The organism is Vibrio sp. PSi01, assembly GCF_054960695.1.
This window is the reverse complement of the sequence record NZ_JBHNYN010000020.1, coordinates 1-57,671: the sequence shown is the minus strand read 5'-3', so window position 1 is coordinate 57,671 and position 57,671 is coordinate 1. Positions and strand designations below refer to the sequence as shown.

The 57,671-nt window shown below is 44.3% G+C and carries 56 protein-coding genes, 1 tRNA gene and 1 pseudogene (1 of these 58 running past the window's edge); 29 read left to right on the top strand and 29 right to left on the bottom strand.

The annotated features are described in order from the left end of the window. From ACFI6G_RS19640 to ybaK, 5 genes are all read left to right on the top strand, one after another. A protein-coding gene (locus ACFI6G_RS19640; protein WP_009848726.1) for a SirB2 family protein crosses the window boundary here: on the top strand, nt 1-334 show its 3' portion. Its footprint begins 50 nt before the window's first position; only the last 334 of its 384 coding nucleotides appear in the window; the start codon falls outside the window, past its left edge; the stop codon is at nt 332-334. A gap of 6 nt (nt 335-340) precedes the next feature. Next, a complete protein-coding gene (locus ACFI6G_RS19635) occupies nt 341-1,150 on the top strand; it encodes a SirB1 family protein (protein ID WP_016791949.1) in 810 nt (269 codons plus the stop codon). Between the two features lie 22 nt (nt 1,151-1,172). Then, complete coding sequence (gene kdsA / locus ACFI6G_RS19630; RefSeq protein WP_022570845.1) at nt 1,173-2,027, top strand: 3-deoxy-8-phosphooctulonate synthase; 855 nt, start codon at nt 1,173-1,175, stop codon at nt 2,025-2,027. A 455-nt stretch (nt 2,028-2,482) separates the two neighbouring features. Further along, nucleotides 2,483-4,144, top strand: a complete 1,662-nt coding sequence (ushA, locus tag ACFI6G_RS19625; protein ID WP_010439183.1) for a bifunctional UDP-sugar hydrolase/5'-nucleotidase UshA — start codon at nt 2,483-2,485, stop codon at nt 4,142-4,144. 118 nt (nt 4,145-4,262) lie between these two features. Beyond that, nucleotides 4,263-4,736, top strand: coding sequence for a Cys-tRNA(Pro) deacylase (ybaK, locus tag ACFI6G_RS19620; RefSeq protein WP_016784757.1), 474 nt, complete (start codon nt 4,263-4,265; stop codon nt 4,734-4,736). Between the two features lie 106 nt (nt 4,737-4,842). Here the strand turns inward: ybaK and rluF are convergent, their stop codons facing one another. From rluF to ACFI6G_RS19605, 3 genes are all read right to left on the bottom strand, one after another. After that, nucleotides 4,843-5,982: a 23S rRNA pseudouridine(2604) synthase RluF gene (gene rluF, locus ACFI6G_RS19615; protein ID WP_010439188.1), complete on the bottom strand. Its 1,140-nt coding sequence runs from the start codon at nt 5,980-5,982 to the stop codon at nt 4,843-4,845. Between the two features lie 176 nt (nt 5,983-6,158). Then, nucleotides 6,159-6,740 carry a DNA endonuclease SmrA gene (gene smrA / locus ACFI6G_RS19610; RefSeq protein ID WP_010439191.1) on the bottom strand — a complete coding sequence of 194 codons (582 nt, stop codon included), beginning with the start codon at nt 6,738-6,740 and terminating at the stop codon, nt 6,159-6,161. A gap of 171 nt (nt 6,741-6,911) precedes the next feature. Beyond that, entirely contained in the window at nt 6,912-7,052 is a 141-nt protein-coding gene (locus ACFI6G_RS19605) for a DUF3149 domain-containing protein (protein WP_004736246.1), read from the bottom strand. A gap of 255 nt (nt 7,053-7,307) precedes the next feature. On the opposite strand from ACFI6G_RS19605, the gene ACFI6G_RS19600 reads away from it, so the two are divergent. Continuing rightward, nucleotides 7,308-7,384 (top strand) — tRNA-Pro (locus ACFI6G_RS19600). Between the two features lie 70 nt (nt 7,385-7,454). Here the strand turns inward: ACFI6G_RS19600 and ACFI6G_RS19595 are convergent. After that, nucleotides 7,455-8,342 (bottom strand): TraB/GumN family protein, encoded by an 888-nt coding sequence (locus ACFI6G_RS19595; protein WP_065107140.1) that lies wholly within the window; start codon nt 8,340-8,342, stop codon nt 7,455-7,457. Nucleotides 8,343-8,747: 405 nt separating this feature from the next. Between ACFI6G_RS19595 and ACFI6G_RS19590 the strand changes: the two genes are divergently transcribed. Beyond that, a complete protein-coding gene (locus ACFI6G_RS19590; RefSeq protein ID WP_462710432.1) occupies nt 8,748-11,399 on the top strand; it encodes a beta-N-acetylhexosaminidase in 2,652 nt (883 codons plus the stop codon). Nucleotides 11,400-11,934: 535 nt separating this feature from the next. Further along, a complete protein-coding gene (locus tag ACFI6G_RS19585; protein ID WP_010439198.1) occupies nt 11,935-12,627 on the top strand; it encodes an oligogalacturonate-specific porin KdgM family protein in 693 nt (230 codons plus the stop codon). Nucleotides 12,628-12,888: 261 nt separating this feature from the next. Here ACFI6G_RS19585 and ACFI6G_RS19580 read toward each other — a convergent pair whose 3' ends face one another. Both ACFI6G_RS19580 and ACFI6G_RS19575 read right to left on the bottom strand, forming a co-directional pair. Further along, nucleotides 12,889-13,329 carry a DUF411 domain-containing protein gene (locus ACFI6G_RS19580; RefSeq protein WP_010439200.1) on the bottom strand — a complete coding sequence of 147 codons (441 nt, stop codon included), beginning with the start codon at nt 13,327-13,329 and terminating at the stop codon, nt 12,889-12,891. Further along, a complete protein-coding gene (locus ACFI6G_RS19575) occupies nt 13,319-16,102 on the bottom strand; it encodes a copper-translocating P-type ATPase (RefSeq protein ID WP_462710431.1) in 2,784 nt (927 codons plus the stop codon). The genes ACFI6G_RS19580 and ACFI6G_RS19575 overlap by 11 nt, the downstream gene beginning before the upstream one ends. A gap of 331 nt (nt 16,103-16,433) precedes the next feature. On the opposite strand from ACFI6G_RS19575, the gene gltX reads away from it, so the two are divergent. Further along, nucleotides 16,434-17,861, top strand: coding sequence for a glutamate--tRNA ligase (gene gltX, locus ACFI6G_RS19570; protein WP_016767036.1), 1,428 nt, complete (start codon nt 16,434-16,436; stop codon nt 17,859-17,861). A gap of 120 nt (nt 17,862-17,981) precedes the next feature. On the opposite strand, the gene ACFI6G_RS19565 is transcribed toward gltX, so the two are convergent. The 18 genes from ACFI6G_RS19565 to ACFI6G_RS19480 all read right to left on the bottom strand — a co-directional run bounded on the left by ACFI6G_RS19565 (nt 17,982) and on the right by ACFI6G_RS19480 (nt 34,156). Then, nucleotides 17,982-18,446, bottom strand: coding sequence for an Sbal_3080 family lipoprotein (locus tag ACFI6G_RS19565; protein WP_462710430.1), 465 nt, complete (start codon nt 18,444-18,446; stop codon nt 17,982-17,984). Between the two features lie 8 nt (nt 18,447-18,454). Further along, nucleotides 18,455-19,678, bottom strand: coding sequence for a beta-ketoacyl-ACP synthase (locus ACFI6G_RS19560; RefSeq protein WP_010439211.1), 1,224 nt, complete (start codon nt 19,676-19,678; stop codon nt 18,455-18,457). Then, entirely contained in the window at nt 19,675-20,400 is a 726-nt protein-coding gene (locus tag ACFI6G_RS19555) for a 3-ketoacyl-ACP reductase FabG2 (protein ID WP_016767037.1), read from the bottom strand. Before ACFI6G_RS19555 ends, ACFI6G_RS19560 begins: the two co-directional genes overlap by 4 nt. Further along, nucleotides 20,397-20,861 carry a hotdog family protein gene (locus ACFI6G_RS19550; RefSeq protein ID WP_016767038.1) on the bottom strand — a complete coding sequence of 155 codons (465 nt, stop codon included), beginning with the start codon at nt 20,859-20,861 and terminating at the stop codon, nt 20,397-20,399. Before ACFI6G_RS19550 ends, ACFI6G_RS19555 begins: the two co-directional genes overlap by 4 nt. Further along, nucleotides 20,854-22,053 (bottom strand): beta-ketoacyl-[acyl-carrier-protein] synthase family protein, encoded by a 1,200-nt coding sequence (locus ACFI6G_RS19545; RefSeq protein WP_016767039.1) that lies wholly within the window; start codon nt 22,051-22,053, stop codon nt 20,854-20,856. The genes ACFI6G_RS19550 and ACFI6G_RS19545 overlap by 8 nt, the downstream gene beginning before the upstream one ends. A 5-nt stretch (nt 22,054-22,058) precedes the next feature. Then, nucleotides 22,059-22,682, bottom strand: coding sequence for a DUF3261 domain-containing protein (locus tag ACFI6G_RS19540; protein ID WP_010439222.1), 624 nt, complete (start codon nt 22,680-22,682; stop codon nt 22,059-22,061). Then, a complete protein-coding gene (locus ACFI6G_RS19535) occupies nt 22,679-25,051 on the bottom strand; it encodes an MMPL family transporter (RefSeq protein WP_462710429.1) in 2,373 nt (790 codons plus the stop codon). Before ACFI6G_RS19535 ends, ACFI6G_RS19540 begins: the two co-directional genes overlap by 4 nt. After that, nucleotides 25,023-25,721 carry an outer membrane lipoprotein carrier protein LolA gene (locus ACFI6G_RS19530; protein ID WP_372035874.1) on the bottom strand — a complete coding sequence of 233 codons (699 nt, stop codon included), beginning with the start codon at nt 25,719-25,721 and terminating at the stop codon, nt 25,023-25,025. Before ACFI6G_RS19530 ends, ACFI6G_RS19535 begins: the two co-directional genes overlap by 29 nt. Beyond that, the gene (locus ACFI6G_RS19525; protein WP_462710428.1) at nt 25,708-26,211 is read right to left on the bottom strand and encodes an acyl-CoA thioesterase; all 504 of its coding nucleotides are present in this window, start codon (nt 26,209-26,211) and stop codon (nt 25,708-25,710) included. Before ACFI6G_RS19525 ends, ACFI6G_RS19530 begins: the two co-directional genes overlap by 14 nt. A 73-nt stretch (nt 26,212-26,284) precedes the next feature. Continuing rightward, nucleotides 26,285-27,832, bottom strand: a complete 1,548-nt coding sequence (locus tag ACFI6G_RS19520; protein ID WP_010439231.1) for an HAL/PAL/TAL family ammonia-lyase — start codon at nt 27,830-27,832, stop codon at nt 26,285-26,287. Continuing rightward, nucleotides 27,810-29,636: a glycosyltransferase family 2 protein gene (locus tag ACFI6G_RS19515; RefSeq protein ID WP_010439234.1), complete on the bottom strand. Its 1,827-nt coding sequence runs from the start codon at nt 29,634-29,636 to the stop codon at nt 27,810-27,812. Before ACFI6G_RS19515 ends, ACFI6G_RS19520 begins: the two co-directional genes overlap by 23 nt. Further along, nucleotides 29,629-29,991 carry an ApeI family dehydratase gene (locus ACFI6G_RS19510; RefSeq protein ID WP_010439237.1) on the bottom strand — a complete coding sequence of 121 codons (363 nt, stop codon included), beginning with the start codon at nt 29,989-29,991 and terminating at the stop codon, nt 29,629-29,631. Before ACFI6G_RS19510 ends, ACFI6G_RS19515 begins: the two co-directional genes overlap by 8 nt. A gap of 89 nt (nt 29,992-30,080) precedes the next feature. Beyond that, nucleotides 30,081-31,463, bottom strand: coding sequence for an AMP-binding protein (locus ACFI6G_RS19505; RefSeq protein WP_462710427.1), 1,383 nt, complete (start codon nt 31,461-31,463; stop codon nt 30,081-30,083). A gap of 6 nt (nt 31,464-31,469) precedes the next feature. After that, complete coding sequence (locus ACFI6G_RS19500; protein WP_016767044.1) at nt 31,470-32,027, bottom strand: COG4648 family protein; 558 nt, start codon at nt 32,025-32,027, stop codon at nt 31,470-31,472. Further along, nucleotides 32,027-32,284, bottom strand: a complete 258-nt coding sequence (locus ACFI6G_RS19495) for an acyl carrier protein (RefSeq protein WP_004739745.1) — start codon at nt 32,282-32,284, stop codon at nt 32,027-32,029. The genes ACFI6G_RS19500 and ACFI6G_RS19495 overlap by 1 nt, the downstream gene beginning before the upstream one ends. A gap of 10 nt (nt 32,285-32,294) precedes the next feature. Continuing rightward, on the bottom strand, nt 32,295-32,555 hold the full coding sequence (locus ACFI6G_RS19490; protein ID WP_004736154.1) for a phosphopantetheine-binding protein: 261 nt from the start codon (nt 32,553-32,555) through the stop codon (nt 32,295-32,297). 105 nt (nt 32,556-32,660) lie between these two features. Further along, nucleotides 32,661-33,431 carry a lysophospholipid acyltransferase family protein gene (locus tag ACFI6G_RS19485; protein WP_016767045.1) on the bottom strand — a complete coding sequence of 257 codons (771 nt, stop codon included), beginning with the start codon at nt 33,429-33,431 and terminating at the stop codon, nt 32,661-32,663. Continuing rightward, entirely contained in the window at nt 33,428-34,156 is a 729-nt protein-coding gene (locus ACFI6G_RS19480) for a beta-ketoacyl synthase chain length factor (RefSeq protein ID WP_016784739.1), read from the bottom strand. Before ACFI6G_RS19480 ends, ACFI6G_RS19485 begins: the two co-directional genes overlap by 4 nt. Before the next feature lie 93 nt (nt 34,157-34,249). Here ACFI6G_RS19480 and ACFI6G_RS19475 point away from each other — a divergent pair, with 93 nt between their 5' ends. From ACFI6G_RS19475 to ACFI6G_RS19465, 3 genes are read left to right on the top strand one after another with little or no spacing between them, the layout of a single operon-like run. Then, the gene (locus ACFI6G_RS19475; RefSeq protein WP_010439254.1) at nt 34,250-34,639 is read left to right on the top strand and encodes a hypothetical protein; all 390 of its coding nucleotides are present in this window, start codon (nt 34,250-34,252) and stop codon (nt 34,637-34,639) included. Between the two features lie 28 nt (nt 34,640-34,667). Then, complete coding sequence (locus tag ACFI6G_RS19470; protein WP_016767047.1) at nt 34,668-35,741, top strand: methyltransferase; 1,074 nt, start codon at nt 34,668-34,670, stop codon at nt 35,739-35,741. Nucleotides 35,742-35,765: 24 nt separating this feature from the next. After that, on the top strand, nt 35,766-37,007 hold the full coding sequence (locus tag ACFI6G_RS19465; protein ID WP_010439260.1) for an NAD(P)/FAD-dependent oxidoreductase: 1,242 nt from the start codon (nt 35,766-35,768) through the stop codon (nt 37,005-37,007). Between the two features lie 125 nt (nt 37,008-37,132). Here the strand turns inward: ACFI6G_RS19465 and ACFI6G_RS19460 are convergent, their stop codons facing one another. After that, the gene (locus ACFI6G_RS19460; RefSeq protein ID WP_010439262.1) at nt 37,133-37,639 is read right to left on the bottom strand and encodes a hypothetical protein; all 507 of its coding nucleotides are present in this window, start codon (nt 37,637-37,639) and stop codon (nt 37,133-37,135) included. Nucleotides 37,640-37,778: 139 nt separating this feature from the next. Next, entirely contained in the window at nt 37,779-38,912 is a 1,134-nt protein-coding gene (locus ACFI6G_RS19455) for a flagellar assembly protein FlgT (protein ID WP_016767048.1), read from the bottom strand. Nucleotides 38,913-39,104: 192 nt separating this feature from the next. On the opposite strand from ACFI6G_RS19455, the gene ACFI6G_RS19450 reads away from it, so the two are divergent. Further along, nucleotides 39,105-39,740, top strand: a complete 636-nt coding sequence (locus ACFI6G_RS19450) for a FlgO family outer membrane protein (protein WP_010439267.1) — start codon at nt 39,105-39,107, stop codon at nt 39,738-39,740. Nucleotides 39,741-39,749: 9 nt separating this feature from the next. Next, entirely contained in the window at nt 39,750-40,181 is a 432-nt protein-coding gene (flgP, locus tag ACFI6G_RS19445) for a flagellar assembly lipoprotein FlgP (RefSeq protein ID WP_010439270.1), read from the top strand. Nucleotides 40,182-40,495: 314 nt separating this feature from the next. Here the strand turns inward: flgP and ACFI6G_RS19440 are convergent, their stop codons facing one another. The 3 genes from ACFI6G_RS19440 to flgA all read right to left on the bottom strand — a co-directional run bounded on the left by ACFI6G_RS19440 (nt 40,496) and on the right by flgA (nt 42,231). Next, nucleotides 40,496-40,921, bottom strand: a complete 426-nt coding sequence (locus tag ACFI6G_RS19440; protein ID WP_010439272.1) for a flagella synthesis protein FlgN — start codon at nt 40,919-40,921, stop codon at nt 40,496-40,498. Between the two features lie 66 nt (nt 40,922-40,987). After that, complete coding sequence (gene flgM / locus ACFI6G_RS19435) at nt 40,988-41,305, bottom strand: flagellar biosynthesis anti-sigma factor FlgM (RefSeq protein WP_010439274.1); 318 nt, start codon at nt 41,303-41,305, stop codon at nt 40,988-40,990. Nucleotides 41,306-41,484: 179 nt separating this feature from the next. Then, the gene (gene flgA, locus ACFI6G_RS19430) at nt 41,485-42,231 is read right to left on the bottom strand and encodes a flagellar basal body P-ring formation chaperone FlgA (RefSeq protein ID WP_029189226.1); all 747 of its coding nucleotides are present in this window, start codon (nt 42,229-42,231) and stop codon (nt 41,485-41,487) included. 77 nt (nt 42,232-42,308) lie between these two features. Between flgA and ACFI6G_RS19425 the strand changes: the two genes are divergently transcribed. The 15 genes and pseudogenes from ACFI6G_RS19425 to ACFI6G_RS19355 form a co-directional block, all read left to right on the top strand. Then, entirely contained in the window at nt 42,309-43,235 is a 927-nt protein-coding gene (locus ACFI6G_RS19425; protein WP_010439280.1) for a chemotaxis protein CheV, read from the top strand. 11 nt (nt 43,236-43,246) lie between these two features. Then, on the top strand, nt 43,247-44,074 hold the full coding sequence (locus ACFI6G_RS19420; protein WP_004736174.1) for a protein-glutamate O-methyltransferase: 828 nt from the start codon (nt 43,247-43,249) through the stop codon (nt 44,072-44,074). A 254-nt stretch (nt 44,075-44,328) separates the two neighbouring features. Then, on the top strand, nt 44,329-44,724 hold the full coding sequence (gene flgB / locus ACFI6G_RS19415; protein ID WP_004736175.1) for a flagellar basal body rod protein FlgB: 396 nt from the start codon (nt 44,329-44,331) through the stop codon (nt 44,722-44,724). Nucleotides 44,725-44,728: 4 nt separating this feature from the next. After that, on the top strand, nt 44,729-45,142 hold the full coding sequence (gene flgC / locus ACFI6G_RS19410; protein WP_004736176.1) for a flagellar basal body rod protein FlgC: 414 nt from the start codon (nt 44,729-44,731) through the stop codon (nt 45,140-45,142). A gap of 17 nt (nt 45,143-45,159) precedes the next feature. Next, nucleotides 45,160-45,873: a flagellar hook assembly protein FlgD gene (gene flgD / locus ACFI6G_RS19405; RefSeq protein WP_010439286.1), complete on the top strand. Its 714-nt coding sequence runs from the start codon at nt 45,160-45,162 to the stop codon at nt 45,871-45,873. Nucleotides 45,874-45,923: 50 nt separating this feature from the next. Next, the gene (flgE, locus tag ACFI6G_RS19400; protein WP_010439292.1) at nt 45,924-47,228 is read left to right on the top strand and encodes a flagellar hook protein FlgE; all 1,305 of its coding nucleotides are present in this window, start codon (nt 45,924-45,926) and stop codon (nt 47,226-47,228) included. A gap of 272 nt (nt 47,229-47,500) precedes the next feature. Next, nucleotides 47,501-48,250 carry a flagellar basal body rod protein FlgF gene (locus ACFI6G_RS19395; RefSeq protein WP_004736179.1) on the top strand — a complete coding sequence of 250 codons (750 nt, stop codon included), beginning with the start codon at nt 47,501-47,503 and terminating at the stop codon, nt 48,248-48,250. A gap of 21 nt (nt 48,251-48,271) precedes the next feature. Continuing rightward, a complete protein-coding gene (gene flgG / locus ACFI6G_RS19390) occupies nt 48,272-49,060 on the top strand; it encodes a flagellar basal-body rod protein FlgG (protein ID WP_010439295.1) in 789 nt (262 codons plus the stop codon). Between the two features lie 94 nt (nt 49,061-49,154). Then, complete coding sequence (flgH, locus tag ACFI6G_RS19385) at nt 49,155-49,931, top strand: flagellar basal body L-ring protein FlgH (RefSeq protein WP_010439297.1); 777 nt, start codon at nt 49,155-49,157, stop codon at nt 49,929-49,931. Nucleotides 49,932-50,058: 127 nt separating this feature from the next. Beyond that, nucleotides 50,059-51,150, top strand: coding sequence for a flagellar basal body P-ring protein FlgI (locus ACFI6G_RS19380; protein ID WP_010439299.1), 1,092 nt, complete (start codon nt 50,059-50,061; stop codon nt 51,148-51,150). Nucleotides 51,151-51,160: 10 nt separating this feature from the next. Next, nucleotides 51,161-52,078 (top strand): flagellar assembly peptidoglycan hydrolase FlgJ, encoded by a 918-nt coding sequence (gene flgJ, locus ACFI6G_RS19375; protein ID WP_102363253.1) that lies wholly within the window; start codon nt 51,161-51,163, stop codon nt 52,076-52,078. A 221-nt stretch (nt 52,079-52,299) separates the two neighbouring features. After that, nucleotides 52,300-54,180, top strand: coding sequence for a flagellar hook-associated protein FlgK (flgK, locus tag ACFI6G_RS19370; protein WP_010439302.1), 1,881 nt, complete (start codon nt 52,300-52,302; stop codon nt 54,178-54,180). Nucleotides 54,181-54,189: 9 nt separating this feature from the next. Beyond that, a complete protein-coding gene (gene flgL, locus ACFI6G_RS19365) occupies nt 54,190-55,380 on the top strand; it encodes a flagellar hook-associated protein FlgL (protein WP_171344026.1) in 1,191 nt (396 codons plus the stop codon). A 438-nt stretch (nt 55,381-55,818) separates the two neighbouring features. Next, the gene (locus ACFI6G_RS19360) at nt 55,819-56,955 is read left to right on the top strand and encodes a flagellin (RefSeq protein WP_010439307.1); all 1,137 of its coding nucleotides are present in this window, start codon (nt 55,819-55,821) and stop codon (nt 56,953-56,955) included. Between the two features lie 632 nt (nt 56,956-57,587). Beyond that, nucleotides 57,588-57,671: pseudogene (locus tag ACFI6G_RS19355) on the top strand (flagellin); the annotation flags it as partial.

Here is a 57,671-nt window from a genome sequence, read left to right as displayed (position 1 = left end):
GCTACTTCTTTCGATCCGTTTCGCTCTGATGATGGCTAACTCACCGAAGCTTAAGCATCCTTTCTTGCAGCGTTTCCCTCATATCAATGACTCGCTACTGTTGCTATCGGGTATTGGTTTGATTTTTATTACTGGCTTTATTCCATTTACACCAGCGGCACCATGGTTAACTGAAAAACTAACCTGTGTAATGGCTTACATCGCATTAGGTTTCTTTGCGCTTAAGTTAGGTAAGAACAAGCTATTGAGAGTTTTCTCATTCTTTGGAGCTCTAGGCTGGCTAGCAATGGCAGGCAAAATCGCAATGACAAAGACTCCAACATTTTTCGGTTAATGACGTATGTACGAATTTTTTGATGAAGACTTTGACCAGCTAGAACTTGCTGAAGGTGCATTGATCTTAAATAAGGCCATTGACCCTGAAACTCAAGATAGTTGGGCAGAGCAAGAGCTCGCAAGATTATTAAAAGACGCTGAGTTTGCATTAGTTAATGAAACCGACGAGCAACAGAAGTTTGAATCTTTTATTCGATTATTCTTTTACGAGTGGGGCTTCGCTGGCGATAAAGACGCTTACTTCTCATCGGAAAACGCGTTTATCGATAAAGTACTTGAGAGAAAGAAAGGGATCCCAGTCAGTCTTGGGGCAATCTTCCTTTTTCTTGGTCGCAAGCTAGGCTTTCCTGTAGAGGGTGTCTCTTTTCCGACTCAGTTTCTGCTTAAAGTCAGTTGGTATGGCCAAACTCCGGTCTATATTAATCCTTACAATGGCGAGTATGTTGGTCAGCAAACGTTACGAGCATGGTTAATTGGCCATGATGGCCCATTGGCTAAGCTTAAAAGTGAGCATTTGAAAGTCGCAGACCACCCAACCATTATTGGTAAGTGGTTGGCTTTATTGAAAAGTGCATTGCTGAGAGAAGAACGTTATACGCTTGCATTGAAGTGTACCGATCTTGCTTTGACGTTTGTGCCAGATGATCCATATGAAATCCGTGACCGTGGTTTCATCTATCAGCAACTGGATTGTCACCAGATTGCCGCCACCGATTATCAGTACTTTATTGATCAATGCCCAGATGACCCTGCATCTGAGTTACTTAAATCTCAAGTGAATGTCATGACGGAAAAAACCGTCGTCGTTCACTAATTAATTATTATTTAGAGAGAATATGATGGAACAGAAAATAGTTCACATTGGCGATATGCCAATTGCTAACGATAAGCCATTTACGCTATTTGCGGGCATGAACGTTCTTGAATCTCGCGATCTTGCTATGCAGATCTGTGAGCACTACGTGAAAGTAACAGAGAAGCTGGGCATCCCTTATGTATTTAAGGCGTCTTTTGATAAAGCGAACCGCAGCTCTGTTCACTCATACCGTGGTCCTGGTATGGAAGAAGGTCTCAAAATCTTCCAAGAGCTGAAAGATACCTTTGGCGTGAAGATCATCACTGATATTCACACTGAAGCACAAGCTCAGCCAGTTGCAGATGTGGTTGATGTAATCCAGCTTCCTGCGTTCCTTGCTCGTCAAACTGACCTTGTTGAAGCAATGGCTAAGACTGGCGCGGTTATCAATGTGAAGAAGCCTCAGTTCATGAGCCCAGATCAAGTGGGCAACATTGTCGACAAGTTTGCCGAATGCGGTAACGATAATATCATTCTTTGTGAACGTGGTTCTTGCATGGGCTATGACAACCTAGTCGTTGATATGCTAGGTTTTGGCGTGATGAAAAAATCGTCGAACGGCAGCCCAATCATATTCGATGTGACTCACGCGCTTCAAATGCGTGACCCATCAGGTGCTGCATCTGGTGGTCGTCGTGAGCAAACTGTAGAGCTTGCTAAAGCAGGTCTGGCTACAGGAGTTGCTGGTCTGTTTCTTGAGGCGCATCCTAACCCAGATCAAGCTCGTTGTGATGGTCCTTCAGCGCTACCTCTAGATAAACTAGAGCCGTTCTTGAAGCAGATGAAAGCACTTGATGACCTTATCAAAGGCTTCGATCATATTGATATCAAGTAGTTCGTTGATATGCTAAATAGCTGAGGCAGTTATTTAACACCAGTCGAAACAAAAAACGCCCACTTTTCGAAGTGGGCGTTTTTTTATCTAGAATCTGCGTTGAGGTCATGTTCTAGTTTAAAGAGTTGTTAATGAAGCGTGTAATATCTCCAAAAATGAGTGCATGAGTGTGAGGTCTGTCCTGTAAGTTGTAAATTGCTGACATGCATCACACTTTGTAAGTAAACGATTGCCTGTGATGCAGGGGAAGTTTGAGTGTAATCTCATAAATTTGTTACACTTAACTATTGATCTATGCGTGACCAATTCGACATAAATATGAAATCGTCGTGTTACATCCAGAATGTTAATTTAATATAAGTCATGTTGAAGTCTTATTGTTCGAACTCTAGGAAAGGGTCGCAATAGGTCATAAAAAAGCAGTGGATTCCCCTAAAAAGTTCAAAGGTATGACAATGAAGCAACGCCTTATTCTAAAGACAGCACTCAGTGCTGCAATCCTAGCGACATTAGCTGGGTGTGCGTCTCAATCAACCCATGATTGGAACCAAGACGAAACTTACAAGCTAACGATTCTTCACACAAACGACAACCATGGTCGTTTCTGGCAGAACAAATACGGCGAATACGGCATGTCTGCACGTAAAACGCTAGTTGATCAACTTCGCGCAGAAGTTGAAGCTGAAGGCGGTAGCGTGTTGCTTCTATCTGGCGGTGACATCAACACTGGTGTACCAGAGTCAGATTTGCAGGATGCGGAACCTGATTTCAAAGGTATGAATAAAATTGGTTACGATGCAATGGCATTGGGTAATCACGAGTTTGATAACTCATTAGACGTACTACAAAAGCAGATCGACTGGGCTAATTTCCCAATGCTATCTGCAAATATCTACGATAAAGCAACAGGCGAACGCAAGTTCCAAGCTTACGAGATGTTTGAAAAGCAAGGTATTAAGATTGCGGTTATCGGCTTGACCACTGAAGACACGGCAAAAATCGGTAACCCTGAGTTTATCGCGAGCATTGACTTCCGTGACCCTAAAGAAGAAGCGAAGAAGCTGATCGCGGAACTTAAAGAAACAGAAAAGCCAGATTTAATCTTCGCTGTGACTCACATGGGTCACTACGAAAACGGCCAGCGTGGGGTTAACGCTCCGGGTGATGTAGCACTTGCTCGTTACCTAAACGAAGGTGACCTAGACATGATCGTTGGTGGTCACTCTCAAGAGCCTGTATGTATGGAAGGCCCTAACGTTGCGAAGAAAAACTTCAAGCCGGGTGATGAGTGTAAGCCAGACGTTCAAAACGGTACTTACATCGTTCAAGCTCATGAGTGGGGCAAGTACGTAGGCCGTGCTGATTACGAGTTCCGTAACGGCGAACTAGAGATGGTGAGCTACGATCTGGTTCCAGTTAACCTTAAGAAGAAAGTTAAGATTGACGGTAAGAAGCAACGTGTTCTTATTCAAGATGAAATCGCACAAGATCCAGAGTTACTTGAATTCCTACGTCCTTTCCAAGAGCAAGGTCAAGCACAGCTAGAAGTTCAAATTGCAGAGACAAATGGCAAGCTTGAAGGTGATCGTAACGTGGTGCGTTTCCAACAAACTAACCTAGGTCGTTTGATTGCGACTTCTCACATGGAGCGTGCAAAAGCAGACTTTGCTGTGATGAACTCTGGTGGCGTACGTGACTCAATTGAAGCAGGTAATGTCACTTACAAAGATGTGCTGAAGGTACAACCTTTTGCAAATATCCTGACTTACACGGACATGACGGGTAAAGAAGTTCTAGATTACCTAAATGTCGTGGCAACTAAACCAATCGATTCTGGTGCTTACGCTCAGTTTGCTGGTATTTCAATGACAGTAGAAAACGGTGAAGTATCGAATGTGTTTATCGGTGGTAAGCAGCTTCGTTTAGACGAAACTTACCGCTTCACAGTGCCAAGCTTTAACGCTGCTGGCGGTGATGGTTACCCTAAATTATCTGATCACCCTGGCTTTGTGAACACAGGTTTTGTTGATGCTGAAGTACTAAAAGAGTACCTAGAAGCGAACAGCCCGGTTGACGTGAACAAGTACGCACCTTCTGGTCAAATGGTTTATAAGTAATTGACCCCAGTTGATGAGTCAATAGGTGCTAAATTAGATTGACTCTAGCACCATGATAAATTTAACTAAAGCGACGCCTCGGCGTCGCTTTGTGTTTATCTATCGTTTGGATTTTGTTATGACCCCTGCAATCAACCTTGCCAAGAAAAAGAAAATTGTTCATACCGTGCATCAGTATCATCATGATGCGAATAACACGAACTATGGATTAGAAGCCGTTGAAGCGCTTGGTCAAGATCCCAAACGTGTATTCAAAACGCTCTTGTTCTGTTTGAATGGCGTGGCGAAAAATTTGGCGGTTGCCGTTATTCCCGTCGACCAGAAACTAAATCTAAAGTTGGCAGCAAAAGTGGCGAAAGGTAAAAAAGCAGAGATGGCTGATCCTGATATTGCTCAGAAAACGACAGGTTATGTGGTGGGAGGAATCAGTCCTCTTGGTCAGAAAAAAGCATTGCCTACCTTTGTGCATTCCAGCGCTACCGATTTTGAAACGATATGTGTGAGTGCAGGGAAGAGAGGATTAGAGATAGAGTTAGATCCGAAAGACTTAGTACTACTTACGCGTGGCCAGTTTGCGGAACTATGCCTGTAGCTTGTACTTTCCATAACGATAAACGTACATACTCACAAATAAAAAAGCCCGCTAGACTAATCTAGCGGGCGTTTCTTTATCGACAGTCCACCGGAAAGGGTTGTGACTACTTTTTCAGGCCTAAAGTACCACCAACACGTTTAGCAGCTGGTTTGTTCGGTCTGTTTGAATCTTGGCTGCGGTTTGTCGGCTTACCGCTTCTACGTTCGTTATTGTCGCGATCTGTGCGATTGCGATCCGAACGGCTTTTATCTGAATTAGAACGCTCTGAACGAGAGTTTGATTTCCAGTTCTCGGTATTGCCACCGCCACTGCTTTCACCATTCGATGAATTACGGCCTCGTTTCGAGTTAGGTGCATGACGGAATTCGTCCGCATTGTTACCACGATAGGTGCGAGTACGATTTTCGTTTTGATTGCGGCGCGCTGTGGAAGTTTGGTTTTCTTCACGGCTGTCGAAAAGTTTTGCGTCTGTCGCTTTACGAATGCGTTGGCCCTTAGCGTTCATTTTTGACGCGTCTTCAGTACTTACAGAGCCTTCACACATCGCTAAAATTTCAGTGATCTCTTCGTCGCTCAGGTAGCGCCATTTTCCGTTAGGAATACCGTCTAGTGAGATGTTCATAATACGAACACGGCGCAGCTTAAATACTTCATAACCCAGAGCTTCACACATACGGCGAATTTGGCGGTTAAGGCCTTGCGTTAGTGTGATTCGGAACGAGAACTTAGTCTCTTTCTCTACCTTACATGGCAAGGTAACAGTATCGAGAATATGAACGCCAGCGCCCATTTGCTTCAAAAACTCAGTCGTAATTGGTTTGTCTACACGGACCACGTATTCTTTCTCGTGGTTGTTACCTGCACGTAGGATTTTGTTTACGATATCGCCATCGTTAGTTAAGAAGATAAGACCATCAGAAGGTTTATCTAGACGACCAATAGGGAAAATACGTTTGTGGTGGCCGATAAAGTCGACGATGTTGCCAGGAATATCACGTTCAGTGGTGCAGGTGATGCCTGTTGGTTTATTAAGAGCAATGTAGATCGGCTTCTCTTTTGAGCGAACAGGTTTATTGTCGATCTCAACATCATCACCGGGCAAGACTTTAGTACCCATTTCAGGGATCTTACCGTTAATAGTAACTCGGCCTGCATCAATGAGTTTGTCGGCTTCGCGGCGTGAGCAAAAGCCAGTTTCACTGATGTATTTATTAAGGCGTTTAGCTTGGGATTCTTGTGACATGATATTCTCTTAGCGTTTCACAACGGAAATATAGATAAACAAAAAGCAACCTTTGGATAGTTGCTTTGAGTTGGGGTTCGTTAACTAAAGACAATTTTAGCACTTGGTGTGAGTCTAGGCACTAAATATCGATCTTGATGCAAAATCGCTATCAGGTACTTATCTGTTTCAACGAGTTAACTGGTGCGTTTTTGATGGCGCTCTCTGTTCTCTAGCTTTTTGTCATTGCTCTTTCTGAGCATTACGTACACTGCGCCAGTACCACCATGAAATTGCTGAGCAGAATGAACACATTGAACATCGTTAATTTGCATGAGCCAATTCGCCACGTAGCTTTTCATCATAGCTGGTGGATTTGAGCGCTCACCTTTACCGTGAACAATGATGACGGTGCGAACATCCATTCTTAAACACTGGCGTAAAAATGAGAGCACTTCGTTACGAGCGTCTTTCAGTGTTTTTCTATGAAGGTCGAGTTTGGCTTGAATAGGATATTTTCCTAAGCGCAGCTTTTTGTATACGCCTTCTTGTACGCCATCTTTCTTATAAGCAATGACGTCGTCTGGTTTGACCATTGGAGAATAGTCGAGTGAAAGGTAATCTTTTTCATCCTCAGACAGCCACATCGCGGCTTCACGCTTGGCAAGGTGAGATTCGGTAACTCTATGTACCTTTTGATGTTCAGCGGTGTCATGGTCGATACGCTTAACATCGCCCATCATTTGTTGGAATAACTCTAAGTCGTCATCATGAGACATAGTGTTCATCTCAAGTTGGAGAAGGATAGGGTAAGTATACCTAAGTTGAGACAGGGTTTGAAAATGAAAAAACCGGAGCAGGCAAGAGATATCTACTCCGGTGCAAAGCGTTTTAACATTTATTTATCAAGAAAATGATACTTAAAAGTAAATGATCCAGGCTGAGCGATTCTAGTGAGGAGATTTTTCGGTCATAACTTTGTAGATGAAGAAGCCTCCATAGAACATCATGAGACCTAGAGCCCCGAATATTACTATCATTGAAGATAGTCCCACTGCATTACCAAATAGGAGTTCTAGCCAAAAGTCCATGTGTATACCTCAAAGTTATATGACACGGCTTAGTGTATTAACTGGTGTTATCAATTTACTGATCTGGATCAATCCTGTTTCATAAGTTAAATACTTGTTGGCAACTGTGTGTTTTTCGTCACATTGGCATTGGAGTTGTACGTCTTTTGTTCGAACGATTCGATATTGTAAAAAAGAGTGAAAAAAGCTCTTGCGCATAAATTCAGAATCCGTATTATACGCTTCATCGACAGGCAAACAGCCCGTTAGATATCTCGGTGAATAGCGCAGCTTGGTAGCGCATCTGGTTTGGGACCAGAGGGTCGGGGGTTCGAATCCCTCTTCACCGACCACATTTAGAAAGCCTGCTCATTGAGCAGGCTTTCGTCGTTTCAGAGCATTGAAAGTGGGGTTTGAACCTCGCTAGTTTTTTGCATCTACCTCAAATTGACACTCGGCTTGTTGGCTTTGTGATTGTTGAGTGACAATGAAACCTTTCTCTTCTAATAACTGTAAAAGGTTGCCTTCTCCGATGAGGTGTAAAGTACCAACGACGAGCAAGTAGTGTCCCTTTGAATCCAGTTTCCAATCATTAGCGAAGAGCTTGTTTGCCCAGTCGATATTTCGATCGGTTAGGAATGCTTTTTCTAGGTCATGTGGCATTTCCGACAGTTTCGCAAACTGCTCTAGTTTCGCTATATCTCCCGCTTTCCAACTCTCGATTAAGCAGTGAGTGTCGTCATCAATATGATCGAATTGTTCGAGGCTAGTCGTTAACCATTCTTTACCAGAATCTTTTTGTCCTGAAATTAGATCTATTTGAAATTGTAGAGGCTCTAAGCTGATAACAGGCACATCTTGAATCGTCGCCTTGTAAGCCAAAGTAGCATCAACACCGCCGGCCGATGCGTAGCCAAGATTCTTCAACTGTTGCATTTGTATCGATATCGCTGTCGCCCAAGGTGGGGCATTAAGTAGTTGCTGAGTTGGCATGTCTAATGACTTTGTTATGTCGACCAGCATTTGTTCTTGCTCTTCGTTTAATACATCACTCGTAGTCACTTTAGGCGTGGGATATACAACGCCCTCTGACTTTCTGACATCCGTTTCGACAATTAGCCCGTCACTCTTTTTCAACGTGTTAGTGATCTGTGTGGGAAGCGGGTACATGCTCTCGTTACCTACATGTATCGATCCTAGGATAGTGAGCGTCAAATCATCCTTTTTTGCTTGCCAATAAAGAGGTTCGGCGACAGCTTGCTTTGCGGAAAAGGCGAGAGTGAGTAACGTAAAGTACAAGAATGTGCGCAAAGAGAGCTCCTTTAGAAAGAAATAAACTCGTTAAAAAGGGTTTTGACGGAGTTTTTTAACGGTTTTTTTTGAGAACGATGTCACGTTGTTTGTACGAAAAGTATAACAACACCAACAAACTGTTAAACCTTTCTCTCTATCAACGACATGATTTTATGAAATCCTTTGAAAAGATTGTGATTTAATTCTCAGTTATTACGTCAAAATAAAAGTGACGGAAGTGTCGTTAATCGTAACTTGATGATTTTATTAAAATTAAATTTATCAATATTTTTTAGATTTGAAGCTGATCACTGAATTGGCCTGATTTAATTCACGGCAAAAAATAAGCCCATATAGTTTATCTAACTTTCGAAGCGCTCCACTTTGCTTCTGACTCAATTTTTAAATTAATGGGTGAATACGATGTTGAAGAGAAACTTACTATCTGTAGCAGTATTGGCTGGCTTGACGGGTTGTGCAGTAACGCAAGCACCTGAGCAACGGGTTGTTAATGCACTGGCTGATAACCTTGATGTGCGATATGAAATCCTAACCAATCACGGTGCGAATGAGGGTATGGCTTGTCAGGACTTAGGTGCTGAGTGGGCGTCATGTAATAAAGTGAACATGACCTTGACCAATGACGGTGAAGCGATTGATTCGAAAGATTGGACTATCTACTTCCACAGTATTCGCCTTATTTTAGATGTTGATAACGAACAGTTTAAAATCACTCGTGTAACGGGTGACCTACACAAACTAGAGCCTACAGATAAGTTCGATGGTTTTGAGGCTGGTGATGAAGTGATTCTTCCACTGACGAGTGAATACTGGCAACTGTTTGAAACCGACTTTATGCCAGGTGCATTCGTAACCGCGCCAAACGCAGAACCTAAGATGATTGCTTCATTGAATACGGAAGATGTCGCGTCATTCGTAACGGGCCTAGAGGGTAACAACCTTAAACGTACACCTGATGACAATAACGTAATGGCTACAGCGGTGACGCGTTTCGAAAAGAATGCGGATCTAGCAACGCAAGACGTATCAACAACGCTATTACCAACGCCAATGTCGGTGGAAGCGGGTGAAGGTTCAGTCAGCATTGCTGGTGGTATTGCCCTACCAAAAGACGTATTCGATGCTGATCAGTTCGCTGCAATTGAAGAACGTGCAGATGTGGTAAACGTAGATGTGAGTGGTGACCTTCCAGTAAGTGTTACCGTTGTTCCTACTCAGTTTACGGGTGATTTAGCAAAATCTGGCGCTTATGAACTAAGCATCTCGGAAGAGGGGATTGCGATTAAAGCGTTTGATAAAACAGGTGCTTTCTACGCAGTTCAGTCTATTTTTGGCCTAATAGACAGTCAGAACGCTGAATCATTACCACAACTGTCGATCAAAGATGCGCCACGTTTCGATTACCGTGGTGTGATGGTGGATGTTGCTCGAAACTTCCACTCAAAAGATGCCATCTTAGCAACGCTAGATCAAATGGCAGCATACAAGATGAACAAACTGCACCTTCACCTAACAGATGATGAAGGCTGGCGTTTAGAAATCCCAGGTTTACCAGAGCTAACGGATGTAGGGTCTAATCGTTGTTTTGATTTGGAAGAGCAAAGCTGTTTACTGCCTCAGCTAGGTTCAGGTCCAACAACAGACAACTTTGGCTCTGGTTTCTTTAGTAAAGCGGATTACGTCGAGATTTTAAGCTACGCAAAAGCGCGCAGCATCGAAGTCATTCCGGAAATTGATATGCCAGCACACGCTCGTTCTGCTGTGGTATCGATGGAAGCGCGTTACACTCGCCTAATGGCGGATGGTAAAGAAGCGGAAGCAAATGAATACCGCTTGATGGATCCACAAGATACATCGAATGTGACGACTGTTCAGTTCTACGATAAGCAAAGCTTCATTAATCCATGTATGGAATCTTCAACTCACTTTGTTGATAAAGTGATCTCTGAAGTGGCAGCAATGCACCAAGAAGCGGGCGTTCCACTAACGACTTGGCACTTCGGCGGCGATGAAGCGAAAAACATCAAGTTAGGCGCTGGCTTACAAGATATTAATGCAGAAGATAAAGTGGCTTGGAAAGGCAACATCGATTTGTCTAAGCAAAATAAGCCATTCCAACAGTCTCCACAGTGTCAGTCTTTGATCACTGATGGAACGGTAAGCGACTTCGGTCATTTGCCAAGTCACTTTGCAGAGCAGGTATCTAAGATTGTTGCTGACAAAGGCATCCCTCACTTCCAAGCATGGCAAGATGGCCTTAAATACAGCGAAGGCGAGAAAGCATTTGCAACCGAAAGCACTCGCGTAAACTTCTGGGACGTTCTTTACTGGGGCGGAACTTCATCAGTATACGACTGGTCAGCGAAAGGGTATGACGTGATTGTCTCTAACCCGGACTACGTATACATGGATATGCCATACGAAGTTGATGCTGCAGAGCGCGGTTACTACTGGGCAACGCGTGCAACTGATACACGTAAGATGTTTGGCTTCGCACCAGAAAACATGCCACAAAACGCAGAAACATCATTAGACCGTGACGGCAATGGCTTCTCTGGTAAAGGCGAAATTGAAGCGAAACCTTTCTATGGTTTGTCTGCACAGCTTTGGTCTGAAACAGTACGTACCGACGAGCAGTATGAATACATGGTATTCCCTCGCGTACTTGCAGCAGCAGAGCGCGCATGGCACCGAGCTGATTGGGAAAATGACTACAAAGTGGGCGTTGAGTACTCTCAAGAAACCAACTTAGTGAATAAGCAGGCTCTAAACAGCGACTTTAATCGCTTTGCGAATATTGTTGGTCAACGTGAACTAGCTAAGCTTGAGAAAGCAGGCATTGATTATCGACTACCAGTACCGGGCGCTCAGGTTGTGGATGGCAAGCTAGCGATGAACGTTCAATTCCCAGGCGTAGAGCTTCAGTACTCTGCTGATGGCGAAAACTGGTTAACGTACGATGAGCAACAACGTCCATCGGTTTCTGGCGAAACTTACATCCGCTCTATCTCTGAAAGTGGCGAGAAAGTAAGTCGAGTAACCTCAGTTAAATAATCGATAAGCAACATTAATAGAAGAGCTCCCTCGTTATTATCTTACTCAAGGTAAAAAGTGGGAGCTCTTTTTGTTTGTTGCGAATTAGGCTCTCATCCAAAACGGAAACATATAGAAACCGTCTTGGTTTATAACGTCAACAGTGCACATAAGATGAGGTTCATCACAAAAGTGACGCACTTCTCATTATTCTCTTCAAAAAATAAGTCCTTCATAAAAAACTCTAAATCAAATGTGATTCAACTTACTGAATCTAATTTCGCACCGTAAAATAATGTGATCCCGGTCTGTACATTTTTCCATCTTGAGTTTTTTATCAATTTTTATGTTTTTAAGTAACTGATTTTAATATGTTAAATAAGTTGTTGTTTTTTGATAGTGAGAGAGATCACTCTGCCTACTCTTTTATTTTGAAACGCAAATTAATTCGAGCAACATAGATTTCATGCCAGGGAGGCGACCAACTACTCAAGCGGTGAAGGTGAATGATGTACCGAAGATATGCCGCTGAAAAATCAAACTAAGGCAGTTTACTATGAAAAAAATTATCGCTCTAAGTGCTCTTTCTCTTGCTTTCGCTTCTAGTGCTTTTGCTGGTTCTTCTTACGTAACAGGTAACATCCAAATTCATGACGATGGCCGTATTCACGGTTCTGACATGACCTCTACGCTAGAAGCTGGTCACACGTTTGACAACTCTCTAGGCGGCTTCACGGTTTACTCTGAGTTTGATGGCATCCAACTGGGTAAACTTGAATCTGAAAATGGCGGTGCAGGTAATACTACTCCTGGCATCACTGTCGGTGGTGAGCAATCTTTCAACATTACTGACAACCTATGGGTTGCTGCTGGTTACCAACACCTATTCTCTGCGGGTGAGAGCATTCAGTTCCGTCCACTAGTTAAGATTGGTTACAACTTCGATAACGGTATCTCTATTAGTAACCGTACTCGTGCGCACATTGACGATACTTCTGCTGATGCTGACACAGACTACCGCATGGATAACCGCATTGCTTACACAGTGAATGCTGACCTAGCGCTTAGCTACAACAACGTATACATGATTGATGCTGAAGCGATGGACCACGAGTTACGTGCAACATGGACTCGTCAAGGCGTTCAACCTTACTTTGAGTTCCGTAGCCAAGCTAACGGTGTAGATTTCGCAAACGGCGACTCTAAGCAGAACAACGCCTTCGTATTCGGTGCTTCTTACGGCTTCTAGCTGATTCACTTGGCTGTTTAGTCGATTAGATTATTGGCCAAGTGAGCTTCTTCGTTAATTAGCTTTTTGTTAAATAGCGTATTCGCAAACTAGCGACGAAAATACAGCGGCACTAACAGCCCGGTTAGTGCTGCGATAAGATTTGCTTTACTGTCCAAAAGCAAAGAGCCTAGCAAGTAAACCACAGTCTTGGGTTTGCTTAATGCTAGGCTCTATTTTTATAACTTCTTAAATATTGCTGTGTGTCGGTTTATTTACGCTCTAATTACCATTGTAATGACGGTATTCAAACACCTGACCTTTCTCGTTAAACGCATACACAGAATACTCGTCTTTCTTATCGCCATGCTCCATTCCCGGAGAGCCCATAGGCATACCAGGAACAGCCAAGCCAATCGCATTACGTGGTGGGTTTTCTAAAAAGGCCTTCACGTCTTCTGCTGGAATGTGCCCTTCAAATACGTAACCGTCGATCTCTGCCGTGTGGCAAGAGGAAAGCTCTGGCGTTACACCTAGCTTTTGTTTGATTGGATTCATGTCATCGTGGAGCTTCTCTGTAACATCGAACCCGGCATCTTGCATATGTTCTGTCCATTCTGTGCAGCAACCGCAGTATGGTGATTTGTGGTTTAGAACATCAGTAGCTAAAGCTTGTCCTGAAATTGCAGCGAGTGCTGTAAGAGTCATAACTTTACGAATCATGGTTGACCTCATGAATATGGTTTTTATTGATATTAGAATGAGTGGGCTTGAACAATCTCAGCCTGTTGGCATTGCTCACCACTGTAATTGACGACATCGCCATCGCTGCGCCTGCAACGACTGGGCTTAGTAAAAATCCGAAAAATGGGTAGAGCACACCGGCCGCGATAGGAATACCAAGTGAGTTATAGATGAAGGCACCAAAGAGGTTTTGCTTCATGTTTCTCACGGTCGCTTGGGACAGCTCTATCGCGTTACTGACAGATAAGGGCGACGAGTTGAGTAGCGTCATTTGAGCACTTTCAATCGCGACATCGCTGCCGCTGCCCATTGCTATACCTATATCCGCCTGAGCAAGTGCAGGCGCGTCGTTAATCCCGTCTCCGACCATGGCTACGCTCTTATACTGTTGTTGAAGCTGAACAATATGCTGAGCTTTCTGCTCTGGAAGCACCTCCGAGATAACCTCGTCGATACCGACACTTTTACCTATCGCTTGAGCAACAGAACCGTTGTCGCCTGTTAACAGCACGGTGTGAATTCCGGCGGATTTTAGTTGAGCAATGGCTTGTTTGCTATCTATTTTTAATGCGTCTGAAATGCCAAATATACCTTCCAGTTTTTGATCGATTACAACGAAGATGGGTGTCCATGCTTGTGTACGACAAAGCTCGATAAAGTCCGCGCCAATTTTAGTCTCAATGCCGAGTTGGGTGAGGTACTTTAGAGAGCCGACTTGAACGTTTTTGCCGTTAATTATTGCTTGTACGCCAAGCCCTCGTTGATTTTCGAAATCACTATGGGGTAGTGCTGAAACTTGTAAGCTCTCTGCATATTGGCAAACGGCTTTGGCTAATGGATGCTCTGACCCTACCTCTACCGAATAGGCGTACTCTAGCAGTTCTTGCTTTGATAAATCGCCATAAAAGGCTTGCTGAACGGTTGGCTTACCTAGGGTTAGGGTGCCTGTTTTATCAAACACGACAGCATCAATTTTGCTTGCAGATTGCAACACATCGGCATCTTTGATCAGAACGCCAAACTCAGCGGCTTTGCCAACGCCTACAGTAATTGAGAGCGGCGTTGCTAGGCCTAAGGCACATGGACAAGCGATGATCAGCACGGTAGTCGATACTACGAGCATATAACTGGCGCTAGGTTGTGGGCCAACAAAAAACCAAACTAGGGCGGCAATAGCTGCGATAGCGACCACAACCGGAACGAAAATAGCTGAGATGGAGTCTGCAAGCTTAGCAATCGCAGGCTTGCTGCTTTGTGCTTGGCGAACCATCTGAATGATTCGAGCCAACATGGTGCTTGAGCCAATCCCAGTTGCTTCAATGATTAAGCTGCCATCACCATTAATGGTTCCTGCTGAAACACCATCATTAATCGATTTAACGTTGGGAAGCGGTTCGCCAGTCAGCATCGACTCATCGATATAAGATTCGCCAGATACCACGACACCATCGACAGGGACTTTTTCTCCCGGTTTCACTCGTACTTGCATACCGACTTGGATGACCTCTACGGCGATAGTTTGCTCTTTACCATCGACGATAACCACGGCTTTTTGAGGCTGTAAGTTTATCAGCGCCTGTAAAGACTTAGTGGTACGTGCTTTGGCTTTGGCTTCAATGTAGTGACCCAAAGAAATAAGGCCAACAATCATGGCGCTGGCTTCAAAATAGACATGACGAGAAGCTTCAGGGAACCACGATGGGATCAGAACAACCAACATTGAATAGAACCATGCTGCGCCTGTACCCAGAGCGACCAAGGTATCCATGGTCGCACGTTTATGCATCAGAGATTGCCAAGCATTGGTGAAGAAGCTGCGACCTGAGGTTGCAAGCAGTATCAAACAAACGACACCAACCAAGCCCCAAGTCAGTTGGTCGTTAAACGTGGCAATGGTCATGCTGCCACCGAACACGCCCCAAGCCATTAGCGGAGCACCGATAAGCAGCGCACTTACTGAGTTTCTAAGAAAGGCTTGTTGAGTAGAAAGTTGTTGTTCTTGCTGTTTTTTTTGTTGAGTTGCCGCGTCATCAACGAACTCGGCACCATAACCTGCGTTTTTCACCGATTCTATGAGAGCGTTCTCGATGACGTCACGTTTTTTAGACGTGAAGACCAAGGCTGTCTGCTCTGCGAGGTTGATCTGAGCTTGGTCGACGAACTCATTCTTTTTCAGCGCTTTCTCTACCGAAGAAACACAACTCGCACACGTCATTCCCTCAAGAACCAGGTGATAGGTATATTGGCTAGCAGCAGGTTTATCTTGTGTCGGCTCCACTGGCGCTGTTTTTTTATCGTCTTCTGAATCTGAATTAGATAAAGGCTCATTAACTTCAGTGTAGGGAGCCGCGTGATAACCCACGCTTTCGATCAGCTCAATAAGATCGGGTTCTGAAAGCAGAGTAACCAAGGACAATTCATGTTTGCTGATTTCTAGGTCTGAGATTTGCTCGGTGTGTTCAAGTGCTTGAGTCAGCTTGCTCACGCACTTACCGCAGCTAAGACCGGATAACGAAAGGTGTAGTTTATTGCCCATGCTATAACCAAGCGTCGCTAACTTTTCGTTGAGTTGAACGTAACTAAAAGGAGTCGAAATATCGATGTATGTCGGCGATATATCATTGATCGTCGTATTGTCGACTTCGCCAAACAGTGTGCGAACTTTCTTCGCACAACCCATGCAATTTAGGCCGTTGAGCGCAGTTGTGTAATGGTTCATATCGATACTCCAATTCTCATCTACGCCTAACATAAACCTTCCCGTAAGGGTAAGGTCAAACATAAATTCAAGAATTTGATATTAGTGGCATATTAATGGGTGGGGTACGCTGGTGAAATAAGCGGGAGTTAAAGAAAAGCGTGGCTATAATTTATTGGCTCAGACTATAGATTTGCTACATCGAAGCTGAATTTGGCCTTTCTACAGTGGCTTTCGCACAAGATCCGCGCATTAATCATTCACTACTGATTGTAGATTTAAGCGGTGGTGATAAAATAGCGCCCAAAATTTAGTGATATTTGGCTATTACAGACTTTGTATTAGACCCCACTAAAAGAATCACCTACATAATCAAGGTATTTAAATGACGGTTAAAACTCGTTTTGCTCCTAGCCCAACTGGCTATCTTCACGTTGGTGGTGCACGTACTGCACTTTACTCTTGGCTATTCGCTAAGAACCAAGGTGGTGAATTCGTTCTACGTATCGAAGACACGGACCTTGAGCGTAACTCTCAAGAAGCGGTTGATGCAATTCTAGAAGGCATGCAATGGATGGGTATGGAATGGGATGAAGGTCCTTACTACCAATCTAAGCGTTTTGACCGTTACAACGAAATGGTTGATAAGCTACTTGCTGAAGACAAAGCATTCAAATGTTACGCGTCTAAAGAGCTGCTTGACGAAATTCGTACAGAGCAAGAAGAAAACAAGGAAATGGCTCGTTACGATGCGAACCACCCTAAAATTGTTGCAGCAAACAAAGCAGCAAAAGAAGGTGATGCGTGCGTTATCCGTTTCCGTAATCCTAAAGAAGGCAGCGTAGTATTTGATGACCAAATTCGTGGTCGCATTGAAATTTCTAACAGCCAACTTGATGACCTAATCATTCGTCGTACAGACGGCGCTCCAACTTACAACTTCGTAGTTGTAGTGGATGACTGGGATATGGGTATTACACACGTTGTTCGTGGTGAAGATCACATCAACAACACACCTCGTCAAATCAACATCTACGAAGCACTAGGCGCGCCAGTTCCAACTTTCGCTCACTGTGCAATGATTCTTGGTGATGACGGTGCGAAACTTTCTAAGCGTCACGGTGCTGTTTCTGTAATGCAATACCGCGATGAAGGTTACCTACCAAATGCACTGAACAACTACCTAGTTCGTTTAGGTTGGTCTCACGGTGACCAAGAGATCTTCTCTCAAGAAGAGATGATTGAGTTCTTCAGCCTTAAAGCAATCAGCAAGTCTGCATCTGCATTCAACACTGAAAAGCTACTTTGGTTGAACAACCACTACATCAAGACTTCTGAGCCTGAGTACGTTGCAAAATACCTGCAATGGCACCTAGACGCACAGAAGATCGATACAACAAACGGCCCAGCGATCACTGAAGTGATCAAGCTAGTTGGCGAGCGTTGTAACACGCTTATCGAACTTGCTGAGCAGTCTCGTTACTTCTACGAAGATTTCTCTGAGTTTGAAGCTGGCGCAGCTAAGAAGCACCTACGTGGTGTTGCTAAAGGCCCACTAGAACTTGCTCTTGCTAAGGTTGAAGCACTTGAAGATTTCACTACTGTAAACATCAAAGATGGTGTAATTGCAGCGGTATGTGAAGAGCTAGAGATCGGCATGGGTAAAATCGGTATGCCACTTCGTGTAGCAGTAACAGGCGGTGGCCAGTCTCCTTCTGTTGATGCTGTGATGGAGCTTGTTGGTAAAGAGCGCGTAATCGCTCGTATCAAGATGGCTCTTGAGTTCATCGCTGAGCGTGAAGCTAACGCTTAATTGAGCGATTGCTAGATTTAAAAAAGGGTCAGTAACTTGGTTACTGACCCTTTTTATTTGTCTTGAGCTTCGTCGCTTAGAGCTTTGCCGATTAGAACAGTGTCGATTAGAGTTGAATCGTTATAGCTTGTCGTCAGTAATCAGTTGGGTCGCTTGAGCCGCTGTTTTTTTATCGAACAAGATATCCATCATCGCTTTGATGCGTTCGATATCGTCGCCAAACTTTGATAAATTGCCGCTATTGGGCGCCTTAAATTCTACGTTGCCTACGCGCTGTTGATCTTGATAAGCTGAGATCTTGGCGTCTGCCACAAAGGTTCTGAAATCCCAACTCCAGCGAGATACGTAATCAAGCGTAATATCCTCTGGGTTATGTTCTGAACCGTCTGCAACGACTTTACATTTCACCTGATTGTTCAGGCACCAGTCGAGCATGGAATCGAGGAAAATGCTGCGTGTTTTTACATCTTCTACGATAGTGATATTTTCGACGTTATTTGCTTCAGGAAGTGCATTTCCTGAATACTTCGGGGCACTACAACCTGCGAGCAAAACGATAACAGCAACAACTAACCAGTTTTTCATTATCTATCCTAGATTTTTTTGAAGATGATTGAAGTGTTGATACCGCCAAAGGCAAAGTTATTGCTCATTAGGTATTCAACATTTAATTCACGGCCAGATCCTGTGATGTAATCAAGCTTGCCGCAGCGTTCGTCGATGTTCTCAAGGTTCAATGTTGGGCTGAACCAACCTGAATGCATCATTTCGAGGCTTAACCAAGCTTCAATCGCACCACATGCACCAAGTGTATGACCAAAGTAGCTTTTCAATGAACTGATTGGCACTTCGCCAAAAATGTTCGCCGTAGCATTACTTTCTGCAATATCGCCTTTTTCAGTGGCGGTACCGTGCGCAGAAACATAACCGATTTTTTCTGCCGGAAGTTGCGCATCTTTCAGAGCTTTTTCCATACAGATTTGCATGGTTTCCATCTGAGGTTGGGTCACATGAGCAGCATCGCAGTTGCTGGCAAAGCCGATGATCTCCGCGTAGATCTTTGCACCACGAGCCACGGCATGTTCATACTCTTCAAGAACAAGCGTGCCGGCACCTTCACCAATAACTAAGCCATCGCGCTCGCTGTCGTAAGGACTAGGGGATTTTTCTGGCGTGTCGTTTTTTAAACTGGTAGCAAAAAGGGTATCGAAAACAGCAGACTCAGTTGGGCATAGCTCTTCACCACCACCGGCAACCATTACGGTTTGGTAGCCGTGTTTGATCGCTTCATAGGCGTAACCAATCGCTTGGCTTCCTGAAGTACAGGCACTGCTGGTGGGAATCACGCGGCCGCGCAGGCCAAAGAACAATCCTACGTTTACCGCTGCGGTGTGTGGCATCATTTGCACGTAAGTTGTTGCGGTGATCGCTCGTGTCGACTTCTCGTTGAGCATTACGCCAAACGCGCCTACAGCATCAGTACTGCCGGTTGAAGAGCCGTAAGCAATGCCTGTTTCGCCATTGGTCAAAATGTCGTGGCCAATCAGCCCTGCTTGCTCTAGTGCATTTTCTGTCGCAACGGTGGCTAGACGCGATACACGGCCCATGCCACGTACTTGCTTACGTTTATAGTGTTTAGGCAGTTGGAAGTCATCAATGGGCGCAGCTAGCTTAGTGTTGAGGCCATCATACTGCTCAAAGCTTGGCATATACTGAGTGGCATTTTCACAGGCTTTTAGTTTTGGTTCGATGTGCTGCCAATCATTACCAAACGCGGTAACACCAGACATGCCAGTTACAACAACGCGGCGGGTCATACTAAGCCTCCATTGACTGAAATCACTTGGCGAGTGACGTAGCCTGCAATATCAGACATTAGGTAGCTGACTAGGCCTGCCACTTCTTCCGGCTCACCCATTCGGCGCAGTGGTACTTGAGGAAGCGCATGATCTTTCACATGCTCATCCACCATACCTGTATCGATCAAACCCGGAGCGACACAGTTTACTGTGATTTTACGTTTCGCTAGCTCTAAAGCCAGAGACTTAGTTGCGCCAATCACGCCCGCTTTTGCTGCTGCATAGTTGGTTTGACCGCGGTTACCCATGATGCCGGATACAGAAGCCAGAGTAACAATTCTACCGCCTTTGCGTTTTTGAACCATAGGCATCACGCACGGGTGAAGAACGTTGTAGAAGCTGTCGAGGTTGGTATGGATAACGCCGTCCCACTCTTCTTCCGTCATGGCTGGAAATGCGGTGTCACGAGTAATACCGGCATTATTCACAACACCATAGTAAGCGCCATGCTCGGCAATATCTGACTCAAGTGTTTCGCGACATTCGCTGCGATTACTGATATCAAATTGGATTAGACGTCCAGCACCACCGAGCTCAGTGATCGACTTTAATGTGTCTTCGGCACCCTGTTTGTCACCCATGTAATGAACGGCGATTTCAAACCCGTCTTTTGCGAGTTGAATAGCGATCGCTTTACCAATGCCTTTGCTGGCACCAGTGACTAAAACCTGTCGGGTCATGATGGGCTCCTAGTTTTCATTTCTTGTAATTTTTGTTCGGTCGGCACGTAGACGTTGAGTTGGCATTGAGCCACTATCTCACCTTGGTCTTCGACTCGGGCGGTAAACACAGCCATGCCACTGTCTTCCATCAGTTGCTCGGCGTAGATATCAAGGGTCTGACCTTGAGTGAACTCATCACACAGTGACTTGTAACGGCGAGAACCCAGCAAGAAGCCGATCGGGGGAGCAGTGCTGTTTTTTAATGCGTGGTATCCAGACCACGCGGCAACCGACTGCGCCATAAACTCGATACCAACATAAGCGGGTACGGTTTGAGTGTCTGCGTTAAAGAACAGGTTATGTGCTCCAATATCCACTTGGCAGTGAATCGATAACGCCTCTACGCTGATGGCACGATCGATTAATATCATCGGGTCATCATGTGGGAGAAGTTGGTCTACAGAGGGGATATCAGTCATTTACTACACCAAAAATCAGGCTAATGTTGTTGCCACCAAAAGCAAATGAGTTACTTAAGATGTTCTTTACTTTAAGTTTCTGGGCACAGTTTACCAAATCAATCTCAATATCCTCAGCTTTATCCTGACATTTTTGTAAGGGAAGCGGTAAGTCATATTTTAAAATATGCCATGCTATTGCAGCCTCTATCGCACTTGCAGCGCCAAGAGTATGCCCGGTGAGCGGCTTGGTTGAGCTAACGGGAACCTTGTTTGCAAAAATACGATGAATGGCTTTGCTTTCCATCGAGTCATTGAGCTGTGTTGCGGTGCCATGAGCATTGATGTAACCAATGTCATCCGCTTGTAACTGTGCAGAATATAAAGCTTTTCTCATAGCTTGTTCTGCGCCATTTCCTTCAGGGTGGGGCGCTGAAATGTGGTGTGCATCAGAGCTATCACCACAGCCTAATAAAGCAATGCTAGGTATATTCTGGTTTGTATCAGCGACATTCACTTTTGTTTTACTGAGCAACATAAATGCCGCTGCTTCACCGATGTTGATGCCATTTCGAGAGGCACTAAATGGCTGACAATGTGTGGTCGAAAGTGCTTCCAGACCATGAAAGCCATTGAGCGTCAGCTTACACAAGGTGTCTACACCTCCAACCAACACAGCATCAGCCATGCCTGAATCCAACAAGCGTTGAGCGGCCAGAAATACACGGCCACTGGACGAGCAAGCGGTCGAGATTGCGTAGCTTGGCCCTGTTAATGAGCAATATTGACTAACAAACTCAGAGGTATTCCCTAGCTCTTGTTTTGAGTAGTGATAGTGCTCAGGAAACTCACCGTTTACCAATTTATGTTTGAAAGCGGCTTCACCATCAGAAATCCCCGAGGTGCTTGTGCCGATAATCACAGCAATTCTATCTGCGTCAAATTGTGACTTTGCTTGCTCGATAGAATCTTTGATTTGCTCAAGAGCCGATAAAGCTAACTGATTGTTGCGAGTAGCGTATTCGGCAAGGTGCTGAGGGATTTCAGGCAGTTCACCAGTCACCTTACCGATGACAGTCGACTTGCCATCATTCAGCATATCACTGACTTCAACCATATTGGATTTACGTATGTCTTTGAGGCAGCCGTGAATGTCAGCAACGCTCGAGCCTAGCGCCGAGTGGAAACCACAATCTTGGATGTAAATAGGCATAGTGTTCAGCTCTTACTTGGGTTATCAGTAATCGTTGAGTTCAACGTTTGTATGGTGATGGTGTAGCCTTGGACCAAATGCTTGAAAACAATGTTTCCAGAGAGCTTCGGTTCATTAGTTTTTGCTTGATACTCGATACGAATAATGGCTCGTTGGCTACTATCAAACACGGTTCTTGTACTGTTAGAATCGACTATGTGCCAACCTATATTTTGCATAGGCTGAGTCCACGCTTCAACTGGCCATAGAGTCAGCATTAAATTGAATAGCACCTGCTCCGGTTGTGGCAAAGTTGCACCAAGCCCAGACAAAATTTGCGTATCAATCACTTGGTCTTGGTACTGCAGTGACAAAATTCGAGTGCCCCAAGATGAAAAACCAGCTAGCACCACTTTATCTGGTGTCACTTCAACTTGGACAGGAAGTTGTTGAGTTTCGTCTTGCCAGGTTGCGCTAATCAACTGACTTGCCGTAAATGAAAATTCAAGCTCAGAAGGCAAGGGTAAGGTTAATTCGGTATCATTGTCGACAGACACACTTGCGCCAGCCGGCTGCTGAGAAACCATTGAACAGGCAGTGAGTAGAATACCCACTAGTGTGGCGAAGGTTATCTTATATATCTTGCTCATCGAAAAGCCTCTCGAGAGGTTGGTCGTTCTACGTTTTTACTACTGTTGATCGCGAGCGGCGAAAGTAGCCACGCGACAAAGATCCCTGTCAGAACAGTAACACCGAAGCTATGAATGGCATGAGTCTGACTTAGCGACAATAAGCCAAATGAAAGCAACGTTGTGAGACCCGATAGGGTAATCGCTAATAAGGTGCTTAGTGATTTTTTCTGCTCAGCAAAGAACAGGGTATAGTCGATACCAATCCCTAAAATTAGAATGAGTCCAAGCAGGTTAAACAGATTCAGTGTCGAGCCTAAAATGCCCGTGACCGCTAGCCCTGCGACTCCGGAAATCAATGAAGGCAACAGCATTAATAGGCTTTGCTTCACACCGTAGCGCCAACCTAAAACCATTCCAATTGCTACCAATGCTATCAATAGTAGTTCGGTGATCTTGACTCTATATTCAGCAAAAAGCGACGAGATTTCATCGGCTTTATTAAGGTATTTAACACCTTGTTGCTGAGCAAAGCTTGAATCGAGCCATTGAGAGAACAGTGCTGAGTTTGTAACGTCTTTGATCAAAATGACTGACGCCGCTTGTCCATCGATAGGTTTTAACCAAAGTGGTCGAACAGGTTCTGACACCGGTGATTCTAAAAATCCAGATACTGTGATTGCTTCGAACTTAGGTAATTCTGGAAAGCTAGGCCAACCAAGCGTGTTCTGTAAGATATGGCTTTGCTGGCGATAGAGTTGTTCAACCAATTGATAGTTATCATGCTGGTCTTGTTTACTTAACAACTGCTGATTGATGCTGCGATATCCTGAGATACCTTGGCTATCGATTAAAGAGTCTAAGCTCGCGGTGATTTCCGACAGTTTTTTGAGTAGCTTTTGGTCGCTCTTGGCAGTCACCAAAAGCATACTTTGATCACTGCCTAATCCTGATATCTCAGTAATGGCTTGTTCTTGCTGTTTGAGTTGATTAGGCATCGCTTGAAGTTGACGAATATCGTCGTCGTAGCGAATTTGGCTGAGTGACATCAAGCTAACGACAGTCACTATTAATGGTAAGCCAATTCTAAATTTTTGGTTGCTCCACAGGCTTAACCAAGTATGCCAAAGCTTCGACAAGGGAAGAGGGCGTTCTTGGCTTGGTTTTGCCGCTAAAACCGGATACCAACACACCACACTGGCGTAAGCGGCGAACAGTCCAATCGACGAAAAAAGAGCAAGTTGCTGTAAACCCGGGAAAGGTGCCACCAACAGACCTAGGTAACCAATCAAGCTGGTGATCAGACCCAAGGTGATCGCAACAATAATATGTTTCAAGCCTTTGTCGCTTTGCCACTTGCTTCCTGCTGCCAAGCGATCAGTCAGGTAGTGAAAGGAGTAGTCGATGGATACGCCAATCAAGCTGGCACCGAACACCAAACTAAACAGGTGAACCTTGCCGAAGATAGCGACGGTACTTGCCAGCGCGACCAATAAGCCGCTACTGATTGAAAGTAAGGATAAGGCAAGTGGGAGGGCGCTACGAAATGTTAGCCACACCAATAAAATTACACCTACCGATGAGCCCAAACCAATGGTGCTGATTTCTGATTTCGCACTTTCGGTACCGTAATTGGCGTAGAACACCACACCGGTATGCTGCACTTTGACACCAAACTGCTTTTCGATCTGGCGCTCAATTGAATCAAGATCTGGAAGCTGCTCTTGAATCGCTAAACTATAAGGCGAACCTGCCAGAGTCGCAGTCACCAAAATATGAGTTTGCTCATTAGACTGGACTGTGAGGTAGCCTTCTTTCAGAACAAAGTTGCTTGATTGAACGCCAACTGCACTGATGTAGTCGCGAAATAGCAGAAATGGGTCGAGAGATAGCTCTGCTGCAGTGACGCCTGAGAACGGATTGTACAAAGATTGAATGACATATTGAGCTCGCGAATCCGGCGAGTAGGTCAGCGTCTCTTTTTGTTGTTGGGTTAGAAGTTGAGCTCGGTGACGAAAATAGAAATCGCTCCACTGGCTTTGAGTGCTGGCGTTGATTTTGCCTTGAACTTGCTTAAACAGAGTTGGCTGATTTGAGAAAGCTCTTTGGTTAAGTTTTTTTTCAAAAGCGTCAGTCGCTGTCATAGCCTGTTCGACGTCGGAGGCACTTATGATAAACACCACTTGCTCACTCATCGAGCTAGATATTTGCTGAAAGGCTTGCTCTACCATGGGGTCTTGCTGGTTTTCTGGCAGCAATTTCATGATGTTGCTTTCAATGGGTACTGACGAAGAAAAAGCGAATTGTTTGATCAACAATCCGCTAAATAGCATTACGACAACAAGCCAAGCAAGGGCTAGGCTAGAATTGGAATTGTTGCGCTTCAGCATCTGATAATACTTCCGGTAGATGGCTTAACTGGCTAAATTCGATCACTGTGCTATCTCCACGAATTTCCTTTAGCTCAATGCGCTCAATATCATTGTGTCCTTGCAGCGTGATGGCTTCAAACACCGCATTCATTGGAGAACTTTTTGGTATTAGAGTGAGTGTCCATGACGCACTCTCTGTGCTTTTATTTGCACTTTCATCTGAGCTTGGCTCGTTCGCTGGTTCAAATGACAGAGAGAATTGTTCTTGAAGTTTTTGCGTATCGCCTTGGAATACTGACAAGAAGATATGGCTGAAATAAAATGCCATTGGGTTTTCTTTGTCAGTAATTATCTTAGCAGGTTGATCAGCAAACCTTTGACTCAGTTTGTTATCTGTGAGCACTAGGCTCACAGGAAACGGGGTTGCTTGCGTCCAAAGTAAACCACTCGACTTATCTAATAAAAACGTTCCTTGTGACGTCAGAGGTTGGGCAAACATTTCCATATTGCGTGTTTGAGTAAACTCGCCACGGACAATACTATTTGCGCTCAACACCGTTTTCAGTTCTGAAATAGAAGTTACGCTAGTTGTGTTCTCATTAGCGGTAGTAAGGCCACTTACCATCACAGAAGCAAGCCCTAGCAGCGCGATGCTAATGTGTTTGCGACTGCGTTTAAACAGACTCATGTTTCACCTGTTGGTTGTTAGAGGCTTGAGATTTATGTTCAGCAGCTAGAGGTAAGCAACCGAATTGGTGCCAATGCTTAACTTTATCGGTAAATATTTTCGGCGAAGCAAAACACATCTCTTGCTCTTCAATGGTTACCGCAACTTGCATGGTATGAGCGCGTGTCATACGAGCACCTGTGTTGGCATCGTGAATTTCGTAGTCAACACGCAAGCGGTTTTCCCATTCAGTTAACTTAGCGGATACCTTGATCTGATGATTAAACGGTATCGCTTTGATGTACTTTACACGCGTGTCGATGATCGGCCACATGTAGCCTGAATCCTTCATCTCATGATAGGTGTACTCAATCTTATCCATCATGATGCGCCTTACTTCTTCAAAAAATCGGAAGTAATTACCGTGATAGATCACGCCCATTGGATCGGCATCTTGGAATGAGGTTACTAAAGTAACCTCAGATTGTAATGGATGAAGGATTTCAGACATAAATCGCTCTCAACAATATTGCGTAAAGGGGTAGCTACTTTATGAGGTTAGCTACTTTATGAAGTTAACCACTCTATGAGTAAAGTGACCAATACTGACTTTGAATACGAGAAATAAAGTGGCGTAGATCGCCTTCAAGCGGACGATCCTCGACAATAAACTCAAACTCTTTGAGTACTTCGTCGCGAATGTGCTTCAGATTTTCACTCATGTGGTGCTCATCAAGCTCATTGTGGCGCTTACGAAGTTCAAGCGCTTGTGTACCCGCGAGAAGTGATGCTGCCGCTACTTGTTCAGTCAGTTCTAGAACACGTAGGCAATCACGAGCCGCTATGGTGCCCATGCTGACTTTGTCTTGGTTATGGCACTCGGTTGAACGAGAGAACACGCTTGCTGGCATGGTGTGTTTCAATGCCTCTGCTGTCCAAGCTGAAACGCCAATCTGTACTGCTTTGAAGCCGTGGTTAATCGGCTTACGTTCGCCTTCTGCACCGGTTAGGTTAAATGGTAAGCCGTTGTTGAACTTGTAATCCATCAACTGCGCCATTTGGCGATCAAGTAGGTCAGCAAGGTTGGCTACTGCTGTTTTTAGCGTATCCATTGCCATTGCGATATGACCACCGTAAAAGTGTCCACCATGCAGTACGCGCTCATTGTCACCATCGATAATTGGGTTGTCGTTGGCGCTGTTTAGCTCGTTCTCGATCATTTGGCGAAGCCAAGGTAGGGAGTCTTGAACGACACCGATAACGTGTGGAGCACAACGCAATGAGTAACGATCTTGCAGACGGTCACTGTTGCGAGGTGGGCGTTCTGCTTGAAGGTCGTCGCGTAACCACGCTGCAATTTGTTGTTGACCAGGGTGAGGTTTCACTGCGAACAAGGCTTCATCGAAGTGGAAGTCATTTCCTTGCATACCCACAGATACCATCGCCGTTATCTTAGTCGATAGTTGTGCTAGGTATTCCGCGCGTTTGTAGGCGATACAAGCCAAAGCTGTCATTACTGACGTGCCATTCATCAAAGCTAAGCCTTCTTTTGGCTTAAGCTTGATAGGGTTAATGCCTAATTCTTTGTAGACGTCACTGGTCGGGCGAACTTCGCCTTTATAGATAACATCGCGCTCACCAATCAGTGCTGCCGCTAAGTAAGACAACGGCGTTAAATCACCACTGGCCCCAACCGATCCTTCTTGAGGAATACGTGGTGAGATATCTTGGTTAATCAGAGTAACGATCTGGTTGAGCAGATCGTGAGTCACACCAGATACACCTTGTGACAATGAACACAGGCGCGTTGCTAATACTGCACGAGATTGTTCGTGAGACAATATTTCGCCTAAACCACAGCCATGAAAGCGCGTTAGATGCAGTGGGAGTTCGTCGACTAGGTTTGGCGGAATCGCAACGGTACATGAATCTCCGTAACCGGTTGTCACGCCATAAATCACGCCTTCTTCTTTCAACAGACGTTCTAAGAAAGCGACACCACGGTCGATCTTAGATGTGAAGGCTTCACTTGAGTTCATCGAAGCTTTTGCGCCTTGTGAGATAGCTACAACATCCTCAATTGTGAGGAGTTCGGCACCAAAAGTGATGCTATTTGGATTCTTTTTCGTCATGGTGCTGGTTGCTCAATGTCCAAAAATTAAAAAAGTTATACCACTGAAGCGGTGCTTTCAGTGTGTAGTGCTGAAGTCGATCTGCGTATTTTTGCACGACTTGCTGTAAAGATTGTTCGCGTGTCTTTCTTGGCAGCTCGATCTTGTCGCTGAAATGCTCGAAATAAACATTAAAGTGCGGCTTAGGTTGTGAGTCGTCACGCAGCCCAAATAATAAAAATACCGGCGCTTTGAGAACAGAGGCTAACATAAATGGTCCTTGAGGGAAGGGAGCTTCCTTACCCAAGAACTCCGCCCATACTGAACGGCTCTCTTTGCTGGTGGAGGTTCTATCGCCAACAATCACAATCCATTCGCCTTGTTCTAGTTTCTGCTGCAACAAGATAGCGGTATCTGGCCCCATTGAGGTCACTTGGATTAGGTTTAAATCAGACTGCGGATTGACTGCTTTCATTACCGAATTAAAACGCTCAGCGTGTTCGGTGAAAACCAGCGCATTGATTTTGATGTTCGAGTGTCTGCGACCCAAAGCTCGGCACAGTTCGATATTACCAAGGTGAGAACCCAGAATCACGACACCTTGTTGGTTGGCTACCATGCTCTCGAATTGCTCTTGACCATGTATGGTGAGGTTATCTACCGAGAAATCGCCTTTCCATGCCGCTAACTTGTCTAGCATCGTATGACCAAAAGAAAGCAGATGGTTATAGCTGGTTAATTCAGTGGGTAACTCAATATTCTGTTGTTCAGCGTAGGTTTTCAGTTGAAATAGATACTGTTCTGAGGCGTTTCGTGCACGTTTTCCCGTTAGATGGTAGTAACCCATCACACCGCGTAAAATCAGATTGAATACGCCTCTGCCTAACAAGGTATAAACGGCCAATAACAGTTTGATTCCCAGCACAGTGCCGCGCTCTTGAGTTCGCGACCAATGGGGTTGTTCTGAACCCATTTGTTCGGAATTTACCTGTCTTGAATCTGCCGAGGAACCTTGGCTATTTTCAGCCGATAAATTGTTCGCTGAGTCCGACTTGAAATGACGAGTAATCAGTTTTGGCGCTCTTGGCAGCATGCCGAAGAACAGTCTTGTGTGCATCCAGCTGATTTTTACGTTATCCCACAGAGCGTCGAAATGAGAAACACCATTTTCAGGATAAATAACTCGTGTCTCAATAAAGTCGATGTCGCAACCTTCCCAGTAAAGGCGAACCAGAATCTCAATATCGAAGTCCATTCGAGACCCAACGTCGTATTTGCTGAGCACTGCCCGTGTTTGGTTGATAGGGTACGCTCGAAAGCCGCACATGCTGTCTTTAATTGATAACGAAAGGGTTTCTATCCATACCCAGATATGTGTCGCGTAGCGTCCGTATAGCCTTGCCTTAGGAACGCTCTCGTCATAAACAGGCTGACCTGATATCAAGCGCTGAGGTTTGTCTTGCGAAGCCTGGATTAATGCGGGTAGCGCTTCAAGGTCGTGTTGCCCATCAGCATCAATTTGAATAGCGTGGCTAAAACCGAGATCTTGCGCTCGCTTGATACCCGCTTTTACTGCGCCACCTTTGCCTTGGTTCTGCTCAAGTGTCACCAGAGTTACGTTTGGATTATCAGCAAGGGGAGTCAAAAATTGTTTGGTCGCGAGTTCACTGCCATCATCAACAATAATGATCGGAAGTTTGAAATTAAGAAGTGATGAGACCACCGAGGGCATGGTTGCGCCGTGGTTAAAGCACGGAATTAGGAAGCAAGCCTTGTAGTTGCTTTCTTCAAGTGCGTGTTGAGAAACAGCCTCAGCGCTATTCACTTTTCTCTCCCAGCTTCATTTTGCCTGAAGAGTGAATCTGTTCGCCGTTGTTTGAGGTGTAACTAAAGCTCAGTTTGTCTTTGTCAGCGTCCCACTTTAATGACAACTGAATAGTCGAGTCTGGCAGGATCGGTTCTTGGAATTTGATGACTTCCATGCCTTTAAAGAAACCAGGGACACTCAGTTCTTGGACTGCGTAGTGAAGTGCCCAATCAATCTGTGTAACACCAGGAAGAATAGGAAAGCTCTTGAAGTGCCCCTTAAAATCGGTGATGTCACCAGCAATATGGAGTGTCAGGGTCGATTCTTTCTCTGCAGTGTCAACAGCAATGACGTTTGGTTTTCTCTTATCCATAGCGTGTGCTTAGAATCCTTGGGCTGAAAATGGGTGTTCTGACAAAAATATAAAAAGATAATCTCAGTGTAAAATACGAACAGCGGTTTCTATGATTTTATTAGCTGTTCGATATGAGAGGTTAGTCGCTTACCTTGGCTGTTGAGGGGAATTTCATCAACAATGCGATATTTTCTTGGGATAGCGATCGGTTCTAACCATTTTCTAAGTTCTGAACGCAGCATCAACCAGAACTTACCTTTACTCATGGTGGTGAGAGTCGCTTGGCCATCCTCTGATAATACCAAAACCGACGCCAAGATTAAGCGTTCAGGTTCTTCGAATGGAATGACGACACATTCGCTTATCCAAGGCAGCTGCTCTAGTCGCTTTTCGACTTCAACCAGTGATACTCGTTTTTCTTCTATCTTGATCACTCGGTCGGTTCGGCCTTTCAATATAAATTGATTCTCCGAGACCATTTCGCACTCATCGGCGGTTTGATACCAGTTATTGTTATCGATGTACGGCGACAATAACTTAATGCAATTCTCACTGTTGAGACTTGCCTCAATACAGTCAAAAAGTTGCCAAGGCGTTTGAGCGCTCTCTTGCTGGCGAAATGCGATGCCACCAGTTTCTGTGCTGCCAAAAACCTCGATAGGAAAATGTCCTAACAAGTTAAGTGCTTGGTGAGCCGATTCGGTGGGCAAAGGTCCACCTGAAGAGAACACACCAGCAAGCTGCGCGGTATTGATTTCGTTCTTTAATCGTTTGAGTAGAGCAGGGCTGCTGATCAGCACACAGTTTTTATTGGCGTGAGACAGAATCTGCTCAGGGTACTCAAGGTTGCTTCGAGCAAATGGAACACCAGAGCATAGTGGCCATAAGATTCTAAACAGCAAACCATAGATATGCTGGTGCGAGACCGTACTGTGGACTCGGTTTCCCTTAAGTAAGTCGCCCCAGTTTTTATCTAGCTGAGCCGTTTCAATATCTAGGTGTTCTAATGTTTTATTGATTGCCTTGGGTGTACCGCTTGAACCTGAAGTAAACAGGGTCAAATGGATTTCTGCCAAGTCAACGGGCGGAAGATTATCGGTTCGAGGCTCGCGTGTTTCGGTGTCTAATAAGGTTTGGATATTGCGAACGTCACTCACCTCAACTTCGCCAATCGAGTCATCAACTAGCAGGCAATCAAACTGTTCGCTTAACTCAGCAAGTGCACAAGGTTGGTAGTTACCCGGTAAGATGATGTGTTTGTTAGCTGCTGCACACGCCAAAAATGCTATCGAAAATAGGTAGCTGTCTTGGGTACAAATCGCGACTCGTTGAAAAGGGGATGAAGATAAAAGGTGTACGAGTCGAGATAAGTCGTCGTTAAATGTTTGCCACGTAATCTCGCTCTTGTCGTCAAAGCAGACAATAGAATCAGGCGATCTGTTCTGACTGAGAAGTTCAGACAAGGAAGTGTAAGAGACGGTTTGGGTCATAACAATTTAACTCTGACGAATGCGCTGTCTTACTACCCACTCTCCTGCAAAAAGTAACCCGGCGAATACATAGCTGAGTAAGCCATTGTATAGGGTCCATATTTCAAGCGGTTGGAAGCAAGTGTAAAGTGCGATTGAGCCATTAATAACGAAGAACAGACACCAAACTTTGGTGACTTTTCGTGTGTAATCAACGCCACTTTGCGGAAGTTCAGGCTCTTGGATGCGAGCAAGGCGTTCGATAATTGTTTGAGGTTGCCATAGGCTTGTAGCAAATACAGCCAACATACAAACGTTAACGATAACGGGATAGTAGGTTAACCAACCATGTTGCTTGAACGTTAACCCTAATACCAACAGAACAATTCCGGCACTTCCACTGATCCAAGCTAAGTGTTTTAGCTCTTTGATTTTAGCCTGACCACCAGTGAAAATGCGTACAGTAAAGATAACGGCCAGAACAATGCCAACGGTTTGTAGACCAAACTTGTTGAGCCCAAAGTAAACCGCTATTGGATAAGTGAAAAGTATGATTGCCGACAATAAAGTCAGCAGAGGACGCATTATGCGTCCTTCAATAGTTCAACCACAGACTCTACAACGTCATTAACGGTGCGTACTGCTTTGAACTCTTCAGGTTTGATCTTTTTACCCGTTACGTTTTGTAGATGTACGACTAGATCAACGGCATCAATGCTGTCTAGGTCAAGATCGAGATAAAGGTGAGCTTCAGGAGTGATATCTTCAGCATCAAGCTCAAACAGCTCAATCAGCGCATCTTTAACCTGGTTGTATACTTCTTGTTGGTTAGCTTGTGTCATAAAGATCTGTCTAGTTGTTCGTTTGAGATGAGATGTAATTAGCTAGGTTTTCAACCGAAGCAAAGTGCTGGCGAGTGTTTGAATCGTCGGCATCGATAACAATGTTATATTTTTTCTTGATAGCAAGACCAAGCTCAAGGGCGTCGATAGAATCCAGTCCAAGTCCATCGCCAAATAGTGGAGCCTCTGTTTCAATTTCATCAATGCTCATATCTTCAAGGTTCAGTGCGTCGATGATCAGTTGTTTTAATTCGTTGTGTAATGTTTCCACTTTGGCCTACTTAGTGCTTTATCTGAAATACTGCTTCAAGGGGGCGATTCTACATTATGCGTTGTATTTTCGAAATGCTGATATCGCCGTCGTTTTATTGAAGAGCTAAATACTTTCTTCGGAAGGGAAAATACTTTGTGCAAGATGATGGTTAAGGCGTCTTGCTGCCGAAGTTAAGTTGTTCGAATTCTCAATAAATGGTGCGACTTCTATTTTACCTTTCACCGCGACATGAAAAAAGGGTTTCGTAGCAGGAACTTGATACCATTTTTTCTCTTTCGTTAAGAATGTCGGAGAAACCGTAATGTGAATCACGCGTAAATCGGTTTGCGTTCGAGTGGCTATTTGTGCTGCACCACGTTGTAATGATGGTTCAATTCCTGGCGTTGTGCGAGTTCCTTCAGGAAAAACAAGCAACACGTTGCCACGTGAAAAACGTTCTTCACAGCGCTCTAAAAGGTCGTCAGGTGCTTGGTTAGGTATGTATCCCGCCGCTTTGACGATCCTTTTCATAAAAGGGTTTTCCCATATTGCAGCCTTAACGAGGCAATCGCATTGCGGCAGTTGAGAGGCGATCAGCACGTAGTCAATCAAACTTGGGTGATTGGCGATGATGATGCAGTTGCGATCTTCACGGAGCAGTTCGGCGCCATCAATTCGATAGTCAATAGCGCCAGTGAACTTCATTATTTGGCAAAAAGCATTGAATGAAAAGCGAATCAGTCGTTGAGCTTTAAGCTCTTTTTTAATGGTGTTAGATGTGGTGAGTGCGATCGACGGCAAGATCAAGAAGCTGAGAACTAAGCCTCCTAGACCAAAGATGGAGAAGCAAAGCCCTGTCGCGAATACTCGCCAATATTGATCGACCTTACTCATTCTTGAGTTCCAGTTTTTACGTTGTTGACCCACGACCAAGCTTGGTGCTTGCCTGCAATCGTCCAACGTTGGGTATCCAAAAGGATATGTTGTAGCGCTTGAAGGCCTTGTGGCAACTCGGATACTGATTGACTTGTTTCTACTGCTCTATAAATAGAGTAGTCATCGCCCGCAGTGAGAATTAAGCCTAACGCGTAATCTGCGTAGTTTTGCGTCTCATATTCCTGGTAGAGCTCTGGCAGAGGTTGGTCGAAATCAATGACTAAAACACGGTGCGATGGATGTTGGTAGAGGTAAAGGTACGCCTCAATCAATGCATTATGGAAGGTGTCTTGTCCGGCCGCTATTGAGGTCAGTGGAATTGGTGCTTTCGCGGCAATCGTTGTGAGGCCAGCAGCCGTGTTGTGTACTGATTGCGAGAATGCCATTGGCGAGGCATCATCACCTTCTAATATAGATTGAATTAAGATGGCGGTTCGGTGCAGTTCACCATGCCGACTGGCAAACACTAGGTAATCAATCGAGGTGTCTTTTAACAGAACCAATGCGGTTTGGACAGCAAGCTTGCTTTGTACGCTCATTCGGCGGCGCATCATTGGCGGGATGGCTTTAAATTCAGCTGTACCATTGTCTGGCCAAGCTAAATTAGCGCTCCATGTTTGCCATTCGGCATCAGAATTAAGACCGGCCGCATTTGCAGACCATTTCTCAATATTAAACGACATTAATTTGGATTGATTTGACATAGAGTATTGATTTGCTTTGGGTCTAACTAAATACTATGCGCGCTTATAAATAAACACAGGTAAGGGATTTAAATGAAATTACTAAAAATAGCCGTTTCAATATTGTTCATATTCGTTCTTGCAGGCTGCGGACGTGTACAGCCAGTAATGAATGTTGAGGATACTCCAGTTGCACTGAATCTTCAAAGTAAACAGGTGAAATCAGCTATTTATGAATCAGCTGAGAACCGAGGTTGGTTGGTTTCAGAGATAAAGCCTGGCTTGATCCGTGCAGAGCTGTATGTTCGCTCACACCATGCTGTGGTTGAAATTCCTTATAGTGACAAATTTTACTCTATTCTTTACGTTGAATCAGAGAATTTGAAGTATGACGATGGTGAAATACACCGTAATTACAACCGTTGGGTTAATAACTTAAACGTTGATATTAAACGTAAGCTTGCACAAATGGCAGCTGAGTAATCCTCTATTATTTAAAGTTAGGTTTTTCGTGTCGGAATATAAATTAGATCCATTCAACGCTTTAGAAGCAAAAACAGAAGCGCAGAAATTGTCTTTCGCTCCCATTGTTTTTCATACTGCCCGTACACTTCGTGATTTAGGTATCTTGCAATCGTTAGATGACGCGGGTATTAGTGGTTTACCTGCGGAGACTCTTTCGGAAATAACGGGCGTATCTGAGTACGGCGTAAAAGTTCTGCTCGATATGGCGTTAAGTGCTCATATTGTTATTTGGGACAAACCTAACTATAAAATGGCTAACCTTGGTTTCTACCTTCTGCACGATGGGATGACCAACGCGAACATGGACTTCACGGCTGATGTTTGTTACGCCGCGATGATGCATTTAACGGAAGCGATTGAAGAAGGCACACCTGCGGGCTTAAAAGAGCTAGGTGACTGGGAAACCATTTACCAAGGTTTGTCTCAATTGCCAGAAAAAGCAAAAGAGAGCTGGTTTAAGTTTGATCATTTCTATTCAGACCGTTCGTTCCCTGTTTTGCTTGAGAAGGTCTTCAGCAAGAAACCTAAGTCGCTTGTGGATATCGGCGGTAATACGGGTAAATGGGCGATGCAGTGCTGCAACCACGACTCAGATGTTGATATAACGATTGTAGATTTGCCACAGCAACTAGAAATGGCAATGGCAAACGCGACACTACATGGCCATCAAGACCGAGTAACGCCATTCCCAGCCAACATGCTCGACAAACAACAAGTGTTGCCGACGGGTGCGGATGTGTGGTGGATGAGCCAGTTCCTTGACTGCTTCTCGCCAATGGAAATTCTAAGCATATTAAAACGAGTTCGCTCTCATATGTCAGAAGAGGCGACTGTCTATATCCTGGAACTGTTTTGGGATGCACAGAAATACGATGCGGCGTCTTATAGTTTAAATGCGACTTCTCTTTACTTTACTTGTTTGGCCAACGGTAACAGCCGTTTTTACCGCAGTGAAGATTTCTTAGAAATCGTTGAGGAAGCTGGCTTTGAAGTGGTGACTCGTACCGACGATATCGGCCTCGGTCACACACTGCTTGAATTGAAAGCTAGCGCGCAATAAAAATAACAAATATGGCTTAAATAAATGAAGAAAATATCAACTCAAGTGGTGATCATCGGAGCTGGACCATCAGGGTCTGTTGCCGCGTCTTTGCTTCACAAGAAAGGCATCGATGTTCGAGTGATTGAAAAGAGTCTTTTTCCTCGCTTTTCTATTGGCGAAAGCCTGTTACCTGCTTGTATGGAAGTGATTGAACAAGCCGGTATGAGCAAAGCAGTAGCTGAAGCTAACTTCCAATTTAAAGATGGCGCGGCTTTCCGTAAAAATGACGTTTATACGGCGTTCAATTTTGAAGATAAGTTCTCTTCTGGACCGGGAACCACGTTTCAAGTTCAACGAGGCGCCTTTGATAAGGTGTTAGCCGATGCTGCTGAAGCACAAGGTATTACCATTGATTATCAACATGAGTTGATGGGCATTGATTTCACCGAAGGCAGCACGACTTTAGATGTCCAAGTTCTTGATGGAGAGCGTTATCAGCTCGAAGCTCAGTACGTTTTGGATGGCAGTGGCTTTGGCCGAGTACTGCCTAAAATGCTTAACTTGGAAGAGCCGTCATCGCTTCCTCCACGCAAAGCTATTTTCACGCACATTAACGATCATGTTTTAGACGTTGATACTGAACTAGAATATGACCGCAATAAAATTCTCATATCAGTGCATCCATCTAATCCTGATGTTTGGTACTGGTTAATTCCGTTTAGCAACGGCGTCTCATCATTTGGTGTCGTCGGTGAGCCTAAGTTCTTCGAGTCATACCCGGAAGATAAGATTGCCGCTCTTAAGCAATTAGCAACCGAAGAGCCTGGATTAGCTGAAATTTTAGCAAATGCCGAATACCCAAACCCTGCAGGTGAAATAGGTGGCTATTCTGCCAACGTAAAGCACCTTGCAACGGATAAGTATGCGCTGCTGGGTAATGCCGGTGAGTTTCTTGACCCTGTATTTTCATCAGGCGTTACGATTGCGATGAAGTCGGCCCAGTTTGCCGTTGAGTGTGTGGAAAAGCAGCTTAATGGTGAGAACGTCGATTGGGAGCGCGATTATGCGGCTCCGTTGATGGTGGGCGTAAACACTTTTAGAACGTATGTTGAGGGGTGGTACTCAGGTACTTTGCAGGATGTGATTTTCTATCAAGATCCAAACCTGAAGATTAAGCAAATGGTATGCTCGATTTTAGCTGGTTACGCATGGGATCAAACTAATCCGTACGTGAAAGAATCGCAGCGTCGATTGGCGACACTGGCAGAGATATGCCGAAGCTAGGTAGTCTATTCAGTGTGTGAGAGTATCTTCAAGCGCTAAGGTGACTAACCTACAAACAAAAACAGCCGCAAATGCGGCTGTTTTTGTTTCTGAAAATATGGGATTTCAATTCAATCGAGTGAAGACTACTTCAAGTCGATGCTGTTCAGTCGTCCCATAAATATCAACAGATCAATCACATCTTTATGGGCATCAAGCAGGGCGCGTTTGGTTTGGCTATAAGCGGCAAGTCGTCCATGCTTTCTGATTGAGCACACTTTGGTTTTGTATTTGTAGTCGCCGTTATCTGAGAATACACGCCACTTAGCGATGTAGCATTCGTCGCGGTGTTCAGGATCAGTCTGGGTAGGATTAGGCTTGAATACAATTTTTGGCTCTAAACTATGAGGTAGGCGCGTCATCAGATAGGGCTCTTTGAGGACTTTGGGCCAAAACTTGCCCCAAAGCTGTCTGCCCAGTTCGTCTCGTAACTTGATGGTTTTCTTTAGTGCTTTGTCTTCACCCATGCGAACAAAGCCGACAGAACGATGCAGTACCGTATCATCGGGTGTATGGATGTGAATTTTAAAAGCGGTTTTACCTTTCGATATGAAGCGGTAACCGGTAGCACCAATTAGATTATTCAGGCTCATAGTTTGCTAAATGATGATTATGTTATTAATAAGATTACGACAAATACGTAAAAACCGAAACTAATCATCATGAAAAAAATAAAGCCTTAGTACTTTTGCTAAGGCCTTATTAGAAACTATGAGCTGGGAGTGACACTAACTACATGATTTTCTGCATCACATCACCAATTTGAATGCTTCCTGCAAGGCTAGGCTGATCAATCGTGAGTTCGGCTTCATTTTCATAAACACGAGAAACCGTCAGAGTGATATCACTTTGAGATACTTTGTTACGTGGTAAGCCTCTTTGGTCGATAAACGAACCCGTGTGCCACAATTGCAGTTTGTCACCTTGTTGCACGCCATGCATTCGACCAAGATCAATGGTTACTGTATTGCCGTAGACCGCCGCAACTTCCGGAAGGGTAATCTTACACGATACTTCTGATTCCAAGTCCAGCATGATATTACGGCTGACGCGAAGCATCATGCTGCCATAAGTGGATGCCCAGAAGCGCGCGCTGCGTGTATCGACTTCACTGGTTTTAGCAAATGGCCATTTTGCTACTTCACGATAGCTACGATTGTAAACTTGGTGACCTGTTTTACCGTCGAACACTTGCATCTCTAGTGCAAACTGTCGGTTGATAACGTCATCTTTCAACAACTTAGATTCGACGGTTGCCGTTAAGTCGGTAATGTCGCCACCAATGATGTACTGCGCGCCTGTGTCTTGAGCGATCATCTTGATTATGTCAGGTCGACGCTTATCGATGTCATAATTTGTTGTACCAACCGAGACAAAGCTACGAGACTCTTTTGCCAACTGTCGATCAACGACATGGCCGAAATCATCACCGATGTTATAAATTCTTCCCATTACGGCTTGTTGAGGGGAGGTCACATCAATGTTGCCGACCAAAAATGTCTTCTTGTACTGACTTTCATGGCAAGCATTTGCCGAAGGATAGATGTCGATCCTTGCGGTGATCATTAGGTTGCCACCGCGAGTCTTTACTTTATCAACCAATATGTAGCGTACTTCGTGATTAGTAAACTGGAACTCTTTTTTACTCGCATCCAGATAAGGCGTGAGGTTGGAGATACTACCGATATCAGCACCAGAGAACTGAACCGCTTTATATACCGCGTCTTCCAGAGCGTGGACTCTTGCGGATTCTTCCGACGATACGATGGCTGCTGTACCGGTAACCTCATACCAAGAGGCATGAGCACTGAAGCTTATGGTTATCAGTGAACTTATTGAAAATAAGTAAGAAATTATTTTTTTCATCTATTCGTTACCAGTTGGGTATAAATATTGCTTAACAAATAACTATAAGCTTGAAGCTGACTTAAGTGCGTTTTTCTTAATCTGAACTATTAACGAAAAGCAAAGACTGTTCCAACATTGTAATCCATTGAAAAGAATAATGGTGAGAACATATTGGAACAGGCAGCACTAAAACTATCTGGAGATTAGATAATGAAAAAATGGCTCGTAGTTATGAGTGTCGTGTTACTGACATCATGCGCTTATTCGCCGATCTATAACGGCAAGTCTGAATATTCAGGCAGTCAGTTTATGTTGATGGACAGCCCTCGTCACACCATGGATTTTTTCGTGGAAAGTATGACCGAAGATTTAATCGTGTCGAATACGAGTATCTCAGCAAGAACACCGATTGCGATTACCTCGTTTGTTGATCTACAACACATGGATACAACCAACTGGCTAGGAAATTCGGTATCGGAAGGTTTCATTCATCAGTTTCAGCGTCGTGGCTTCAAGGTTGTCGATTTTAAAACGACGGGTTCTATCCAAGTGACTCACCAAGGTGACTTTGCGTTAAGCCGTGATTGGAAAGATTTAGCTCAAGAGCAAGACGTCCAATACGTGCTGACGGGGACTATGCTTCGCCAAGAGGGTGGTGTTCTAGTTAACGCTCGTGTGGTTGGAATGCAAACTCGTATTGTGGTTGCTTCTGCACAAGGCTTCTTGCCGGCAGACCGTATTGGTCGTGACCTTGATACTCTGAACAGTATTCGAACTCAAGATGGCGTTATTATTCGTTCTGACCCAACGATCAGCCAGCCTTACACTGTTATTCTTCGCCCTTAGGAGTTCGAGATGAAGAAGTTAATATTTGTTGTTGCCGCTTTATTGCTTGTTGGTTGTCAGCCACTGCAAAGTATGAGGCCTGATGATTTCTTGGTTGCGGTTGGTTACGCGAGTATCAGTGAGCAAAAAGGTCGTAACGACGAAGAAAGGCGCATCCGTGCGATGAGAGCCTCTAAGATTGACGCTTATCGTGAGCTTGCTGAACAGGTTTACGGTATGCGAGTAAGCGGCCGAGCTGAACTTGAAGATCAGCGCCTTGGTACTGAACGAACTTCAGGTGCGGTTGATGGTGTTATTCGTGGCGCAGAAGTAGTACGTAGTTACCCTGTGGGTGATAGTTATGTAACGGAACTTCAATTAGATATTCGTAAGATGGACCAACTACGTAATTACGGTGAAGTGCAGGCTGTGCCAGAAAAGAGACAACAAACGCTATTCTAGTTGTATGATCTCTTAGGCTGTAGGTTAATGATCATCGAGTTCTGTTTATCTAGTTAAAAGATTACCCAGTTATATGAGTTGCCACTCGTTTTCCAGATGGCGTAGCGGCAATTGATAACTGACGTAAATAAAAAAGCGGCAAGTATGAAGATACTTGCCGCTTTTTTATTTATCGATTTTGTCAGGGCGCTCAAAGGCTGATTAGACGTTTTGATAAAGAATAACGACAGGAATAGTCTGGGATACAGATACAGATACAGATACAGATACAGGCAGAAGGTTAATAAGGGGTATTACTGAAGAGGGAGGCTTAACTAGGCTTTTACGTTGGTTCCCAGCGTAGAAATCGTATGCGTTTGACCACCGGCATTGTAGGTCATGCCAATTTTACCGTGGCTTTGTTGCATCATATTACTGAGTTTTTTGAAGCTAAGGTGTGCTCGATTCAAGGCTTCGCCATTAACCAGGTTCGCTTGATGGCAATCGTGCACTATGGACTTGATGGTTGCGACTAACTGAGCTAGTTCAGAGTTCTCGGTCAGTTCTGAGATATTGGTATGGGCTGCGATTCGTTGATCTGTTGACCTTAGTTGCTCAACTAGGACCACTTTTTCTTTGGCGATTCTCTCAATATCGTTTGATTGTCGGCTCGTGATCGCGGTTTTCTCTGAACTTAATAATTCAGATAAGGCTTTGGCATTTTGAAGTTGAAAATTAACTAAATCTGCTAGTGCCGCCATAACGTAAACCTATTCATAACCTCGTGTGCTTTAAGGCAATCACTTTAATCAAAAGTGATAGTTGGCTTAAAGACCTTTTAATTCATCTTCGAACTTGATCATATTGTCTGCCAGTTTTTCTGGATCGACAGTGTATGAACCGTTCGCAATCGCTTCTTTGATCGCCGCAACTTTTACAGAGTCAAAACTCGGTTGTGCCGCCATATCTTGGTGGAGTTGACCAATGGCTTTGCCTTGTTGGCTAAGCGAAACCGCATCTTTGCTTGCTGGTGATTTAGTTGATACATCAGAGCGTGATGCCTCAGAGCTAGAATCAGAGCGTACTGCTGATCGGTTGGGGGTCGTTAGGGTTTGCCCTGAACGAATATTATCAATGCCTGCCATAGTTAAGCCTTTTTCTTCAAAAATGGGAACCTGTACAGTCATTATCGACCATGGGTTCGAATACTTTAGCAATTTTTAGCTCAATAGTCGAAAATGGACAAAACACTGTAGCCGTTATATTTGGCGTTAAGAGTGGAGAGCAAAATGGCTAACGATACCGTCAATTTAGAAGTAGAGAGTTAAAAGTAAACCGTGACTTCAGACATGCTGGTAACAATACCTTCAATTATACGTTGTGATTTATCATTTTTCACTCTTACTTGATCGCCCATTGAGCCATCCGTAAGTGCAGTACCTTTAGTGGTAATGGTCATGCCACCTTTAACTGCCTGTATGATAACCTTCTCATTTCGGCAAACGACACAAATATCGCCTCTTTCAACGACATCACCCGGTCTTAGGTTCTTTTTTACTTTGGCACCGATAACCTGTTGTGGGTTGGTGAAACCTTGGCGGCGAAATTTGTTAAGAGAAATCATGTCGGTAGTCACATCGTATTGACCGACAATCTCGCCTCTTGCAATTGAGCGCGTGGTGGTGACGAGTGGGACTGACATTGATAAGCGTACGGGCACATAAACTCGCCACTCGTCAGGAATGCATTGCACTAAAACCGTAATGCTACTGCGGGTATTGGTGGTGGTTGATGCGCTAGTTTCAAGCGGCACTGGACAGTCTGTTGCTTTAATTCTTGAGTCAACATTTGCTGAATTAACAAAGAGTTCGCCGCCTTGTGGCTGCTCAACCGTATCATGGATGTGTTGCTCGGCCGCAGACTGGATTATTTCAATTTGCTCTGGAGTCGCAGCTTGCACAAAAAAACTAAACAATATTGATAAAATGCCGATAAACTTAGCGACAGTTTTAAAAGTAGCTCTACACATTGCTATGGAAAGAGGTGGCAAATTTATTTTATAATATGTCATTCCGTTTCTCTGGTGGTTCGTAGCCTGCAGTAGACTAACACTTTTTATACAAAAAAGTTTGATATGGAGATGAGCTCATGACGGGTATTCTTGATTCGGTGAATCAGCGTACGCAACTCGTCGGTCAAAACCGATTAGAATTACTAACCTTTCGCCTAATGGGGCGTCAGCGCTACGGCATTAATGTCTTTAAAGTAAAAGAAGTGCTTCAATGCCCTAAGCTGACAAAGATGCCAAACTTGAACCCACTGGTTAAAGGTGTAGCACACATTCGTGGCCAAACGATCTCTGTTATCGATTTGAGCTTAGCGATTGGTGGCCGTCCTACAACGGATGTTGAAAAGTGTTTTGTGGTTATTTCTGAGTTTAACCGAACTATTCAAGGTTTCTTGGTCAGTTCAGTAGAGCGCATTATTAACATGCACTGGGAGTCAATTCTTCCGCCGCCGGATGGCGCTGGTCGAGCGAACTACCTGACAGCGGTAACTAATATCGATAATGAATTAGTTGAAATTCTTGATGTTGAAAAAATTCTTGCTGAAATTTCGCCTGTTGATGAAACAATGGACAGCAGAATTGCTGAAGAAATCGCAGAAGTAGAACAAGAGAAAGAATTGGTTCGCCGTATCTTGATTGCTGATGATTCAACTGTTGCTCGTAAGCAAGTTCAACGCGCCATTGAATCGATCGGATTTGAGGTTATCGCGGTGAAAGATGGTAAAGAAGCCTATGAAAAGCTGGTGCAAATGTCATCAGAGGGTAGTATTTACGATCAAATTTCATTAGTGATCTCGGATATCGAAATGCCAGAGATGGATGGATACACGCTGACTGCTGAGATTCGTCGTCACGCCGAACTTAAAGATTTATACGTAATTTTACACTCATCCTTGAGTGGTGTATTTAACCAGGCCATGGTTGAGCGTGTTGGGGCGAACTCCTTCATTGCAAAATTCAACCCTGATGAGCTTGGGGCAGCGGTTAAAGCTGCGTTAACTAACTAAAAGAGACATTAATGACTGCTATAACAATAAGTGATCAAGAGTATCGCGATTTCAGCCGTTTTTTAGAATCTCAATGTGGCATTGTATTAGGTGACAGCAAGCAATATTTAGTGCGCAGTCGTTTAAGCCCATTAGTAACGAAGTTTAAGTTAGCTTCGTTATCTGATTTGTTGAGAGATGTAGTAACTGGTCGAAACCGTGAGTTGAGAGTGGCAGCTGTCGATGCCATGACGACGAACGAGACACTTTGGTTCCGAGATACTTACCCGTTTGCTGTACTTGCGGATAAGCTACTACCGGAAATAGCGGCAAATAAACGACCTATTAAGATTTGGTCTGCAGCAAGCTCTTCAGGCCAAGAAGCATACTCAATGGCAATGACGATTCTTGAGACTCAAGCTCGCAAGCCGGGTATGTTGCCAAATGTATCGATTACCGCAACCGACATCTCTGCAAGTATGTTGGATATGTGCCGCACAGGCGCATACGACAACCTTGCATTGGGACGTGGACTTTCTCCTGAGCGCCGTCGTACTTTCTTTGAAGATGCGGGCGATGGTCGTATGAAAGTCAAAGACAACGTTAAGCGCATGGTGAACTTCCGTCCACAAAACTTGATGGACAGTTATGCGTTATTAGGTAAGTTCGACATCATTTTCTGTCGTAATGTATTGATTTATTTTTCGCCAGACATGAAGTCAAAGGTACTTAACCAGATGGCAAACAGCCTCAATCCTGGTGGTTACTTGTTGTTGGGTGCATCTGAATCGTTAACAGGCTTAACGGATCGTTTTGAAATGGTTCGCTGTAATCCAGGCATCATCTACAAATTAAAGTAATGAGTGGCACCAGTATTAGGTGTAACGTTACTGTCTAACTTCAAAACCCAGCCAAGTGCTGGGTTTTCTTTTTCCGGCTTAACCTATATCTTTAAGTCAGAGTGACATTCCAACCCACTCTATTTTTGGCTTGTATATTGCAAGTTTACCTACGAGTAACCTGTAAAAGTAATGGTCGGCCACTTTGTTTTAAAAGTTGGTATATATATTGCTTTGGTTATCTCATAACAGTCAGTTCTTGAGTTGAGGTTTACATGGCTATTTCTTTTGATAATGCTTTAGGCATTCACCAGCACACAGTTGGTGTACGTGAGCGTAACGCTGAGGTGCTTTCCACCAATATCGCGCAAGCGAACACGCCTGGGTATAAAGCAAAGGGACTAGATTTTAAGAAATCACTGCAAGCGGCAAGTTCTGGGGCAAGCATTGGTCTTAGCCGTACAGATGGTCGGCACATTTCTGCCTCAACAACGGTGAACGGGGAAACGAAGTATCGAATTCCTACCCAACCTGATACAGGAGATGGCAATACGGTTGATTTGGATTTGGAAAGAAACCTTTTCATGCAAAACCAAATTAGGCATCAAGCCTCTCTCGACTTCTTAGGAAGTAAGTTCAAGAATTTAACTAAAGCGATTAAAGGGGAATAATTAGATGAGCTTATTTAATGTATTCAATGTGACCGGTTCTGCGATGAGTGCTGAATCTGTTCGTCTAAATACGACCTCGAGCAACCTTGCGAACGCAGACAGTGTAAGTAGTTCTGCTGAAGAAACTTACAAAGCTCGTCACGCAGTGTTTGGCGCTGAGTTAAATAAAGCACGCAATAGTGGTCACACTGTGCCGGTGAAAGTATTAGGTATTGTGGAAAGCGATAAGCCGCTTAGTGCGGAGTACAACCCAGATCACCCACTAGCGAACAACGAAGGCTATATCTACAAGCCTAACGTGAACGTTATGGAAGAAATGGCAAACATGATTTCGGCATCACGTGCGTACCAAACGAACGTACAGGTTGCTGACTCGAGTAAACAAATGCTGCTGCGTACGCTGCAGATGGGTCAATAAGGATAAGGAGGTAGCATATGGCTGGAATCAACAACAATGTTGGTCAAAGCGGCTTGTCCTATGTTGACCAGCTGAAGAGTCTTCAAGATGGCGCTAAGAAGCCCGACGAAACAACAGGTAAGCAGGATCTTAAACAAGAAGATTTCTTATCTCTGTTGACTAAGCAACTTGCACAACAAGACCCTTTTAAGCCGGTTAGCAATGACCAGATGATTGCGCAAATGGCTTCATTTGCGACCGTAGATGGCATTGGTAAAATGAATACACAGTTTGAAAGCTTGAATTCATCAATGACTTCTAACCAAGCGCTTCAGGCCTCTTCTTTAGTAGGTCGTGATGTATTGGTTCCTGGTGCGGCAGGTGTGAAACCCGGTGATGGCGGTATGGCGGCAATGGTTAAGCTCCCTCAAGCCATGGACAATGTAATGGTCCGTGTTGAGAACGAAGTTGGTCAGTTGGTTCGTACATTTGATATCGGTTCTAAACCATCAGGTGACACGCGTGTTGAATGGGACGGAAAAGACGAAGACGGTAACCCATTGCCGGCTGGTAAATACAACGTTAAAGCGTCGGGTTTACTGGATGGCGAGAACACAGAGTTCCAAGTTTCCAGTTATGCGAACGTGAACAGTGTGCTTCTTGGTAAGGGTGATGGCAACGTACTACTCAATCTGGCTGGTTTTACATCGCCAGTACGACTTGCTGAAGTACTAGAAGTTGGTAAAGCGTAACTCTTTAAAAGAGTGATTATGCTAGCTAGAGAGATTAGGAGAATATTGGAATGTCATATGTAGCTTTGAGCGGCCTATCCGCTGCACAATTAGATCTGAATACAACCAGTAACAATATTGCGAATGCAAACACGTTTGGCTTTAAAGAGTCTCGAGCAGAGTTCGGCGATGTGTATTCAAGCTCGTTGTTTACTAACGGAAAGACTACCCCTGGTGGTGGTGCTCAAGCAAATAAAGTTGCGCAACAGTTTCACGAAGGTTCAAGTATTTATACAAATAACCCAATGGACTTACGTGTCAGTGGTACAGGTTTTTTTGCAGTATCGAAAGACCGCATGGTGCCAGAGATCAACGAACTAACGCGTAACGGAGCTTTTCACTTAAATAAAGACAACTTCATGGTAACCTCGAATGATGAATTTCTTTTAGGTTACGATGTTGACCCAAACTCGGGTGAAGTTCTTTCTTACGCGCCAAAGCCTCTCGACATTCCTGCTGAGTTTGGTAAGCCAAAACAGACAGAAAACATTGAAGTAGGAGTTAACCTTCCTGCAAATGGTGATCTTAAAGACCCGGCTGCATTTAACTACCAAGATTCTGACACTTATAATCGAGCAACGTCTTCGACGGTATACGATTCTATGGGTCAGTCTTACAAGTTAACGACTTACTACCTCAAAGATCAGACTCAACCAAACACTTGGCAGACGTACTACACCATGTCAGATGAGAACGGTGAAAAGCCGGTCAACATTACTGGTGGTGATGCGACGAATGCACAAGGTCATGTTGGTCACACAATGAAGTTCAACAACGACGGTACGTTAGCAAGCCTGAACAATGGTCAGCCGATTAACTCGGAACCACTTGGTGCTGGCGCGAACCCAATTGACTTGAACGGTGCTGATCCAACTCAAGTGCTTAAGTTTGGTCTGGATTCTTCAACTCAGTTTGCTGCTCCGTTTGAATTGACTAAGTTTGATGAAGATGGTGCAACAACAGGTTTCTTAACAAAAATCGATTTCGATGAGTACGGCAGTGTTCTGGGTACTTACTCAAATGGTGAAAACGTGATGCTTGGCCGTGTAGGCTTGGTTCGCGTACCCAATGAGCAAGGTCTAGATAAGAAAGGCGGCACTCAGTGGGATTCTACTAATGACTCAGGTTCTAAAATCTGGGGTGAATCGAACAAAGGTTCATTTGGTAGCATCAACAACGGTTCGCTAGAGCAGTCGAACATCGATATGACTCAAGAATTGGTTGATTTGATTTCTGCTCAACGTAACTTCCAAGCGAACTCACGTTCTCTAGAAGTACACAACCAACTGCAACAGAATATTCTTCAGATTCGTTAATCGTTTCGAGCGTTTGAATCATCTGTGAATACCCAATTCAATGTTATTGAATTGGGTATTGTTGGTGAATTTAAATATGGCTGTTTGTCTTCTTATTTGCCGCCCCTATTGCCGCACGGTAATGCCACTGGCAATAACTCCTCCTCAATGATCCTTTAATGATCACCCCTCTTTGTTTGTTTCCTATTTAAATTATTGATAAATAACAGTTAAAAATATTGGCACAGTGTTTGCTTTATAAGCTTTAGAAGATGATTTTTTGGAGCAAAATTATGGATCGCGCACTGTTTCTTGCCATGAGTGGCGCAAAGCAAAATATGCAGGCTTTGCAGCTACGTGCAAACAACCTTGCCAACGTTAGTACAACGGGTTTCCGTGCCGATTTAGCACAAGCACGTTCAATGCAAGCGTATGGTGAAGGCATGCCTACTCGTGTTTTCAGCATGACAGAACGTCCGGGTCATAATTTCGCACAAGGTAGTGTGGTCACTACTGGTCGCGATCTCGATGTCACGATACAAGGTGATGGCTGGATTTCGGTAATGGACAACACTGGCCGTGAAGGTTTAACACGTAACGGCAACCTAAAGGTTGACCAAAACGGTTTGCTAACTAACGCAAGCGGCCATTTGGTGTTAGGCGAGAACGACGCACCCATCACGCTACCTATTCCTATTAGTAAAGTAGAAATCGGCACAGACGGTACTATTTCGGTGATTCCTCAAGGCGCTCCAGCTGAAGAATTAGCGATTGTCGACCGAATCAAACTTGTGCGTCCAGATAATCAAAGCTTATTTAAAGATACGAATGGTCTATTCCGTTCGAAAAACCCAGATCAGGCATACGAAGCAGATGCAGCGGTAACGTTGCTAAAAGGTGCCATTGAAGGCAGTAACGTAAATGCTGTCGGTGAGATGACCAGCCTAATTGACTTACAACGTCAATTCGAAATGCAGGTCAAGATGATGAGCACAGCAGAGGAAATGGACAAGTCGTCTGATTCACTGCTTCGTATGAGCTAATAGAATTTAAAGGAATTTGCTATGCATCCAGCATTATGGGTAAGTAAAACAGGCTTAGACGCCCAACAAACCAATATCTCAACCATTTCAAACAACCTTGCCAACGCCTCAACCATTGGCTTTAAAAAGAGTCGTGCGGTATTTGAAGATTTGTTCTATCAGAACATCAATCAGCCGGGTGGCCAATCGTCGCAGAATACCGAGCTGCCAAGTGGTTTGATGTTGGGTGCCGGTTCTAAAGTCGTGGCAACTCAAAAAGTTCACACCCACGGTAACGCACAAACGACATCGAACAGCCTAGATATGATGATCGAAGGTGACGGCTTCTTCCAAGTTGAAATGCCAGACGGTGAGACAGGCTATAGCCGAAATGGTCAGTTCACGCTGAACGGTGAAGGCGCAATCGTAACCTCAGGTCAAGGTTATGCTCTACAGCCAGAAATCGTGATTCCAGAAGATGCGATCTCGGTGACGGTTGGTAACGATGGTGAAGTATCAGTTCGCCTACGTGGTGAGCAAAACAACGTCGTGGTTGGCCAAATCACCATTACTGACTTCGTAAACCCAGGTGGTTTAGAGCCTGTAGGTCAAAACCTTTATTTACCAACGGGAGCAAGTGGCGATCCGCAAGAGGGCGTTCCGGGCTTTGATGGTTTGGGTAACATCCGTCAGTCGATGTTAGAAACATCGAACGTAAACGTAACCGAAGAGCTGGTTAATATGATTGAAGCTCAACGTGTTTACGAAATGAACTCGAAAGTTATCTCGTCGGTAGACAAGATGATGAGCTTTGTTAACCAACAGCTGTAATTGGTTTATTTGCCGTTTACGTACTTATTCATAATTAATAGATCTGCTTCTAGTCATTGATCTATTTACCATTGCCTGCTGAGAGTATATCGCCATGAAACGTATTTTTTGTTTAGTTTTGTTAGCTTCTATGACCGGGTGTACTGTGTTGGATCCGATCGAGACTCCGGCACAAGAAAACGCAACCACAGTGGTTGATGCGGTAGAAGGCGATAAGTCGGCTGATGAAAGCTCAGGCATTATCGATACACTTCGTGGTAGAACAGACCCAATTGCAGGCGATCCTGCATGGGCGCCGATCAATCCAAAAGAAAAACCAGAGCATTACGCAGCGGCAACAGGTTCACTGTTCAATATCAACCATATTGGCAGTATGTACGATGATTCAAAGCCTCGCGGCATTGGTGATATTATTACCGTTGCGTTAGATGAAAATACTCGAGCGACCAAAAAAGCTAATGCTGACATGTCTAAGTCTAACGATGCATCGATGGAGCCTTTGGCTGTTGGCGGCCAAGAGTTGACTATTGACAAGTACAACTTCTCTTATGATCTGAGCAATACCAACACCTTTGCTGGTGATGCATCAGCCAACCAAAGTAACAGCATTAGTGGCTACATTACCGTTGAAGTCATCGAAGTATTAGCCAATGGAAATCTAGTGGTTCGTGGTGAAAAGTGGATGACACTGAATACAGGTGATGAGTATATCCGCCTAAGTGGTACTATCCGCCCTGACGATATAGATTTCGAAAATACCATCGCTTCAAACCGTGTTTCTAACGCACGAATTCAGTACTCAGGGACTGGAGTGCAAAAAGATATGCAAGAGCCTGGATTCTTGGCACGATTCTTTAATGTATCACTGTAGAGCTTGAGAGGATGTCGGCTTACTGACAGCCTTTACCACTCGGCCATATTTAGCTAAGTTCTTGTAAATTAAATTATTATAATTACATAGCTACTATAAATTGAAAGCAATACAGACAGGTTACTCAATGAAAAAACTAACACTCGTACTACTTGGCATGCTATTTCTTGCCACCAGTGCCCATGCTGCACGTATTAAAGATGTGGCAAAAGTGGCGGGTGTTCGTAGTAACCAACTTGTCGGTTATGGTTTGGTCACGGGCTTGCCGGGTACAGGTGAGACAACTCCCTTTACTGATCAAACGTTTAACGCAATGCTGCAAAATTTTGGCATCCAATTGCCGCCCGGCACTAAGCCAAAAACCAAAAACGTAGCGGCAGTAATTGTTACCGCTGAATTGCCAGCCTTCTCTAAGCAAGGTCAGGAAGTTGACGTAACGGTGTCTTCTATCGGTTCAGCAAAAAGCCTTCGTGGTGGTACCTTACTGCAGACTTTCCTGAAAGGTCTAGACGGTCAAGTGTACGCGGTAGCACAAGGTAACTTGGTGGTGAGTGGCTTTAGTGCTCAAGGTAATGATGGTTCTAAGATTGTCGGTAACAATCCTAATGTCGGCATCATCTCTAGCGGCGCGACGGTCGAACAAGAAATCCCAACGCCATTCGGTCGTGGTGACTACATCACGTTCAACCTAATCCAATCAGATTTCACAACGGCGCAGCGCTTAGCTGATGCAGTTAATAATTTTCTAGGCCCACAAATGGCTTCAGCGGTTGATGCGACTTCAGTAAAGGTTCGCGCACCACGTGAAATCAGCCAGCGTGTGGCTTTCTTATCGGCAATCGAAAACATCGAGTTCGATCCTGCAGAGGGTTCAGCAAAAATCATTGTTAACTCTCGTACTGGTACGATTGTGGTTGGTAAACATGTTCGCTTAAAAGCGGCAGCGGTAACACACGGTGGTATGACGGTAGCAATCAAAGAAAACCTCAACGTGAGCCAACCGAATGCATTTTCTGGTGGTCAAACCGTAGTGGTTCCTGATTCTGATATCGAAGTCACAGAAGCCGATGGCAAGATGTTCAAGTTTGAACCGGGTCTAACGCTGGATGATTTGGTTCGTGCAGTCAATGAAGTGGGCGCAGCGCCTTCTGATTTAATGGCAATCCTTCAAGCACTGAAACAAGCTGGTGCAATTGAAGGTCAATTGATCATTATCTAAGGAATAAAGCATGATTAAGAATAACAATGACATCGGCTTTATTCACGATATCGGTAGCTTAGATCGTCTTCGTCAACAAGCAGTAAATGGTGAAGAAGGCAGCGAAAAAGAGGCACTAACTGCTGCGGCAAAACAGTTTGAATCGATTTTCACTTCGATGCTGTTTAAGTCGATGCGTGATGCGAACTCTAGCTTTAAGTCGGATATGCTGAACAGCCAGAACGAGCAGTTTTATCGTCAGATGCAAGATGACCAAATGGCGAGTGAGTTGAGTGCTTCAGGTTCATTAGGCCTTGCGGACATGATCGTTGCTCAGTTAAGCGCCGGTCAAGCAAGCGATGCGACAGAAGATAAGGTTCGTAGTGAAGGTTTTGATACTTCACTGCAAAGACCTCAGTATTCAGGCCGTTCAGAAGACAGAGTATCTGAAGTTCAACCTGCTTCCGCTGTTAAACAACTAGTATCCTTCGATTCTCCAGAGTCGTTTGTTACCTCAATGAAGCCTTACGCTGAAAAAGCGGCGAGTGCACTTGGTGTGGATTCATCTCTGCTATTGGCACAAGCGGCACTTGAAACAGGTTGGGGTTCTAAAATGGTTAAGAACTCTTTGGGGAACAGCAATAACTTATTCAACATCAAAGCAGATAGAAGTTGGAAGGGCGATAAGGTTGCTACGCAAACTTTAGAGTTCCATGGCAAAACTGCCGTTAAAGAATTGGCATCTTTCCGTTCTTACTCAAACTTTGAAGACAGCTTTAATGATTACGTGAAGTTCTTGAACGAAAATCCAAGATACGAAACGGCATTACAGCATCAAGGCAATTCAGAGAACTTTATCAAAGGCATCCATCAAGCTGGTTACGCAACTGACCCTAACTATGCAGACAAGGTGTTGCGCGTTAAAGCTAAAATCGATGAGATGAATTAGCCCCATCAATTAACAATGAGAGCTTGCCATGGCAGGCTCTTCTCTTATCCGCTCCTTCATATCTGGCCCTATTGTTTTTAGTTATTTCCTTACACTTCAATAAATTATGGTCTTTTAATCTTTCATTATCTCTATTGGCACATATATTGCTTATTATCTTGGTAATATGCTGTTGTAGTTAATCAGTTCAACCTGATTTTATTAAGTTTTTTGGGGGCATTATGGCGTCGGATCTTCTGAATGTAGGGGCACAAAGTGTTCTTACGGCTCAGAGACAGCTAAACACCACAGGTCATAACATTTCTAACGCCAACACAGAGGGCTATAGCCGTCAGTCTGTGATTCAAGGTGTGAATGACCCGCGCCAGTACGGTGGGCAATCCTACGGTATGGGTGTTCATGTGGAAAATGTTCGCCGCTCTTGGGATCAGTTTGCCGTTAAAGAACTTAACTTATCGACAACCAATGCCGCTAACAAAGGCGATACCGAAGCCAACCTCGATATGTTGTCGAGCATGTTGTCATCGGTTGCTTCAAAGAAGATCCCAGAAAACCTCAATGAATGGTTTGATTCTGTTAAAACTCTCGCCGATACCCCGAATGATGTGGGTGCGCGTAAAGTCGTTTTAGAGAAAGCAGGGCTTGTCACTAAAACCTTGAATGAATTTCATGAAACGGTACGTCAACAGTCTGATTCAACGAACAAAAAATTAGAAGTCGGCATTGAACGAGTAAACCAAATTGCGGTTGAGATTCGTGATGTTCAGCGTCTGATGATGCGAACGCCAGGGCCTCATAATGATTTACGAGACCAACACGAAAAGCTGATCAATGAGCTATCTGGTTACACCAAAGTGACGGTAACGCCGCGCTCGAATGCGGAAGGATTTAACGTCCATATTGGTAATGGTCATACCTTGGTTTCTGGTAGTGAAGCAAGTCAACTGAAGTTGGTTGATGGCCTACCTGATACGCATCAGCGCCGACTAGCGATAGTTGAAGGTAAGTCTTTGAAGCCGATTACCAGCAATGATATCGATGGAAAAATCGGTGCCATGCTCGATATGCGAGACGAACATATCCCTGACATCATGGATGAATTAGGACGTTTGGCGACGGCTTTCTCTGAGAAAGTAAACTCACTTCAATCACAAGGTTTGGATCTCAATGGCAACGTTGGCCAAGATATCTTCACCGATGTGAACTCTGAGCGGGTGGCTAAATCACGCGTGACGGCTGGTAGCCAATCAAAGGCAGACGTAGCGGTATATATTGATGACACCTCTGCCCTAAAAGGCGGCGAGTATGGCCTTAAGTATGACGGCAGTGACTATGTCGTGACCAAGCCTGACGGCGAAACGGTCAAAGTCAGCACCAATTCAACAGGTAATGCTTTTTATCTAGATGGTATGCGAGTCGAAGTTCGAAACCCGCCGGAATTAGGTGAGAAACTGTTACTGCGCCCAACTCGTAACTTTGCTGCTCAGATTCAGATGGAAACCAAAGACCCTAGAGATATTGCCGCACAAAGTTATGAGGCATCGACCACGTTCGCGAAAGGCTCGGCGGGGTTCAAGATCCTAGCGGCCGGTCAATTGCGTGAGTTTGAGGTGATTGTTTCACCAAAAGGTGAGCAGTTTGCCGTGACTGATCCGAAAGGCAATATTTTAATGCAACCGCAGCCGTACCCACCTGAAGGGCCGGTTACGATTAATGGCACGACTTTCGAGTTGACCTCTGGCGCGGTGGCAAACGATAAATTTACGGCAAACCTTGTCCCATCAGAGGGTGACAACGGTAACTTGCGTAAGCTGCAAGATCTCCAAACCGGTAAGATCTTGAATGATGGTGAGTCTACGATTTTAGACCTTTATCACAACTTGAATACCAACACGGGCCTGAAAGCGTCGACGGCAAATCGCTTAAGCGATATTGCCACCTTAGAAAAGGAATCCGCTCAGGAACGTATTGCTTCAGTGTCGGGGGTTAACCTCGATGAAGAAGCGGCAAATATGATGAAATTTCAGCAAGCGTACATGGCTTCTTCACGCATCATGCAAGCAGCTAATGATACGTTCAATACTATTTTGGCTCTGAGGTAGGAAGTATAAATGTTGAATCGTATTTCTAGCTTCCACAACTACCAATCTGTTCAGAACGACTTGCGCCGTCAAGAAAACAAAATACATCACAACCAAGCACAACTTGCTTCTGGTAAGAAGTTACAGTCGCCAAGTGATGATCCTTTGGCGACCCACTATTTACAAAATATTGGTCAGCAATCAGAGCAGCTTAAGCAATATAGTGATGCAATCGTCTTAGTTCGTAATCGATTGGAGCATCATGAGGTATTGATCTCCAACACCGAAGGCTTTGCTGATGAAGCAAAACGAACCGTGATGGAAATGATTAACGGTGCGCTTTCTCCAGAGGACCGTTTAGCGAAAAAGCGCGAGCTCCAAGAGTTATCGAATAACTTTCTGCATTTAGCTAACTCTCAAGATGAGTCGGGTAACTACACGTTTGCGGGTACTAAACCGAAGAATCAACCCTTCTTTAGAGATAACCAAGGCAACGTCAGTTATCAGGGCGATGACTATCAGCGAAAAATGCGTGTAGCGAGTAGTTTCGAGATGGCGATGAATGATCCAGGCAGCAAGTTATTTATGGAAATAGATAACCCGTTTGGTGATTACGAACCTCAGTACGAGCTTGAACCCGCGTCTGAATTGCTTTTGGAACGTGCGACGAACTCAGCTGACGATGGGTCAACGTATAAAGTCACTTTTGTTGATATGCAGACAGGAAATTATGCTTACCAACTTGAAAAGGATGGTGCAGTGGTTGCCGCTGAAGACTTTGATCCCTCTACTGGCATTGTCTACGAAGGGTTGAATATTCAAATAAAAGGTCAGATCACCAAAGGCGATTCGATCACGTTAGAGCCAAGAGAGACATTCTCTATCTTTGATACGTTCAAAGAGGCGTCTGAACAGGCTGAAAACCCGGTATCAGATGTTTCAGCCACTGCGAAATTACATCAAGTGACTGAAGAATTTCATGCTGCGTTTATTCATCTAACGAAGGCTAGAACCGATGTCGGTGCACGCTTGAGCACATTGGATATTCAAGAGCAGCAACATGAAGATTTTAAGTTGTCTTTAGCGAAAGCGAAAAGCAACTTTGAAGACTTGGATTATTCGAAAGCCATTATTGAATTTAATGAGAACTCTCGAGCACTCCAAGCTTCACAACAAGCGTTTGGTAAAACAAAAGACCTAACCTTGTTTAACTATATTTAACGACCAATCGGTATTGAATGACCAATAGGTATTTAGTGATGAATCAAGGTTCATCATTGAAGTCGATTCTTTGCCTTATGTGCTATGCCATAAGTGCGAATCACTTCAACGTTTGCCGTTTTTTTATACAGAATACAATGTGTTCGATATAAGCGGCAAAAAGCGGCAATGAGCGAAGGAGTTCAACTCACTATTTCGCTCTAGTAGTATGATATCGAGCCAGATTTATCTTTAACTTATTGATTTTAATGTTTTATAAAAATAATCAATAGAAGATTAAACTTGGCATACAATTTGTATCTGTATTTGTCATAAATGATTTATACAGTTCTTAATCCTTGAATAAGGTTTAACGAGTAATACACGGTCAGTGCTTATCCATATGAGAGTAAAGCTGGCCGCTTCGCAGAAAGTTTGCGAACTCATAAGGAGAGCAAAATGGCTATCAATGTAAGCACTAACGTATCTGCTATGACAGCACAGCGTTACCTGAATAAAGCGTCTAATGACTTAGCGACTTCTATGGAGCGCTTGTCATCAGGTCATAAAATTAATAGCGCAAAAGACGATGCAGCGGGTTTGCAAATCTCTAACCGCTTAACAGCGCAGTCTCGTGGCCTTGATGTGGCAATGCGTAATGCCAATGATGGTATTTCGATTGCTCAGACCGCTGAAGGTGCGATGAACGAATCAACGAACATATTACAACGTATGCGTGATTTGGCGATTCAATCATCAAACGGCACTAACTCGCCGGCAGAACGTACCGCGCTAAACGAAGAGTCAATGGCACTTCAAGATGAGCTTAACCGTATTGCGGAGACAACGTCGTTTGGCGGACGTCGTTTGTTGAATGGATCATTTGGTGAAGCATCATTCCAGATAGGTTCTAGCTCCGGTGAAGCGATGATTATGGGATTAACCAGTGTTCGTGCTGATGATTTCCGTATGGGTGGTACTACGTTCGATTCAGAAAACGCGAAAGACAAAGATTGGCAGGTGCCACCGACAGCAAGCGATCTTAAGTTCGAATTCAGAACCAAAGATGGTGAAGACATCGTTCTAGATATTAACACCAAAGCGGGTGACGATATCGAAGAACTCGCTACTTACATTAATGGTCAATCTGATTTGCTGAACGCATCGGTTACTGACGAAGGCCGTCTACAGCTATTCGTTGCTGAACCTGATCTTGAAGGTGCAATGTCGATCTCTGGTGGTCTAGCATCTGAACTAGGCATTAAGAGTGAAGGCCGCCCTACATCAGTTCAAGACATTAGCTTAATGACTGTTGCTGGTTCACAGAACGCAATCAGCGTGATTGATTCAGCAATGAAGTATGTAGATTCACAACGTGCTGATTTGGGTGCGAAACAGAACCGTCTAAGCCACAGTATTAACAACTTGGCGAATGTTCAAGAGAATGTAGACGCTTCTAACAGTCGAATCAAAGATACGGACTTTGCGAAAGAGACGACGCAAATGACGAAATCACAAATTCTGCAACAAGCAGGTACTTCTATACTTGCTCAAGCAAAACAGTTGCCTAACTCTGCAATGACACTATTGCAATAGTTATTGGTTGAACTTGCTGCTCGTGTTCAGACGTGAGCCATGCAGCAAGGGAAACTGGCAAGCATACTTACTATTGAATGTTTAGCTCTCTCATCTCTCACCTGCTATCCATTTTTACAGTAAGAATGCAACGGCAAGTCGGAAATGTGTTCATTTCTCGATGATCTCCACACAGGCTCTGACGCGCCAACTAGCCCCGGTTCTCTCAAAGGAAAAGGGGCTTTTTCCTTTCTGTCTTCCCACTATTTTCTAGACTTAGTTTTCTGATCAGTACTTCTTCGATTTAACCAACTCGTTTTACCTCAAATAACCCTCTTTGCGACACAAGATCGACGTTGGTCTGAGATCTTTGGTGATTGTTCATTTCTCTACGTTGAGTAGTTCAAATATTAATTAGTGTGTTTTTTGAACGTTTTTAGATCTTTTCTCTGTTGAAGTCTTCCGCTGCTTTAGAAAATAATAAATATTAAGTTGCTGATAAATAATGGTTTAATATTTTTTTTGTGGTTTTCTAAAAGTTTTTCTAAAGCTTCTGTATTTCGAGCCGTTATTAAAAGTAACTTTGAGAGAACTACTTGGTTTTCCGAGACGTCGGAAACCGCTATACCGGAAAATCAATTGGAGAAATCACCATGGCAGTGAATGTAAATACCAACGTTTCAGCGATGACAGCGCAACGTTACCTAAACAATGCTAACAGCGCACAACAAACATCA

Coding starts and splice junctions, on each gene's coding strand:
- ACFI6G_RS19635 (WP_016791949.1), top strand. CDS start 341: ATGTACGAATTTTTTGATGAAGACTTTGACCAGCTAGAACTTGCTGAA.
- kdsA (WP_022570845.1), top strand. CDS start 1,173: ATGATGGAACAGAAAATAGTTCACATTGGCGATATGCCAATTGCTAAC.
- ushA (WP_010439183.1), top strand. CDS start 2,483: ATGAAGCAACGCCTTATTCTAAAGACAGCACTCAGTGCTGCAATCCTA.
- ybaK (WP_016784757.1), top strand. CDS start 4,263: ATGACCCCTGCAATCAACCTTGCCAAGAAAAAGAAAATTGTTCATACC.
- rluF (WP_010439188.1), bottom strand. CDS start 5,982: ATGTCACAAGAATCCCAAGCTAAACGCCTTAATAAATACATCAGTGAA.
- smrA (WP_010439191.1), bottom strand. CDS start 6,740: ATGTCTCATGATGACGACTTAGAGTTATTCCAACAAATGATGGGCGAT.
- ACFI6G_RS19605 (WP_004736246.1), bottom strand. CDS start 7,052: ATGGACTTTTGGCTAGAACTCCTATTTGGTAATGCAGTGGGACTATCT.
- ACFI6G_RS19590 (WP_462710432.1), top strand. CDS start 8,748: ATGTTGAAGAGAAACTTACTATCTGTAGCAGTATTGGCTGGCTTGACG.
- ACFI6G_RS19585 (WP_010439198.1), top strand. CDS start 11,935: ATGAAAAAAATTATCGCTCTAAGTGCTCTTTCTCTTGCTTTCGCTTCT.
- ACFI6G_RS19580 (WP_010439200.1), bottom strand. CDS start 13,329: ATGATTCGTAAAGTTATGACTCTTACAGCACTCGCTGCAATTTCAGGA.
- ACFI6G_RS19575 (WP_462710431.1), bottom strand. CDS start 16,102: ATGTTAGGCGTAGATGAGAATTGGAGTATCGATATGAACCATTACACA.
- gltX (WP_016767036.1), top strand. CDS start 16,434: ATGACGGTTAAAACTCGTTTTGCTCCTAGCCCAACTGGCTATCTTCAC.
- ACFI6G_RS19565 (WP_462710430.1), bottom strand. CDS start 18,446: ATGAAAAACTGGTTAGTTGTTGCTGTTATCGTTTTGCTCGCAGGTTGT.
- ACFI6G_RS19560 (WP_010439211.1), bottom strand. CDS start 19,678: ATGACCCGCCGCGTTGTTGTAACTGGCATGTCTGGTGTTACCGCGTTT.
- ACFI6G_RS19555 (WP_016767037.1), bottom strand. CDS start 20,400: ATGACCCGACAGGTTTTAGTCACTGGTGCCAGCAAAGGCATTGGTAAA.
- ACFI6G_RS19550 (WP_016767038.1), bottom strand. CDS start 20,861: ATGACTGATATCCCCTCTGTAGACCAACTTCTCCCACATGATGACCCG.
- ACFI6G_RS19545 (WP_016767039.1), bottom strand. CDS start 22,053: ATGCCTATTTACATCCAAGATTGTGGTTTCCACTCGGCGCTAGGCTCG.
- ACFI6G_RS19540 (WP_010439222.1), bottom strand. CDS start 22,682: ATGAGCAAGATATATAAGATAACCTTCGCCACACTAGTGGGTATTCTA.
- ACFI6G_RS19535 (WP_462710429.1), bottom strand. CDS start 25,051: ATGCTGAAGCGCAACAATTCCAATTCTAGCCTAGCCCTTGCTTGGCTT.
- ACFI6G_RS19530 (WP_372035874.1), bottom strand. CDS start 25,721: ATGAGTCTGTTTAAACGCAGTCGCAAACACATTAGCATCGCGCTGCTA.
- ACFI6G_RS19525 (WP_462710428.1), bottom strand. CDS start 26,211: ATGTCTGAAATCCTTCATCCATTACAATCTGAGGTTACTTTAGTAACC.
- ACFI6G_RS19520 (WP_010439231.1), bottom strand. CDS start 27,832: ATGACGAAAAAGAATCCAAATAGCATCACTTTTGGTGCCGAACTCCTC.
- ACFI6G_RS19510 (WP_010439237.1), bottom strand. CDS start 29,991: ATGGATAAGAGAAAACCAAACGTCATTGCTGTTGACACTGCAGAGAAA.
- ACFI6G_RS19505 (WP_462710427.1), bottom strand. CDS start 31,463: ATGACCCAAACCGTCTCTTACACTTCCTTGTCTGAACTTCTCAGTCAG.
- ACFI6G_RS19500 (WP_016767044.1), bottom strand. CDS start 32,027: ATGCGTCCTCTGCTGACTTTATTGTCGGCAATCATACTTTTCACTTAT.
- ACFI6G_RS19495 (WP_004739745.1), bottom strand. CDS start 32,284: ATGACACAAGCTAACCAACAAGAAGTATACAACCAGGTTAAAGATGCG.
- ACFI6G_RS19485 (WP_016767045.1), bottom strand. CDS start 33,431: ATGAGTAAGGTCGATCAATATTGGCGAGTATTCGCGACAGGGCTTTGC.
- ACFI6G_RS19480 (WP_016784739.1), bottom strand. CDS start 34,156: ATGTCGTTTAATATTGAGAAATGGTCTGCAAATGCGGCCGGTCTTAAT.
- ACFI6G_RS19475 (WP_010439254.1), top strand. CDS start 34,250: ATGAAATTACTAAAAATAGCCGTTTCAATATTGTTCATATTCGTTCTT.
- ACFI6G_RS19465 (WP_010439260.1), top strand. CDS start 35,766: ATGAAGAAAATATCAACTCAAGTGGTGATCATCGGAGCTGGACCATCA.
- ACFI6G_RS19460 (WP_010439262.1), bottom strand. CDS start 37,639: ATGAGCCTGAATAATCTAATTGGTGCTACCGGTTACCGCTTCATATCG.
- ACFI6G_RS19455 (WP_016767048.1), bottom strand. CDS start 38,912: ATGAAAAAAATAATTTCTTACTTATTTTCAATAAGTTCACTGATAACC.
- ACFI6G_RS19450 (WP_010439267.1), top strand. CDS start 39,105: ATGAAAAAATGGCTCGTAGTTATGAGTGTCGTGTTACTGACATCATGC.
- flgP (WP_010439270.1), top strand. CDS start 39,750: ATGAAGAAGTTAATATTTGTTGTTGCCGCTTTATTGCTTGTTGGTTGT.
- ACFI6G_RS19440 (WP_010439272.1), bottom strand. CDS start 40,921: ATGGCGGCACTAGCAGATTTAGTTAATTTTCAACTTCAAAATGCCAAA.
- flgM (WP_010439274.1), bottom strand. CDS start 41,305: ATGGCAGGCATTGATAATATTCGTTCAGGGCAAACCCTAACGACCCCC.
- flgA (WP_029189226.1), bottom strand. CDS start 42,231: ATGACATATTATAAAATAAATTTGCCACCTCTTTCCATAGCAATGTGT.
- ACFI6G_RS19425 (WP_010439280.1), top strand. CDS start 42,309: ATGACGGGTATTCTTGATTCGGTGAATCAGCGTACGCAACTCGTCGGT.
- ACFI6G_RS19420 (WP_004736174.1), top strand. CDS start 43,247: ATGACTGCTATAACAATAAGTGATCAAGAGTATCGCGATTTCAGCCGT.
- flgB (WP_004736175.1), top strand. CDS start 44,329: ATGGCTATTTCTTTTGATAATGCTTTAGGCATTCACCAGCACACAGTT.
- flgC (WP_004736176.1), top strand. CDS start 44,729: ATGAGCTTATTTAATGTATTCAATGTGACCGGTTCTGCGATGAGTGCT.
- flgD (WP_010439286.1), top strand. CDS start 45,160: ATGGCTGGAATCAACAACAATGTTGGTCAAAGCGGCTTGTCCTATGTT.
- flgE (WP_010439292.1), top strand. CDS start 45,924: ATGTCATATGTAGCTTTGAGCGGCCTATCCGCTGCACAATTAGATCTG.
- ACFI6G_RS19395 (WP_004736179.1), top strand. CDS start 47,501: ATGGATCGCGCACTGTTTCTTGCCATGAGTGGCGCAAAGCAAAATATG.
- flgG (WP_010439295.1), top strand. CDS start 48,272: ATGCATCCAGCATTATGGGTAAGTAAAACAGGCTTAGACGCCCAACAA.
- flgH (WP_010439297.1), top strand. CDS start 49,155: ATGAAACGTATTTTTTGTTTAGTTTTGTTAGCTTCTATGACCGGGTGT.
- ACFI6G_RS19380 (WP_010439299.1), top strand. CDS start 50,059: ATGAAAAAACTAACACTCGTACTACTTGGCATGCTATTTCTTGCCACC.
- flgJ (WP_102363253.1), top strand. CDS start 51,161: ATGATTAAGAATAACAATGACATCGGCTTTATTCACGATATCGGTAGC.
- flgK (WP_010439302.1), top strand. CDS start 52,300: ATGGCGTCGGATCTTCTGAATGTAGGGGCACAAAGTGTTCTTACGGCT.
- flgL (WP_171344026.1), top strand. CDS start 54,190: ATGTTGAATCGTATTTCTAGCTTCCACAACTACCAATCTGTTCAGAAC.
- ACFI6G_RS19360 (WP_010439307.1), top strand. CDS start 55,819: ATGGCTATCAATGTAAGCACTAACGTATCTGCTATGACAGCACAGCGT.